The organism is Stutzerimonas stutzeri (assembly GCF_018138085.1).
Lineage (GTDB): Bacteria > Pseudomonadota > Gammaproteobacteria > Pseudomonadales > Pseudomonadaceae > Stutzerimonas > Stutzerimonas stutzeri_AI.
Map to the genome: position 1 here is coordinate 4,441,043 of NZ_CP073105.1, position 55,586 is coordinate 4,496,628.

Annotated in this window: 56 protein-coding genes (2 of these 56 running past the window's edge); 31 read left to right on the top strand and 25 right to left on the bottom strand. The window is 64.2% G+C overall.

Features of this window, described 5'->3' with window-relative positions; all coding sequences use genetic code 11:
- The 4 genes from KCX70_RS20325 to pilG form a co-directional block, all read right to left on the bottom strand.
- Nucleotides 1-12: the 5' portion of a methyl-accepting chemotaxis protein gene (locus KCX70_RS20325; protein ID WP_021206019.1), read on the bottom strand. 2,037 nt of this gene lie to the left of the window's left edge; only the first 12 of its 2,049 coding nucleotides appear in the window; the start codon lies at nt 10-12; its stop codon lies beyond the left edge, outside the window.
- Nucleotides 13-91: 79 nt separating this feature from the next.
- Nucleotides 92-628 carry a chemotaxis protein CheW gene (locus KCX70_RS20330; protein WP_021206020.1) on the bottom strand — a complete coding sequence of 179 codons (537 nt, stop codon included), beginning with the start codon at nt 626-628 and terminating at the stop codon, nt 92-94.
- Between the two features lie 37 nt (nt 629-665).
- Nucleotides 666-1,031 (bottom strand): twitching motility response regulator PilH, encoded by a 366-nt coding sequence (gene pilH, locus KCX70_RS20335; RefSeq protein ID WP_212618630.1) that lies wholly within the window; start codon nt 1,029-1,031, stop codon nt 666-668.
- 44 nt (nt 1,032-1,075) lie between these two features.
- Nucleotides 1,076-1,483 (bottom strand): twitching motility response regulator PilG, encoded by a 408-nt coding sequence (pilG, locus tag KCX70_RS20340; RefSeq protein WP_019339789.1) that lies wholly within the window; start codon nt 1,481-1,483, stop codon nt 1,076-1,078.
- 236 nt (nt 1,484-1,719) lie between these two features.
- Between pilG and gshB the strand changes: the two genes are divergently transcribed.
- The 7 genes from gshB (at nt 1,720) to KCX70_RS20375 (ending at nt 7,672) form a co-directional block, all read left to right on the top strand.
- Nucleotides 1,720-2,682, top strand: a complete 963-nt coding sequence (gene gshB / locus KCX70_RS20345; protein WP_212618631.1) for a glutathione synthase — start codon at nt 1,720-1,722, stop codon at nt 2,680-2,682.
- Nucleotides 2,683-2,860: 178 nt separating this feature from the next.
- Nucleotides 2,861-3,757, top strand: coding sequence for an energy transducer TonB (locus tag KCX70_RS20350; protein WP_212618632.1), 897 nt, complete (start codon nt 2,861-2,863; stop codon nt 3,755-3,757).
- 88 nt (nt 3,758-3,845) lie between these two features.
- On the top strand, nt 3,846-4,415 hold the full coding sequence (locus KCX70_RS20355; RefSeq protein ID WP_212618633.1) for a YqgE/AlgH family protein: 570 nt from the start codon (nt 3,846-3,848) through the stop codon (nt 4,413-4,415).
- Nucleotides 4,412-4,840, top strand: coding sequence for a Holliday junction resolvase RuvX (ruvX, locus tag KCX70_RS20360; protein ID WP_021206025.1), 429 nt, complete (start codon nt 4,412-4,414; stop codon nt 4,838-4,840). The genes KCX70_RS20355 and ruvX overlap by 4 nt, the downstream gene beginning before the upstream one ends.
- Before the next feature lie 21 nt (nt 4,841-4,861).
- The gene (pyrR, locus tag KCX70_RS20365) at nt 4,862-5,374 is read left to right on the top strand and encodes a bifunctional pyr operon transcriptional regulator/uracil phosphoribosyltransferase PyrR (RefSeq protein WP_212618634.1); all 513 of its coding nucleotides are present in this window, start codon (nt 4,862-4,864) and stop codon (nt 5,372-5,374) included.
- A 10-nt stretch (nt 5,375-5,384) separates the two neighbouring features.
- Nucleotides 5,385-6,401, top strand: coding sequence for an aspartate carbamoyltransferase catalytic subunit (locus KCX70_RS20370; protein ID WP_212618635.1), 1,017 nt, complete (start codon nt 5,385-5,387; stop codon nt 6,399-6,401).
- A complete protein-coding gene (locus tag KCX70_RS20375; protein WP_212618636.1) occupies nt 6,401-7,672 on the top strand; it encodes a dihydroorotase in 1,272 nt (423 codons plus the stop codon). Before KCX70_RS20370 ends, KCX70_RS20375 begins: the two co-directional genes overlap by 1 nt.
- 35 nt (nt 7,673-7,707) lie before the next feature.
- Here KCX70_RS20375 and KCX70_RS20380 read toward each other — a convergent pair whose 3' ends face one another.
- Entirely contained in the window at nt 7,708-8,106 is a 399-nt protein-coding gene (locus KCX70_RS20380) for an NINE protein (protein ID WP_021206029.1), read from the bottom strand.
- A gap of 145 nt (nt 8,107-8,251) precedes the next feature.
- On the opposite strand from KCX70_RS20380, the gene KCX70_RS20385 reads away from it, so the two are divergent.
- Nucleotides 8,252-9,463 carry a putative DNA modification/repair radical SAM protein gene (locus tag KCX70_RS20385; RefSeq protein ID WP_212618637.1) on the top strand — a complete coding sequence of 404 codons (1,212 nt, stop codon included), beginning with the start codon at nt 8,252-8,254 and terminating at the stop codon, nt 9,461-9,463.
- On the top strand, nt 9,463-10,293 hold the full coding sequence (locus KCX70_RS20390; RefSeq protein ID WP_212618638.1) for a TIGR03915 family putative DNA repair protein: 831 nt from the start codon (nt 9,463-9,465) through the stop codon (nt 10,291-10,293). The genes KCX70_RS20385 and KCX70_RS20390 overlap by 1 nt, the downstream gene beginning before the upstream one ends.
- On the opposite strand, the gene KCX70_RS20395 is transcribed toward KCX70_RS20390, so the two are convergent.
- Nucleotides 10,294-11,439 (bottom strand): PilT/PilU family type 4a pilus ATPase, encoded by a 1,146-nt coding sequence (locus KCX70_RS20395; RefSeq protein WP_021206032.1) that lies wholly within the window; start codon nt 11,437-11,439, stop codon nt 10,294-10,296.
- A gap of 73 nt (nt 11,440-11,512) precedes the next feature.
- Nucleotides 11,513-12,547: a type IV pilus twitching motility protein PilT gene (gene pilT / locus KCX70_RS20400; RefSeq protein ID WP_021206033.1), complete on the bottom strand. Its 1,035-nt coding sequence runs from the start codon at nt 12,545-12,547 to the stop codon at nt 11,513-11,515.
- Between the two features lie 66 nt (nt 12,548-12,613).
- On the opposite strand from pilT, the gene KCX70_RS20405 reads away from it, so the two are divergent.
- The 10 genes from KCX70_RS20405 (at nt 12,614) to KCX70_RS20450 (ending at nt 21,558) form a co-directional block, all read left to right on the top strand.
- Nucleotides 12,614-13,306, top strand: coding sequence for a YggS family pyridoxal phosphate-dependent enzyme (locus KCX70_RS20405; protein ID WP_212618639.1), 693 nt, complete (start codon nt 12,614-12,616; stop codon nt 13,304-13,306).
- A gap of 16 nt (nt 13,307-13,322) precedes the next feature.
- Nucleotides 13,323-14,150, top strand: coding sequence for a pyrroline-5-carboxylate reductase (gene proC / locus KCX70_RS20410; RefSeq protein WP_212618640.1), 828 nt, complete (start codon nt 13,323-13,325; stop codon nt 14,148-14,150).
- A 333-nt stretch (nt 14,151-14,483) separates the two neighbouring features.
- Nucleotides 14,484-15,074: a YggT family protein gene (locus tag KCX70_RS20415; RefSeq protein ID WP_021206036.1), complete on the top strand. Its 591-nt coding sequence runs from the start codon at nt 14,484-14,486 to the stop codon at nt 15,072-15,074.
- 108 nt (nt 15,075-15,182) lie between these two features.
- Complete coding sequence (locus KCX70_RS20420) at nt 15,183-17,144, top strand: dynamin-like GTPase family protein (protein WP_212618641.1); 1,962 nt, start codon at nt 15,183-15,185, stop codon at nt 17,142-17,144.
- 81 nt (nt 17,145-17,225) lie between these two features.
- A complete protein-coding gene (metX, locus tag KCX70_RS20425; protein WP_102846872.1) occupies nt 17,226-18,365 on the top strand; it encodes a homoserine O-succinyltransferase MetX in 1,140 nt (379 codons plus the stop codon).
- Nucleotides 18,366-18,374: 9 nt separating this feature from the next.
- Nucleotides 18,375-18,974 (top strand): methionine biosynthesis protein MetW, encoded by a 600-nt coding sequence (gene metW, locus KCX70_RS20430; protein WP_021206039.1) that lies wholly within the window; start codon nt 18,375-18,377, stop codon nt 18,972-18,974.
- Nucleotides 18,975-18,997: 23 nt separating this feature from the next.
- The gene (locus KCX70_RS20435; protein ID WP_212618642.1) at nt 18,998-19,420 is read left to right on the top strand and encodes a DUF4426 domain-containing protein; all 423 of its coding nucleotides are present in this window, start codon (nt 18,998-19,000) and stop codon (nt 19,418-19,420) included.
- On the top strand, nt 19,417-20,013 hold the full coding sequence (gene rdgB, locus KCX70_RS20440; RefSeq protein WP_021206041.1) for an RdgB/HAM1 family non-canonical purine NTP pyrophosphatase: 597 nt from the start codon (nt 19,417-19,419) through the stop codon (nt 20,011-20,013). Before KCX70_RS20435 ends, rdgB begins: the two co-directional genes overlap by 4 nt.
- Nucleotides 20,010-21,224 (top strand): radical SAM family heme chaperone HemW, encoded by a 1,215-nt coding sequence (gene hemW / locus KCX70_RS20445; RefSeq protein WP_212618643.1) that lies wholly within the window; start codon nt 20,010-20,012, stop codon nt 21,222-21,224. The genes rdgB and hemW overlap by 4 nt, the downstream gene beginning before the upstream one ends.
- A 10-nt stretch (nt 21,225-21,234) precedes the next feature.
- On the top strand, nt 21,235-21,558 hold the full coding sequence (locus tag KCX70_RS20450; RefSeq protein WP_021206043.1) for a DUF3392 domain-containing protein: 324 nt from the start codon (nt 21,235-21,237) through the stop codon (nt 21,556-21,558).
- Nucleotides 21,559-21,564: 6 nt separating this feature from the next.
- Here KCX70_RS20450 and KCX70_RS20455 read toward each other — a convergent pair whose 3' ends face one another.
- The gene (locus KCX70_RS20455; RefSeq protein ID WP_021206044.1) at nt 21,565-21,927 is read right to left on the bottom strand and encodes a DUF5064 family protein; all 363 of its coding nucleotides are present in this window, start codon (nt 21,925-21,927) and stop codon (nt 21,565-21,567) included.
- A gap of 193 nt (nt 21,928-22,120) precedes the next feature.
- On the opposite strand from KCX70_RS20455, the gene arcD reads away from it, so the two are divergent.
- The 4 genes from arcD (at nt 22,121) to arcC (ending at nt 26,938) form a co-directional block, all read left to right on the top strand.
- Nucleotides 22,121-23,548, top strand: a complete 1,428-nt coding sequence (gene arcD, locus KCX70_RS20460) for an arginine-ornithine antiporter (protein WP_212618644.1) — start codon at nt 22,121-22,123, stop codon at nt 23,546-23,548.
- A 97-nt stretch (nt 23,549-23,645) separates the two neighbouring features.
- The gene (gene arcA / locus KCX70_RS20465) at nt 23,646-24,902 is read left to right on the top strand and encodes an arginine deiminase (protein ID WP_212618645.1); all 1,257 of its coding nucleotides are present in this window, start codon (nt 23,646-23,648) and stop codon (nt 24,900-24,902) included.
- Between the two features lie 56 nt (nt 24,903-24,958).
- Complete coding sequence (locus KCX70_RS20470; protein ID WP_212618646.1) at nt 24,959-25,969, top strand: ornithine carbamoyltransferase; 1,011 nt, start codon at nt 24,959-24,961, stop codon at nt 25,967-25,969.
- A gap of 45 nt (nt 25,970-26,014) precedes the next feature.
- Nucleotides 26,015-26,938: a carbamate kinase gene (gene arcC, locus KCX70_RS20475; RefSeq protein WP_212618647.1), complete on the top strand. Its 924-nt coding sequence runs from the start codon at nt 26,015-26,017 to the stop codon at nt 26,936-26,938.
- A gap of 34 nt (nt 26,939-26,972) precedes the next feature.
- Here the strand turns inward: arcC and hutC are convergent, their stop codons facing one another.
- The 12 genes from hutC to KCX70_RS20535 form a co-directional block, all read right to left on the bottom strand.
- On the bottom strand, nt 26,973-27,716 hold the full coding sequence (hutC, locus tag KCX70_RS20480; protein ID WP_102852483.1) for a histidine utilization repressor: 744 nt from the start codon (nt 27,714-27,716) through the stop codon (nt 26,973-26,975).
- Between the two features lie 85 nt (nt 27,717-27,801).
- Nucleotides 27,802-29,142 (bottom strand): Na+/H+ antiporter family protein, encoded by a 1,341-nt coding sequence (locus tag KCX70_RS20485; protein ID WP_102846867.1) that lies wholly within the window; start codon nt 29,140-29,142, stop codon nt 27,802-27,804.
- Nucleotides 29,143-29,228: 86 nt separating this feature from the next.
- Nucleotides 29,229-30,764 (bottom strand): histidine ammonia-lyase, encoded by a 1,536-nt coding sequence (gene hutH / locus KCX70_RS20490; protein ID WP_212618648.1) that lies wholly within the window; start codon nt 30,762-30,764, stop codon nt 29,229-29,231.
- The gene (gene hutU, locus KCX70_RS20495) at nt 30,761-32,443 is read right to left on the bottom strand and encodes a urocanate hydratase (RefSeq protein ID WP_212618649.1); all 1,683 of its coding nucleotides are present in this window, start codon (nt 32,441-32,443) and stop codon (nt 30,761-30,763) included. The genes hutH and hutU overlap by 4 nt, the downstream gene beginning before the upstream one ends.
- A 39-nt stretch (nt 32,444-32,482) precedes the next feature.
- Nucleotides 32,483-33,817: a YjiH family protein gene (locus tag KCX70_RS20500; protein ID WP_212618650.1), complete on the bottom strand. Its 1,335-nt coding sequence runs from the start codon at nt 33,815-33,817 to the stop codon at nt 32,483-32,485.
- Nucleotides 33,818-33,867: 50 nt separating this feature from the next.
- Nucleotides 33,868-34,854, bottom strand: a complete 987-nt coding sequence (gene hutG / locus KCX70_RS20505; protein ID WP_212618651.1) for a formimidoylglutamase — start codon at nt 34,852-34,854, stop codon at nt 33,868-33,870.
- Nucleotides 34,844-36,082, bottom strand: a complete 1,239-nt coding sequence (hutI, locus tag KCX70_RS20510; protein WP_212618652.1) for an imidazolonepropionase — start codon at nt 36,080-36,082, stop codon at nt 34,844-34,846. The genes hutG and hutI overlap by 11 nt, the downstream gene beginning before the upstream one ends.
- Nucleotides 36,083-36,671: 589 nt before the next feature.
- The gene (locus tag KCX70_RS20515) at nt 36,672-38,009 is read right to left on the bottom strand and encodes a DUF1329 domain-containing protein (RefSeq protein WP_212618653.1); all 1,338 of its coding nucleotides are present in this window, start codon (nt 38,007-38,009) and stop codon (nt 36,672-36,674) included.
- Nucleotides 38,010-38,185: 176 nt separating this feature from the next.
- Nucleotides 38,186-38,896: a tRNA (guanosine(46)-N7)-methyltransferase TrmB gene (trmB, locus tag KCX70_RS20520; protein WP_021206058.1), complete on the bottom strand. Its 711-nt coding sequence runs from the start codon at nt 38,894-38,896 to the stop codon at nt 38,186-38,188.
- A gap of 65 nt (nt 38,897-38,961) precedes the next feature.
- Nucleotides 38,962-39,756 (bottom strand): thiazole synthase, encoded by a 795-nt coding sequence (locus tag KCX70_RS20525; protein WP_212618654.1) that lies wholly within the window; start codon nt 39,754-39,756, stop codon nt 38,962-38,964.
- Between the two features lie 87 nt (nt 39,757-39,843).
- Nucleotides 39,844-40,044: a sulfur carrier protein ThiS gene (gene thiS, locus KCX70_RS20530; protein ID WP_031310634.1), complete on the bottom strand. Its 201-nt coding sequence runs from the start codon at nt 40,042-40,044 to the stop codon at nt 39,844-39,846.
- 104 nt (nt 40,045-40,148) lie between these two features.
- The gene (locus KCX70_RS20535) at nt 40,149-40,523 is read right to left on the bottom strand and encodes a DUF423 domain-containing protein (protein WP_021206061.1); all 375 of its coding nucleotides are present in this window, start codon (nt 40,521-40,523) and stop codon (nt 40,149-40,151) included.
- A 68-nt stretch (nt 40,524-40,591) separates the two neighbouring features.
- Here KCX70_RS20535 and mtgA point away from each other — a divergent pair, with 68 nt between their 5' ends.
- Nucleotides 40,592-41,293 carry a monofunctional biosynthetic peptidoglycan transglycosylase gene (gene mtgA, locus KCX70_RS20540; RefSeq protein ID WP_102846917.1) on the top strand — a complete coding sequence of 234 codons (702 nt, stop codon included), beginning with the start codon at nt 40,592-40,594 and terminating at the stop codon, nt 41,291-41,293.
- A 200-nt stretch (nt 41,294-41,493) separates the two neighbouring features.
- Complete coding sequence (locus tag KCX70_RS20545; protein WP_212618655.1) at nt 41,494-44,052, top strand: hybrid sensor histidine kinase/response regulator; 2,559 nt, start codon at nt 41,494-41,496, stop codon at nt 44,050-44,052.
- Between the two features lie 97 nt (nt 44,053-44,149).
- Here the strand turns inward: KCX70_RS20545 and rpoH are convergent, their stop codons facing one another.
- The 4 genes from rpoH to ftsY all read right to left on the bottom strand — a co-directional run bounded on the left by rpoH (nt 44,150) and on the right by ftsY (nt 48,098).
- Nucleotides 44,150-45,004 carry an RNA polymerase sigma factor RpoH gene (rpoH, locus tag KCX70_RS20550; protein WP_021206064.1) on the bottom strand — a complete coding sequence of 285 codons (855 nt, stop codon included), beginning with the start codon at nt 45,002-45,004 and terminating at the stop codon, nt 44,150-44,152.
- Between the two features lie 108 nt (nt 45,005-45,112).
- Nucleotides 45,113-46,123 (bottom strand): permease-like cell division protein FtsX, encoded by a 1,011-nt coding sequence (gene ftsX / locus KCX70_RS20555; protein ID WP_212618656.1) that lies wholly within the window; start codon nt 46,121-46,123, stop codon nt 45,113-45,115.
- Complete coding sequence (ftsE, locus tag KCX70_RS20560) at nt 46,120-46,791, bottom strand: cell division ATP-binding protein FtsE (protein ID WP_021206066.1); 672 nt, start codon at nt 46,789-46,791, stop codon at nt 46,120-46,122. Before ftsE ends, ftsX begins: the two co-directional genes overlap by 4 nt.
- Nucleotides 46,788-48,098: a signal recognition particle-docking protein FtsY gene (gene ftsY / locus KCX70_RS20565; protein ID WP_212618657.1), complete on the bottom strand. Its 1,311-nt coding sequence runs from the start codon at nt 48,096-48,098 to the stop codon at nt 46,788-46,790. Before ftsY ends, ftsE begins: the two co-directional genes overlap by 4 nt.
- Nucleotides 48,099-48,332: 234 nt before the next feature.
- Between ftsY and KCX70_RS20570 the strand changes: the two genes are divergently transcribed.
- The 4 genes from KCX70_RS20570 to KCX70_RS20585 all read left to right on the top strand — a co-directional run bounded on the left by KCX70_RS20570 (nt 48,333) and on the right by KCX70_RS20585 (nt 52,923).
- Entirely contained in the window at nt 48,333-49,685 is a 1,353-nt protein-coding gene (locus tag KCX70_RS20570) for a M16 family metallopeptidase (protein ID WP_212618658.1), read from the top strand.
- Entirely contained in the window at nt 49,678-51,216 is a 1,539-nt protein-coding gene (locus KCX70_RS20575; protein WP_212618659.1) for a M16 family metallopeptidase, read from the top strand. The genes KCX70_RS20570 and KCX70_RS20575 overlap by 8 nt, the downstream gene beginning before the upstream one ends.
- Entirely contained in the window at nt 51,216-51,815 is a 600-nt protein-coding gene (gene rsmD / locus KCX70_RS20580; RefSeq protein ID WP_021206070.1) for a 16S rRNA (guanine(966)-N(2))-methyltransferase RsmD, read from the top strand. The genes KCX70_RS20575 and rsmD overlap by 1 nt, the downstream gene beginning before the upstream one ends.
- A 94-nt stretch (nt 51,816-51,909) precedes the next feature.
- Complete coding sequence (locus KCX70_RS20585) at nt 51,910-52,923, top strand: hydrolase (RefSeq protein ID WP_212620399.1); 1,014 nt, start codon at nt 51,910-51,912, stop codon at nt 52,921-52,923.
- A 13-nt stretch (nt 52,924-52,936) separates the two neighbouring features.
- Here KCX70_RS20585 and KCX70_RS20590 read toward each other — a convergent pair whose 3' ends face one another.
- Nucleotides 52,937-53,596, bottom strand: coding sequence for a TetR/AcrR family transcriptional regulator (locus KCX70_RS20590; protein ID WP_212618660.1), 660 nt, complete (start codon nt 53,594-53,596; stop codon nt 52,937-52,939).
- A 131-nt stretch (nt 53,597-53,727) separates the two neighbouring features.
- Here KCX70_RS20590 and KCX70_RS20595 point away from each other — a divergent pair, with 131 nt between their 5' ends.
- Together KCX70_RS20595 and KCX70_RS20600 are read left to right on the top strand one after the other, a co-directional pair.
- Nucleotides 53,728-55,158 (top strand): coniferyl aldehyde dehydrogenase, encoded by a 1,431-nt coding sequence (locus KCX70_RS20595; protein ID WP_212618661.1) that lies wholly within the window; start codon nt 53,728-53,730, stop codon nt 55,156-55,158.
- Between the two features lie 23 nt (nt 55,159-55,181).
- Nucleotides 55,182-55,586: the 5' portion of a twin-arginine translocation pathway signal protein gene (locus KCX70_RS20600; protein WP_212618662.1), read on the top strand. The gene runs 132 nt beyond the window's last position; 405 of the gene's 537 nt are visible here — the first part of the coding sequence; the start codon lies at nt 55,182-55,184; its stop codon lies off the right edge, out of view.

The window sequence follows — 55,586 nt, forward strand, 5'->3', positions numbered from 1 at the left end:
CATTTTTTTCATTTTTTCCGGCCCCCGCCTGGACCACCCGTACGTTTCCTTCCAAGAACCAAAAGGCCGGCATCAGCCGACCCCACCTAAATCAATACGCCACGTCCAGAAAGGTCTGATGCGCGGCCAGCGCATGAGGACTGAACACCAGCCAGGGTTGCTCGCGCTGGAAGACTCCATGAATGAAGGGTTGAATCGACGCCTCGACCGGCGGCAGCTGCTCGGAGAACGTATCCACCGGGAAGTGCTGCATGCCGAAGACTTCGTCGACCGTCAAACCGGCGAACACATCCTGGTGATCGACGACCAGCACCCGCCGCTGTTTACGCAGCGGAGACAGTTCGAGACCGAAATAGCCGCACAGATCCATGACCGGCAACAACCTGCCACGAACGTTGGCAACACCCTTGACCCAGGTTTTCACGCCGGGCAGCAAGGTGTAGCGCGGCTCATGAAGTATTTCGCCGACCTCCCCCATCGGAGCGACAAACAATCGCCCCCCCATTCGAAAACCGATCCCCGCCCACGTCTGGACGGCCTCCTGTTGTGAAGGTAGCCCGGCAGCCAACGCTCGGCAGCGGCTATCGATCTCCAGGAGTCGCTGAAACGGCGTAGGCGAATCCGACATGTCGCAACATCCCTTGTCCGAATTACGAAACCGCCTATTAGCCGCCAAGCACGGCGTTCAGAGTCTTCAGCAGTGTCGCTTCATCGACCGGCTTGGTCAGGTAATCCTTCGCGCCCTGGCGCTTGCCCCAGACCTTATCGGTTTCCTGGTCCTTGGTCGTCACAATGATCACCGGAATGTGACTGGTTTCAGCATCTTTGGTCAGCTGGCGAGTGGCCTGAAAGCCATTCAGGCCCGGCATGACGATATCCATCAATACGGCGTCCGGTTTTTCCTGGCGAGCCAGCGCTACACCGTCGGCACCGTTTTCGGCTTTCAGAACGACATGACCATGCTTTTCGAGCATGGCTGTCAGCTTGTACATCTCGGTCGGCGAGTCATCAACAATCAGAACGCGAGCCATGGTTTCTCCGTGGGAAAGGCTTCAGCGGCACACAGGGCCGAACTTCAGGATACTTGCTCTACCGGTGCGAAATCAGGCACGTGGGCCTTGATGGCACCGAGCAACTCTTCTTTGCTGAAAGGCTTGGTGAGGTATTGATCGGACCCCACGATACGCCCCTTGGCCTTGTCGAACAGGCCATCCTTGGAAGACAGCATGATGACCGGAGTGGATTTGAACGAGCTGTTGTTCTTGATCAACGCGCAGGTCTGATAACCATCCAGCCGGGGCATCATGATATCGACGAAAATGATGCGCGGGTGACTATCGGCAATCTTGGCGAGCGCATCGAAGCCATCCACCGCCGTGATCACATCACAACCTACTTTTTTCAGTAGCGTTTCGGCGGTGCGACGAATCGTTTTCGAATCGTCGATCACCATGACCTTCAAGCCCTCGGAGTGCTGTTCCATTTCGCCCTACCATCGCCTCGGTGAGTCGTAGTTTATCGTTATGTCAGTGCGCCAGAGGCCCTGCCATCGATGGGCTGCACCCAATCGCCGGACCTTTTTAGCACACTCCTCAAAAGCAAGCCATCTGCCGCCGGAGCAGCGGGATTTTCCTTGACCCAACGCACAACCGCCGCCAATCTGCGTCGACATTTCAAGGCCCCGGCAGCTCCGTTCTGCCGTTCGTTGGAGATCATCACATGACCGTTCGCGTCGGGATCATCATGGACCCAATCGCGCAGATCGCCTTCAAGAAGGACAGCTCGCTGGCCATGTTGCTGGCAGCCCAAGCCCGCGACTGGACGATCTACTATATGGAGCAGCGCGACCTTTACCAGCTCGGTGGCGAGGCGCGTGCCCGCATGCGCCCGCTCACCGTCTTCAACGACCCCGAACATTGGTACGAGACAGGGGAAGAAACCGACAAGCCGCTGGCCGAGCTCGACGTCATCCTGATGCGCAAGGATCCGCCGTTTAACAGCGAGTACGTCTACGCCACCTACCTGCTGGAACTTGCCGAACAGGCCGGTACGCTGGTCGTCAATCGCCCGCAGAGCCTGCGCGATTGCAATGAAAAGTTCTTTGCAACGCAATTCCCGCAATGCACGCCACCAACGCTTGTCAGCCGACGGTCCGACATTCTGCGGGAGTTCGCTCGCGAACAGCGTGACATCATTCTCAAACCATTGGATGAGATGGGCGGTGCCTCGATATTCCGTCACCGCGAAGGTGATCCGAACCTCTCGGTGATTCTGGAGGTGCTGACCGAACATGGCAGCCGTCAGATCATGGCGCAGCGCTACATTCCGGCCATCAAGGACGGCGACAAACGCATCCTGATGATCGATGGCGAGCCGGTACCCTATTGCCTGGCACGTATTCCTGCAGCGGGGGAAACCCGTGGCAATCTGGCCGCCGGGGGACGCGGCGTCGCGCAACCGCTTTCCGACCGCGACCAGGAAATCGCCGCTATCGTCGGACCGGAGCTGCGCAAGCGTGGGCTGCTGTTCGTCGGGCTGGACGTGATCGGCGACTTCCTGACCGAAATCAACATCACCAGCCCGACCTGCATTCGGGAAATCGACAATGCATTCGACACCCGGATCGGCGAGCGCCTGATGGACGCCATTGCCGATAAGCTGACCAGCCGTTCAGGCGCTTAGCAGCCGCGTGCCGATGATCGCTCGGCTCGGCCGCAGTCGCTGCTGGATAGATGCAGCCTTGCGGCCGACGTACCGCGCCGCCGTCTCTTTTATCCGCTCATCAAAGCTGCCGCCTGGTTCATAGACTTTTGCAGTCACGCTGGGCAGACTGCGCGCACTTCGAGCCGACTGATATGCGATGAACGCCGCAACTCGCCGACCCATTCCTGCCCATTCCGATGTCCGTCCGGCGGATCGTCTCGGCTTTACGCTATTTCTCGCCGCCGTGTTGCATGCGGCGTTGATTCTGGGGCTCGGCTTCAGCCTGTCCGCGCCCAAGCAGACCAGCAAGACGCTGGAAATCACCTTGTCCACCTTCAAGAGCGAAGACAAGCCGAAGGAAGCCGATTTCCTCGCGCAGGACAACCAGCAAGGCAGCGGCACGCTGGAACACAAGGCATCGCCGAAAACCACCGAGCAAGCGCCTTTCCAGGACACCCAGGTACGCAAGGTCACACCTGCTTCCGCCCCGCCTCCGAGCCGCCGCAACGAGTCGCCGAAGACCATGGTTGCCACTCGTGCACCTCAGCCGGAAAAAGCGCCGGCAAAGGCTGCGGACAACAAACCGAAACCGCAGGCGCCGCCAGCCCCGGTATATGACAGCTCGCAGCTCAGCTCGGAAATTGCCAGTCTCGAGGCCGAACTGGCCCAGCAGGTCGAGCAGTACGCCAAAAGGCCGCGCGTCAGTCGCCAGAACAGCGCGGCGACGATGCGCGACATCAGCGCCTGGTATCGCGATGAATGGCGCAAGAAGGTCGAACGCATCGGCAATCTCAACTACCCCGACGAAGCACGCCGTCAACGCATCTACGGCAGCCTGCGCATGCTGGTGATCGTCGATCGCAACGGCGCGGTCCAGGAACTCCGCGTGTTGGAGTCTTCCGGGCAAGCCGTGCTCGACGAGGCGGCCATGCGCATCGTCCGGCTCGCCGCGCCCTTCGCCCCCTTTTCCGGCGAGCTGGCGCAGAAGTTCGATCAGGTCGAAATCATCAGAACCTGGCGCTTCGAGCGGGGCGACCGGCTGTCGAGCCGCTGATCGGGCCATCCGCCCAACCGCAGCTCTTACGCGGCAAGCCAGCGCAGGCGGCTTCACGCCCCCGCCTGCAAGGCTTAAGCTAGCAACCATGAACGCAACCTCGCCCAGCTACCTCAAGCACCACTTCCTGATGGCCATGCCGCACATGGCGGACCCGAACTTTGCCCAGACGCTGATCTACCTGATCGAGCATAACCGGGAGGGGGCGATGGGGCTGGTCGTCAACCGCCCGAGCGGGCTGAATCTGGCGGACATACTCGAACAGTTGCGACCGGACGAGCCCGTCGGCCTGGCGAACCATCAGGTCGTTGTCTTTTCCGGCGGCCCGGTTCAAACGGACCGAGGCTTCGTCCTGCACCCGGCCGACGCGCAGTTTCAGGCGACGCTCGGTCTCGGCGAACTTGGCGTGACCACCTCACAGGACGTGCTGTTCGCCATCGCCGACGGCGTCGGGCCGACGCACTATTTCATCGCGCTCGGCTACGCGGGCTGGCAGCCCGGCCAGCTGGAGGCGGAGCTGGTCGACAACGTCTGGCTGAGCTGCCCGGCGCAACCGCACATCCTGTTCGACCTGCCTCCGGAGCAGCGCCTGACGGCCGCAGCCGCGTCGCTGGGCGTGGACCTCGACCTGCTGACCAGCCAGGTCGGTCACGCATGAGCGCCCTGCGTCTATTGCTCGGATTCGACTATGGCACCAAGCAGATCGGCGTCGCGGTCGGTCAGGCCATCACCGGCCAGGCCCGCGAACTCTGCGTACTCAAGGCGCAGAACGGTGTGCCCGACTGGTCGCGGATCGAGGCCCTGCTGCGCGAATGGCAACCTGACGCGCTGGTGGTCGGCCTGCCGCTTAACATGGATGGCAGCGCCAGCGAGATGAGCGCCCGCGCGGAGAAATTCGCGCGCCGGCTCAATGGCCGTTTCAACCTGCCGGTGTTCACCCACGACGAGCGTTTGACCACTTACGAAGCCAAAGGCGAGCGCCTGCGTGGCGGACAGCAGGGTGGCTACCGCGAGCGGCCAGTCGATGCCCTCGCCGCGGCACTGTTGCTCGAAGGCTGGTTGACCGCACAACCGCGCGCCTGACGCGCTTCAAGGAGAGAAACGATGACCCTGCCCAACCCCGATCTGCTGCTGCCCGAAATGGCGGCCGCGCTTGATCAGCACCTGAGCAGCCACGGCATCTCGGAACCCCGCTTCATCGGAATCCACACCGGCGGCGTCTGGGTCGCTCAGGCACTGCTGGATTTGCGTGGGCGGCAGGAAGCCCTCGGTGTGCTGGATGTATCGTTTTATCGCGACGACTTCACCCAGAACGGGCTGCATCCGCAGGTCCGTCCCTCGGCGCTGCCCTTCGAGATCGACGGCCAGCACCTGGTGCTGATCGATGACGTATTGATGAGTGGACGCACTGTTCGTGCCGCACTCAACGAGCTGTTCGATTATGGCCGCCCCGCCAGTGTCAGCCTGGTCTGCCTGCTGGACCTCAACGCCCGCGAGCTGCCAATTCGTCCGGACGTGGTCGGCGCCACGCTATCGCTGCCGCCCGACCAGCGCGTCAAGCTGCTTGGCCCCGCACCGCTCGCCCTCGAGTACCAGACTTTCGCTTCCGCCAATTGAGACCCCTGCGATGACGCCCACCGACGCCAAGCGCCCGCTCCAGCTGAACGACCACGGTCAGCTGCGCCATTTCCTGTCCCTGGATGGCCTCCCGCGCGCACTGCTTACCGAAATTCTCGATACCGCCGACTCTTTTCTCGAAGTAGGCGCCAGGGCGGTCAAGAAGGTCCCTTTGCTGCGCGGCAAGACGGTGTGCAACGTCTTCTTCGAGAACTCGACGCGCACCCGCACGACCTTCGAGCTGGCCGCCAAGCGGCTTTCGGCGGACGTGATCACGCTGAATGTCTCGACCTCGTCGACCAGCAAGGGCGAAACCCTGACCGACACGCTGCGCAACCTTGAAGCCATGGCCGCCGACATGTTCGTCGTTCGCCATGCCGATTCCGGTGCCGCGCATTTCATCGCCGAGCAGGTCTGCCCCGATGTGGCTGTGATCAACGGCGGGGATGGGCGCCACGCGCATCCGACCCAAGGCATGCTCGACATGCTCACCATTCGCCGCCACAAGGGTGACTTCGAGAAGCTATCGGTCGCGATTGTCGGCGACATCCTGCATTCGCGGGTGGCTCGCTCCAATATGCTCGCCCTGCGCACCCTCGGCTGCCCGGACATCCGCGTCATCGGCCCGAAAACCCTGCTACCGATAGGGTTGGAACAATACGGCGTGAATGTCTATCACGACATGAACGAGGGCCTGCGCGATGTCGACGTGGTGATCATGTTGCGCCTGCAGCGCGAGCGTATGCAGGGCGGACTGCTGCCCAGCGAAGGCGAGTTCTATCGCCTCTACGGCCTGACCACGCAGCGCATGGCGCTGGCCAAACCGGACGCCATCGTCATGCATCCGGGGCCGATCAACCGCGGCGTCGAAATCGAGTCCGCCGTGGCGGACGGCAGCCAGTCGGTCATTCTCAATCAGGTCACCTATGGCATCGCGGTGCGCATGGCGGTGCTGTCCATGGCCATGAGCGGGCAAACAGCCCAACGGCAAGTCGACAATGAACAGGCGCTCGAGGAGCAGAACTGATGCCAACCGAAATTCTCGACGCCCGCCTGATCGACCCCGCCAGCGGCCGTGACGAGGTCACCAATATCTACTGCCAGGACGGCAAGGTCGTGGGCATTGGGCAACCCCCTGCCGGCTTCGCAGCGGCGCACACGCTCAACGCACAAGGGTTGGTAGCGGCACCGGGCCTGGTCGATCTGTCCGTCGCGCTGCGCGAACCGGGCTATAGCCGCAAGGGCAACATCGCCAGCGAGACGCTAGCCGCCACCGCTGGCGGCATCACCAGCCTGTGCTGCCCGCCCGCCACCAAGCCGGTGCTGGACACCGCGGCAGTCGCCGAACTGATCCTCGACCGCGCCCGCGAATCCGGGCATGCCAAGGTGTTTCCGATCGGCGCCCTGACGCGCAACCTGGCGGGCGAGCAGCTCGCCGAGCTGGTGGCGTTGCGCGATGCCGGCTGCGTCGCCTTCGGCAACGGCCTGACCGAGTTCACCAATCATCGGAACCTGAGCCGGGCACTGGAATATGCCGCGACCTTCGATCTGACGGTGGTCATCCACTCCCAGGACGCCGATCTGGCCGCTGGCGGACTGGCTCACGAAGGGCCTGCGGCAGCGTTTCTCGGCCTGGCGGGAATTCCAGAGACGGCCGAAACCGTCGCCTTGGCGCGCAACCTGCTGCTGGTCGAGCAAACTGGCGTGCGCGCGCACTTCAGCCAACTCACCACCGCGCGCGGCGCTCGGATGATCGCCGACGCCCAGGCCCGCGGGCTACCGGTCACGGCCGACGTGGCGATGTATCAGCTGATCCTGACCGATGAAGCCTTGCATGGCTTCTCCAGTCTTTATCATGTGCAGCCGCCGCTGCGCAGCGCAGCCGACCGCGAAGGCCTGCGAGAGGCGGTCAGAACCGGTGTTATCTCGGCCATTTCCAGCCACCACCAGCCCCATGAGGCGGATGCCAAACAGGCGCCGTTCGGCGAGACCGAGCCAGGTATCAGCAGCGCGGAAATCCTGCTCCCGCTGGCCCTCACGCTGGTGGACGACGGCTTACTCGATCTGCCGACCTTGCTGGCTCGTCTGAGCAGCGGTCCGGCCACGGCACTGCAACTGCCGGCCGGCCAGTTGGCAGTCGGCACGGCCGCGGACCTGGTCCTGTTCGATCCGCACGGCTCGACGCTGGCCGGCGAAGTCTGGCGCTCCAGGGGGCGTAACTGCCCCTTCATAGGCCACTGCCTGCCTGGAGCGGTGCGCTATACCATCGTCGATGGCCGAGTAGCCTTCCAGGGCTGAGAACGGCGCTAAGCGGTCCGGCGCAAACCGGACCGTTACCAGCGCTTTTCCATGTTGCGCATCGATATCTGGCTGTTCAGCGTCCAGAAATCATAGAGCACGCCGACGAAGAACAGCCCGCCGGTGCACAGGTAGATCAGGCCGGTAATCCATTTGCCCTGGTACATCCGGTGCACGCCGAACACGCCGAGAAAGGTCAGCAGGATCCAGGCGACGGTGTAGTCGATCGGGCCGGGCTGAAAGCGCAGGTCGGCCTCCCGGTCCATCGACGGAATCAGAAAAAGGTCGATGATCCAGCCGACGAAGAACAAGCCGAACGTGAAGAACCAGAGGGTGCCGGTGATCGGCTTGCCGTAGTAAAAGCGGTGGGAACCGAGGAATCCGAAAATCCACAGGAGATAGCCGATGAAGGTGCTGTGGGTGTTCTGCCGCATCTGAGCCTCACTGTTCTGACTGAGTCTGATTGGGTGTCGCTGCCGAGCTTATCCGATTGGCAAGCGCTGGCGCTTCTGCCGAGCGGGCATTGGTTCGCTGGCGCGCCGTGATACTGTATATGCAAACAGTGTTACGGTAATCGCCATGCAGTTGATCGAGAAGCTCAGCGTCCTTGCCGACGCCGCCAAGTACGACGTGTCATGCGCCAGCAGCGGCGCGCCCAAACGCAGCTCGAAAGGCAAGAGCGGATTGGGGGCGACCGATGGCATGGGGATCTGCCACAGCTTCACGCCAGATGGTCGTTGCGTGGCGCTGCTGAAGGTATTGCTGACCAACTTTTGCCTCTACGACTGCCAGTATTGCGTCAATCGGCGCTCCAGCGATGTGCCACGTGCGCGCTTCACCCCCGAAGAGGTGGTGACGCTGACGCTCGATTTCTACCGCCGCAATTGCATCAGCGGGCTTTTTCTCAGTTCCGGCATCATTCGCTCGGCCGACTACACCATGGAACAGCTCAATCGAGTGGCCAAGCTGCTCCGCGAAGAACACGAGTTCCGCGGCTACATTCATCTGAAGACTATTCCGGACGCCGACCCGCTGCTGATCGCCGAGGCCGGCCGCTATGCCGACCGCCTCAGCGTCAATATCGAACTGCCGACCGAGTCCAGCCTGCTCCGCCTCGCGCCGGAGAAGCAGGTCGTGACCATCAAGCAGGCCATGCACTCGATTCATCAGGGCGAGACCGAAGCCCAGGCCGAGAAGCGTGCGCCGCGCTTCGCTCCAGCCGGGCAAAGCACACAGATGATCGTTGGCGCCGATGCCACCGACGACAGCACCATACTCCGCACCGCCCAGTCACTGTATGGCGACTTCCGTCTGCGCCGCGTCTATTACTCGGCATTCAGTCCCATCCCGCACAGTCCCAAGACGGTCCCCTTCGAAGCACCGCCGCTGCTGCGCGAGCACCGGCTGTACCAGGCCGACTTCCTCATGCGCGGCTATGGCTTCACCGCCGGCGAGCTGCTTACCGGGCCGGGAAACCTGCCGCTGGACATAGACCCCAAGCTCGCCTGGGCGCTGTCCAACCGCGAGCAGTTCCCGGTGGACCTGAATCGCGCCGAACCGGCGTTGATCGCGCGCGTCCCCGGGATCGGAATCCTTAGCGCCCAGCGTCTGGTGGCGCTGCGCCGGCAGAAACGCATCCGCTTCGAGGATCTGACGCGCCTTCGCTGCTCGCTGGAAAAGGCCAAGCCCTTCATCGTCACCCACGATTACCGGCCGAGCCAGGCCCTCCGGGAGTCCGCCGCCCTGCGCCAGCAACTCAGCGAAGGCCCCGTGCAGATGGGGTTGTGGTGATGCAGCAGATACGTTTCGACGGCAGTTTCGATGGCTGGCGCGAGATCGCGCGTGACCTGCTTCGCCGCCAGGTTGCCCCTCATCAGCTGGAGTGGGTCGGCAGCAGCGATAGCGGTGGCCTGTTCGACGAGCCTGACGCTGCCGAGCCGACCGAGCCGATGCCGCGAATACGCATTCCGCGGCAACTGATCGTCGAACTGGAGAGCGCGGCGCGCTTTCGCGCAAGAGACCGCTGGAGCCTGCTGTATCGGATTCTCTGGCGGGTCGCCCGGGGCGATCAGACGGCCCGGCTGGTCGGTGACGCCGATGGCAGCGAGCTGCATGCGAGGATCAAGACGGTACACCGCGAAGCTCATCATATGCATGCCTTCCTGCGCTTCAGCCCAACGAACTGCGACAGCGCCCCGGAATACGTGGCCTGGTTCGAGCCGGCGCACGACATCCTGATCAGCGCGGCGCCGCATTTCGCCGAACGGATGGGACTGCATTCATGGTTGATCGCGACGCCCGATGACGCAGTGCTGTGGGACGGGCAGGTAATGCACTATACCAAGCCTTGCCCGCTTAGCTGGCGGGACCTGGCGCAGACCGCACAAGACTCTGGGGCGGAACTGTGGAAGACCTATTACGAAAGCACCTTCAACCCTGCGCGGCTGAATCGTGAGGTGATGCAGAGCAATCTGCCGGTGCGCTTCTGGAAAAACCTGCCCGAAGGGCCGCTGATTCCGCAACTGATGAGCCGCGCCAGAGCCGGGGCTCAGCGTGACGGCCAGGCCGAACGCGTCGCCAACCAGCCGGGCAAGCGGATCGGCCAGCCCGGCAAGCGCTGATCAGCGGAAACTGCGACCCGGATCGTCGTCGCTGACTTCCAGAGTGAGGCCCTGGGACACGGAGGTCAGATGCTCGCCATCGGTTTCCGAGCCCAGCTTGATCATCAGGCGCAGGTCGTTGGACGAGTCTGCATGCAGCAGCGCGTCTTCGTAGGTGATTTCACCCTGCACGTAGAGGTTGTACAGCGCCTGATCGAAGGTCTGCATGCCGAGGTCGGTGGAGCGCTTCATCAGCGATTTGAGCTCGTGCACTTCGCCCTTGCGGATCAGGTCGGCGGCCAGCGGCGTGTTGATCAGGACTTCGATGACCGCGCGGCGCCCCTTGCCATCCGGGGTCGGGATCAGCTGCTGGGCGACGATGGCTTTCAAGTTAAGCGACAGGTCCATCCAGACCTGCTGCTGACGATCAGCCGGGAAGAAGTTGATGATCCGGTCCAGCGCCTGGTTGGCGTTGTTGGCGTGCAGGGTCGCGAGGCAGAGGTGGCCGGTTTCGGCGAAGGCCACGGCGTAGTCCATGGTCTCGCGGGTCCGCACCTCGCCGATGAGGATGACGTCGGGCGCCTGGCGCAGGGTGTTCTTCAGCGCCACGTCGAAGGAGTCGGTGTCGATGCCGACCTCACGCTGGGTGACGATGCAGCTTTGATGCTGGTGAATGAACTCGATGGGGTCTTCGATGGAAATGATGTGACCGCTGGAGTTCTTGTTGCGGTAGCCGATCATCGCCGCCAGGGAGGTGGACTTGCCGGTGCCGGTCGCACCGACGAACAGCACCAGGCCACGCTTGGTCATGGCCAGTTTCTTCAGCACGTCGGGCAGCTTCAGATCTTCGAGCGTCGGGATATTGGTCTCGATACGACGCAGCACCATGCCGGCAAGGTTGCGCTGATAGAAGGCACTGACACGGAAGCGGCCGATACCGCGCGCGCTGATGGCGAAATTGCATTCGTGGTTCTCGGCGAAGTCCCGGCGTTGCTGCTCGTTCATCACCGAGTGCACGGTTTCGCGGGTCATCTCCGGCGACATCGGCGTCTTGTTCACCGGCATGATCTTGCCGTTGACCTTCATCGAAGGCGGCACACCAGCGGTAATGAACAGATCGGAGCCGCCTTTCTCGACCATCAGACGCAACAGTTTCTCGAATTCCATCGTCTTTCTCGCAGGCGGGTATGGCCGCCATCAACGAAGCGAAAGCCGGGCGATAATGCCCAGCCCCATTTTGTTAGAAGTTTTCCGGCTGCTTGGCCTTTTCCTTGGCGCTGTCGCGGGAAATCAGACCCTTGGCCAGTAGACCCTTGAGACAGGCGTCGAGCGTCTGCATGCCCAGCGATCCGCCGGTCTGAATCGAGGAGTACATCTGCGCCACCTTGTCCTCGCGGATCAGGTTACGGATCGCCGGGGTGCCGATCATGATTTCGTGGGCCGCGACCCGGCCGCCACCGACTTTCTTCAGCAGCGTCTGGGAAATCACCGCCTGCAGCGACTCGGACAGCATCGAACGGACCATGGACTTTTCTTCCGCCGGAAACACGTCGACCACGCGGTCGATGGTCTTGGCCGCCGAGGTGGTGTGCAGGGTGCCGAATACCAGGTGACCGGTTTCCGCGGCGGTCAGCGCGAGGCGAATGGTTTCCAGGTCGCGCATTTCGCCCACCAGGATGATGTCCGGGTCTTCCCGCAGCGCCGAACGCAGCGCCTCGGAGAAGCCGAGGGTGTCACGGTGCACTTCGCGCTGGTTGACCAGGCACTTCTTCGATTCGTGGACGAATTCGATCGGGTCCTCAATGGTGAGGATATGGTGGTACTTGGTGTTGTTCAGGTAGTCGAGCATCGCCGCCAGGGTGGTGGACTTGCCCGAACCGGTCGGGCCGGTGACCAGCACCAGGCCGCGCGGTACGTCGGTGATCTTGCGGAAGACTTCGCCCATGCCGAGGTCCTCCATGGTCAGCACCTTGGACGGAATGGTCCGGAAGACCGCGCCGGCGCCACGGTTCTGGTTGAACGCGTTGACCCGGAAGCGGGCCACGCCAGGAACCTCGAAGGAGAAGTCGGTCTCGAGAAATTCCTCGAAATCCTTGCGCTGCTTGTCATTCATGATGTCGTAGATCAGCGCGTGCACCTGCTTGTGGTCCATCGCGGGGAGGTTGATCCGACGCACGTCGCCATCGACGCGGATCATCGGCGGCAAGCCGGAAGACAGGTGCAAATCCGACGCACCCTGCTTGGCACTGAAGGCCAGCAGCTCTGTGATATCCATGGGACTCCCCAATTACAAGCAAGCAGGTAGAATGCCGCGCAGACCCTAAGGTGGCAGGCGCAGGTAATGTCCACGATAGCGAACAATATTGCAAAGGTCGCAGCGCGCATCCGTGAGGCGGCGCAAGCTGCGGCGCGCAATCCCGACGAGGTGCACCTGCTGGCCGTGAGCAAGACGCAACCGGCCGCGGCCATCCGCCAGGCCTGCCAAGCTGGCCTGCACGATTTCGGTGAGAACTACCTGCAGGAAGCGCTGGAGAAGCAGGCCGACCTGGCCGACCTGCCACTGACCTGGCATTTCATCGGCCCGATCCAGTCGAACAAGACCAAGGCGATCGCCGAGCACTTCGACTGGGTCCACTCGGTGGACCGTCTGAAGATCGCGCAACGCCTCTCCGATCAGCGTCCCGAATCGCTGCCACCGCTGAATATCTGCCTGCAGGTCAACGTCAGCGGCGAAGCCAGCAAGTCCGGCTGCGAGCCGCAGGACGTGCCGCAACTGGCGCATGCCATCGCGGCACTGCCCCGCCTGCGCCTGCGTGGGCTGATGGCGATTCCCGAGCCGACCGACGATCCGACCGAACAACGCGCAGCGTTCGCCCGGTTATGCCACCTGCAAGCCGAACTCCAAATGGACCTGGACACGCTCTCCATGGGCATGAGCCAGGATCTGGAAGCTGCCATCGCCGAGGGCGCCACCTGGGTTCGAATCGGCACGGCACTCTTCGGTGCCCGGGACTACGGCAGCCCACCCGCATGAATAAAGGACATTTCGCATGAGCACTCCCCGTATCGCCTTCATCGGCGGCGGCAACATGGCCGCCAGCCTGATCGGTGGGCTACGCGCCCAGGGCCTTCCTGCCTCCGCCATTTGCGCCAGCGACCCCGGCGCGGACAGACGCACCGAGCTCCATGACGTTCACGGCATCGACACTTTCGCCGACAATGCCCAGGCCGTTGCCGGTGCCGACGTGGTGGTGCTGGCGGTCAAACCGCAGGTGATGCAGACCGTCTGTCGCGACCTGGCTCCGCATCTGCAAGCGAATCAACTGATCGTATCGATCGCCGCCGGGATCACCTGCGCCAGCCTGCAGCAATGGCTGGGCGCCGATACGCCACGGGCGATCGTGCGCTGCATGCCCAATACGCCCGCACTTCTGCGCCAGGGCGTCAGCGGTCTGTTCGCCAATGCAGCAGTCAGTGACGAGCAGAAACGTCAGGCCGAACAGCTGCTGTCGGCGGTGGGTCTGGCGCTCTGGCTGGACCGCGAGGAGCTGATCGATGCGGTGACCGCAGTGTCCGGCAGCGGCCCGGCGTATTTCTTCCTGCTGATCGAAGCCATGACGGCCGCCGGCGAACAGCTTGGTCTGCCGCGCGATACCGCAGCGGAACTGACCCTGCATACCGCCTTGGGCGCCGCGCGGATGGCCTGTGAAAGCGACGTTGAGGCTGCCGAACTGCGGCGCCGTGTCACCTCACCGAACGGAACCACCGAGGCGGCGATCAAAGCCTTTCAGGCAGGCGGCCTCGAGGCGCTGGTTCAACAGGCAATGGAAGCCGCCGCACGCCGCTCGGCCGAACTTGCCGAACAATTGGGCAAGTAGGGTCCGTTGATCTTTTGCGGGGCGCCGGGCCGTGGTTCGAGAAGAACCGGGCCGCGGCGCCGCCGACGGCCTTGCGGCGTTAACGCTGGATATGGGAATTGCATGGGAGAGAAGTTGGCCAGTCCAAATCAGCGACGAATGACGCCGCACCGCGCCAAAACAGATCCGGCCCTTCGTATAGAGCCGCACAGGCTGCACAACGCAATCGAACCAGTCGGCGCTGCAGGACTTGGCAAGGGCACAACCATTACCTGCGTCCCGCGCTTTGCCTAGCGCCTCTCGGCGCTGCAGCGCGGCTCGCGACGAAACCTCAACAGTTCCTAAGGAGCCTTCATGTCGCAACTCTCGCAAGCCCTGATCCTAATCGTTCAGACGCTCGGCAGCCTTTACCTGCTGATCGTTCTCTTGCGTTTCATCCTGCAGTTGGTTCGGGCCGATTTCTACAACCCGCTGAGCCAGTTCATCGTACGCGCCACGCACCCCTTGTTGCGCCCGTTGCGCCGGGTGATTCCAAGCATCGGTGGGCTCGATCTGTCGTCGCTTCTGTTGGCGATCATCGTTCAACTGCTGTTAATGGGCGCCGTGCTCATGATCGCCTACGGAACCATCGGCAATCCCCTGCAGCTGCTGGTCTGGGCGATCATCGGGGTCACCGGGCTGTTCCTCAATATCTTCTTCTACGCCCTGATCATCAGCGTGATTCTGTCGTGGGTCGCCCCCGGCAGCCACAATCCGGGCGCGCAACTGGTCAGCCAGATCTGCGAGCCGGCGCTCGCGCCCTTCCGTCGCCTCTTACCCAACATGGGCGGACTGGACATTTCGCCGATCTTCGCCTTTCTCGCGATCAAGCTGCTGGACATGCTGGTTATCAACAACCTGGCCATGATGACGCACATGCCCAACATCCTTCGTTCGCTGATCTGAAGCGGCCTCCGGTTGCGCACTTTGGGCACTGGTTCACAACGGCTCGATTGACCGACACCAGGCGACTGGGATAATCGCCTGATTCGCCTATCAGGACACACCAGGATCATGGAACGACTCGACCGGCAAGTGGATGCCTACGTCACCTGGAAGCGTGACCTGGTCCGCGAGATCACCCGTTATCGCAGCTGGCTGGCGCACAACCGCCTCAATTCCGAGGCGGTCGAGGCCAGACTGGACCGCGCGCTCAAGCTGCTGCGCACCGATCACATCACCTTGGCCTTCGTCGGCGAATTTTCCCGAGGCAAGACGGAGCTGATCAACGCCCTGTTCTTCTCGGGCTATGGCCAGCGCATCCTGCCGTCACGGGCCGGGCGCACCACCATGTGTCCAACCGAGCTGTTTTTCGATCCCCGGGCGGAGCGCAGCTATATCCGTCTGCTGCCCATCGAGTCGCGCCTGGAAGACACCAGCATCGCTCAGCTCAAGCGCAATCCGCTCCTCTGGTTGACACTGCCGCTGGACACGGCGAATCCCGACGGCATGGTGGAAGCCTTCACCCAGGTCGCCGCCGTCAAGTCCATGCCCGTGGAGCGAGCTATCCAGCTCGGTTTCCACCCCGACACGCTGGAAAACGCGGACATCCCCGGCGAGGTATTGGTGCCGGCCTGGCGCCACGCGATGGTCAACTTCGATCACCCGCTGCTACGCCAAGGCCTGCGCATCCTCGACACGCCCGGCCTCAACGCGCTGGGCAGCGAGCCGGAGCTGACCCTGTCAATGCTGCCGAGCGCCCAGGCGGTGATCTTTCTCCTGTCCGCCGATGCCGGCGCGACCGCCAGTGACATGAACATCTGGGAGCAGCACATCCGGCAACTGGACGACGGTGACCGCCAGCGCCTGTTCGCCGTTCTGAACAAGATCGATGTCCTCTGGGACGACGTAGCCGGCGATGCCTTCGTCGATGACGCGATTCAGCGGATGCAAGCCACCACCGCGCAACAGCTGGGCATCGCCGAGGATGACGTCCTGCCGCTGTCGGCCAAGCAGGCCCTGCTGGCCAAGATCCGCGGTGACCAGGGGTTACTGCAACGCAGCCGGCTCCTGGCGCTGGAGAACCTGCTTTGCGAGCGTATCCTCGCGCAGAAAGAGCAATTGCTCGAGCAGCAGGTCGTACGCCAGGTGCTCGCGCTGTTGCACAACAGCCAGCACATCCTGACGCAGCGCCTGGCCAAGGTGCGCGCGCAGAGCGAACTGCTCGAAGGCCGTCGGCAGGATAGTGGCCAGCTGCTGCTGGAGCTGACCGCACGCACGCGTCACGATCACAACCAGCATCACAAGCGCCTGTTGCAGCTCAAGACCAACCAGCGCCTGCTGCAGCGCCAGGGCGAGCTGCTACGTGGCACCGTGCGCGCCGAGCGCCTGGAAGAACACCTGGCACGCCTGCGCCGCAGCCTGACCGGTAGCCTGACCACGCTGGGCATCAACCTGAGCATCCTGCACTTCTTCCGCTCGGTGGAGCAGGACCTCGGCGCCCTCGAACACGAAGCGGCACTGGCGAACAAGATGGTCTCGGCGATCTACCGCCGTCACAACGACGAGAACCCGTTGCATGGCATCGACGCCCCACTGTTCCGGCTCGCCGCCTATCAGCACCAGCTCAAGGGCCTGCAGAACAAGGCCGACCAGTTCCGTCTGCAGCTCAAGACGCTGCTCACCGAACAGCGCACACTGACCCGCCGTTTCTTCGCCACGCTGGTGCAGGAGGTCATCGCGATGCACCAAAGGCTGCGCCAGGAAGCCGAGCAATGGGCCGGCGAAGCGCTGATGCCGCTGATGCAACATTCGCTGGAGCACAAGCAACAGCTCGAAGCCCACATGCTTCAGCTCAAGAGCCTGGCCCAGGACAGCCAGCAAAACAGCCAGCGTGGCCGCCTCCTGGCACGTTACGGCGTGGAGCTGGAGCAGCAGCTGGCACAAGCCGGCGAAATGCTTCGCGTACTGCGGCGCCCGGCACCGCTACGCCGCCAGGGCAAGGTGGTCAGCCTGACCAGTGCCAGCCTGGGTTGACCGGTGCGTTGCGATTGAGGATGAATTGAGGCGCGCTAACCTTTAGACTTTGCCGCCTTCTTCCAGTACGAGCCAGGGTCGATGCCCACAGCTATTCCAGCCGATTCCGTTGGTCTGGTGAGTCCGAAGGTCGAGCATTTTGCCGAGCCGCTGGCACTCGCCTGTGGCCGCACGCTCCACGACTACCAGCTGGTCTACGAGACCTACGGCGAGCTGAACGCCACGCGCAGCAACGCCGTGCTGATCTGTCACGCGCTATCCGGCCACCACCATGCGGCCGGTTTCCATGACATGGATGAACGCAAGCCGGGCTGGTGGGACAGCTGCATCGGGCCGGGCAAAGCGATCGACACCAACCGCTTCCACGTGGTCAGCCTGAACAACCTCGGCGGCTGCAACGGCTCGACCGGCCCCAGCAGCATCAACCCGCAGACCGGCAACCCCTACGGCGCCGATTTTCCTGTCGTGACGGTGGAGGACTGGGTCAACAGCCAGGCGCGGCTGGCCGATGTCCTCGGCATCGAACAGTGGGCCGCCGTGGTCGGCGGCAGCCTCGGTGGCATGCAGGCCTTGCAATGGACGATGAGCTACCCCGAGCGCGTGCGCCATTGCGTGGCGATCGCGTCCGCACCCAAGCTGTCGGCGCAGAACATCGCCTTCAATGAAGTGGCTCGCCAGGCGATCCTCTCCGACCCGGAGTTCCATGGCGGGCATTTCCTCGAGCGGAACGTGATTCCCAAGCGCGGGCTGATGCTGGCACGCATGGTCGGCCACATCACCTACCTGTCCGATGACGCCATGGGCACCAAGTTCGGCCGCGGCCTGAAGAGCGAAAAGCTCAATTACGACTTCAACAGCGTCGAATTTCAGGTCGAAAGCTACCTGCGCTACCAGGGCGAGGAATTTTCCAGCCGCTTCGACGCCAACACCTACCTGCTGATGACCAAGGCGCTGGACTATTTCGACCCGGCCGCCGCGTTCGACGATGACCTGGCACAAGCCTTGTCGACAGCCAAGGCAGACTTCTGCGTGATTTCCTTCACCACCGACTGGCGCTTCTCGCCGGAGCGCTCGCGCGAGATCGTCGATGCGCTGATGGCCGCACGCAAGAACGTCTGTTACCTGGAAGTCGACGCGCCACAGGGCCACGACGCCTTCCTCATTCCCATTCCCCGTTATCTGCAAGCGTTTCGCGGCTACATGAACCGCATCGTTCTATAAGGAATCCACATGCGCGCCGATCTGGACATCATCCAAGACTGGATACCGGCCGGTAGCCGTGTGCTCGACCTCGGCTGCGGCAATGGCGAACTGCTGGCCTGGCTGCGCGACCACAAGCAGGTCAGCGGTTACGGCCTGGAAATCGACCCGGACAACATCGCCGCCTGCATCGACAAGGGCGTCAACGTCATCGAGCAGGACCTGGACAAGGGCCTGGGCAATTTCGCCAGCGACAGCTTCGACATGGTCGTCATGACCCAGGCGTTGCAGGCCGTTCACTACCCGGACGAACTGCTCAAGGAAATGCTTCGCGTCGGTCGCGAATGCATCATCACCTTTCCCAACTTCGGCCACTGGCGCTGCCGCTGGTATCTGGCCAGCAAGGGCCGCATGCCGGTCTCGGAATTCCTGCCCTACACTTGGTACAACACGCCGAACATCCACTTCTGCACCTTCGAGGATTTCGAGCGGCTTTGTCGCGAGCTCGGCGCCCGGGTGCTCGAGCGGCTGGCGGTCGACCGTCATCACAAGCACGGCGTGGCGAGCCGCCTGTGGCCCAACCTGATCGGAGAGATCGGCATCTATCGCGTTGCCGGGCCTGCTCGCTGATCGCTTCATCGCTGGAGGAAACCATGAAATCCATCCTGATAGGCATGCTCACCCTGATGCTGGCGCTGCCCGCCTTGGCCGAGCGCAAACACAGCGTGGGCGAGCACGACGTCCACTACATCGCCTTCAATTCGAGCTTCCTGCAGCCGGACATAGCCGCTGCGGCGGGCCTGGTGCGCAGCAAGACTCAGGGCGTGGTCAACGTCTCGGTGCTCAAGGCCGGCAAACCGGTGGCCGCGCAGGTCAGCGGCTCGGTCAAGAACCTGCTCGGGCAGGACTATCCCCTGACCTTCAAGCAACTCAAGGAAGGCGACGAGGCCATCTACTACCTCGCGCAATTTCCCTTCGAGTCACGCGAGGTCCTGCGCTTCAATCTGAACGTGCGGCCTAGTGGGGCTGCGCCGATCGATTTCGATTTCACTCAAGAATTTTTCCCGGACGAATGATGCCTTTCAACGAACTGGTGCTGGCCAGCCACAACGCCGGCAAGCTCAAGGAACTGCAAGCCATGCTGGGCCACGCGATTCGCGTGCGCTCGGTGGGCGAGTTCAGCGACGTGGAACCCGAAGAGACCGGGCTGTCGTTCGTCGAGAACGCCATCCTCAAGGCGCGCAATGCCGCCAGGGTTTCCGGTCTGCCTGCGCTGGCCGACGACTCGGGATTGGCCGTGGATCATCTCGGCGGCGCGCCGGGGATCTATTCGGCTCGTTACGCGGACGGCCAGGGCGATGCGGCGAACAATGCCAAGTTGCTCGATGCGCTCCGCGAAGTGCCGGATGCCGAGCGGGGCGCGCAGTTCGTCTGCGCCCTGGCACTGGTCCGCCATGCCGAGGATCCGCTGCCGATACTCTGCGAGGGGCTCTGGCATGGCCGCATCCTGCATGCCCCTCAGGGCGAGCACGGCTTCGGCTATGACCCGCTGTTCTGGGTGCCCGAGCGCAACTGCTCCAGCGCCGAGCTGGCCCCGCAGGACAAGAATCAGATCAGTCACCGCGCCCGCGCCATGGCCCTGCTCAAGCATCGCCTGGGCATCGCATGAGCGAAGCCGGAAGCCAGAAGCCGAACGCTGGTAACGAAGAGCGCACGGACAGCCTCCAGCTTCCAGCTCCCGGCTTCGAGCTGCCGCCGCTGGCGGCCTACATCCATATCCCCTGGTGCGTGCGCAAGTGCCCTTACTGCGACTTCAACTCGCATGCAGCCGGCCCGTCGCTACCCGAAGACGCCTATGTTGCGGCATTGCTGGCCGATCTGGACTGCGATCTGGATCAGGCGCAGGGGCGCGCGCTCAGCTCGATCTTTTTTGGTGGCGGTACGCCGAGCCTGTTCTCGGCCCAGGCGCTGGGCCGGATTCTCGAGGGACTGGAACAGCGGATCGGCTTTGCCGACGACATCGAGATCACCTTGGAAGCCAATCCGGGCACCTTCGAGCAAGCGAAATTCCGCGACTACCGCAGCCTGGGAATCAACCGCCTTTCGATTGGCGTGCAGAGCTTCCAGGCCGACAAGCTGAAAGCACTGGGGCGTATCCACGATGGAGACGAAGCGGTGCGCGCCGCGGACATGGCGCGCGCGGCCGGCTTCGACAACTTCAACCTGGACCTGATGCACGGCCTGCCCCAGCAAAGCCTGGACGATGCCCTCGGCGACCTGCGCACCGCCATCGCCCAGCAGCCGACGCATCTTTCCTGGTATCAACTCACGGTCGAACCCAACACCGAGTTCTGGAACCGACCGCCCACGCTTCCCGAGGACGAGACACTGTGGGATATCCAGGAGGCGGGCCAGGCACTGCTCGCCGAACACGGCTACCGGCAGTACGAAACCTCGGCCTATGCGCAGCCCGGACGCCAGGCGCGCCACAACCTCAACTACTGGACCTTCGGCGACTTCCTCGGCCTCGGTGCCGGCGCCCATGGCAAGGCCAGCAGTCCCGACGGACAGATCCGTCGCCACTGGAAGACGCGCCTACCCAAGGACTACCTCGACCCGGCAAAACGCTTCCGCGCGGGAGACAAGCTGCTCGAACCGGACGAGCTGCCCTTCGAATTTCTGATGAATGTGCTGCGCCTCACCGACGGCGTTCCGTCAGCACTGTTCACTGGACGCACCGGCCTGTCGACGACGCAGCTCGCCGAGGGCCGCCACGAGGCCGAAGCGCGTGGACTGCTGGAGCCTGATCCGCAGCGCTTGGTCGCCACGGCCAAGGGCCAGTTATTCCTCAACGACCTGCTGCAGCTTTTCCTGCCCTAAGGACCCCCGCATGGATCTTGTACTCGACCTCATCGCCACCCTGTCGCGCTGGAGCCGGCATCATCTGTTCGACATCTCGCTGGCGGTCATGGCGACCCTGTTCGTGCTGTTCGGGCCGGCGCTCAACGCCTGGGTCCAGAAGAACATCGGCGGCCTCAATTTCGTCCTGCGCACGCTCGCCTTCGTGGTGTTCTGCGCCGTGGTCTACGGCCTGGGCATCATCTACCTGAGCCCCTGGCTGGCCAAGGGCCTGGCCCAGTTCAACAACTACACCCTGGCTCCGGTGCTGTTGCTCCTGCTGTTCATCATCGGCGTGGTGGCCGACCGCAACTGAGCGGCGTCACTCCTCGCGCAAAAACCGATCGAGATCCACCGGTTCCCCGGGCGTGCCGTGCAGCTGGTGGCGCAGATCCTCGAACAGCGGATCGTAGTCGGCATGGAAGCCGAACAGCACATCGGCATGCAGGTTCACACCTCGTTTGCGCAAGCATTGGTGGATGCGCTGCATGAAGTTGAACGCCACGTCCCGGTGCATCGAGAAATGCTCGTCGATCGGCGTTTCATCGACATGCCCATGTAGATGAAAGCAGGCCCACTCCGGTTTGTTCTCCGGTCCTTCGACATGGTAGTCGAGGACGAGGTGGAACCCGGGAAGGCCTGGCGAAGCCAGTCGACTGACTTCCGCGTGACCCGGTCTGAACATAGATCCTCCTGATAGCTACTTGCGCCATGCACCGTGTCTGGGACGGCACCTTTCCGCCGCCTGAGGCAGTGCTCCAACGCCGGACCGATGCTGACATCGCCATTCCTGACCTTTGTTGACGCCCGTCATGACCGCTTCCCGGACGTAGGCATTCAATGGATTCCAGTTACACCATCCTTGAGGAGACAAGGTCATGGCCGGGAATCCGAGGCAACTGAAACTCAGTGCGTTAGTGGCATTGGTAGTGGGATCGATGATCGGCGGCGGAGTTTTCTCCCTGCCACAGAATATGGCAGCCAGCGCCAGCGCGGGTGCCATTCTCATCGGCTGGGCGATCACCGCGGTCGGCATGCTGAGCCTGGCGTTCGTCTTCCAGACCCTGGCCAACCGCAAGCCCGAGCTCGACGCCGGCGTGTACGCCTATGCCAAAGCCGGCTTCGGCGATTACATGGGCTTTTCCTCCGCCTGGGGTTACTGGATCAGCGCCTGGATCGGCAACGTCAGCTACTTCGTCCTGCTGTTCAGTACGCTCGGTTACTTCTTCCCGATATTCGGCGAGGGCAATACCCTGCCAGCGGTCATCGGCGCCTCGGTGGTGCTGTGGGGCGTGCACATGCTGGTGCTGCGCGGCATCCAGCAGGCCGCCTTCATCAACCTGATCAGCACCATCGCGAAGATCGTACCGCTGCTGCTGTTCGTGGTGATCGCCGCCGTGGCGTTTCGCCTGGACGTCTTCACCGCTGACTTCTGGGGCCAGGGCAATACCGAGCTCGGCAGCGTCATGCAACAGGTGCGAAACATGATGCTGGTGACCGTCTGGGTGTTCATCGGCATCGAGGGCGCCAGCGTGTATTCGGCGCGCGCCGAGCGACGCAGTGACGTCGGCAAGGCGACGGTGATCGGCTTCGTCAGCGTGCTGGCCTTGCTGGTGCTGGTGAACGTTCTGTCGATGGGCATCATGAACCAGGCTGAACTGGCCGGCCTGAAAAACCCCTCGATGGCCGGTGTGCTGGAGCAGGCGGTCGGGCGCTGGGGTGCGATCCTGATCAGCGTCGGGCTGGTGGTATCGCTGGCCGGTGCCCTGCTCTCCTGGACGCTGTTGTGCGCCGAGATTCTCTTCGCAGGCGCCCGCGACCACACCATGCCGAGTTTCCTGCGCAAGGAAAACGCCAACCACGTCCCGGCCAATGCACTGTGGCTGTCCAACGGGCTGATCCAGCTGTTCCTGATCATCACCCTGTTCAACGCCTCGACCTACCTGAGCCTGCTCTATCTGGCCACCTCGATGATCCTGGTGCCGTATTTCTGGTCCGCCGCCTACGCCGTCCTGGTCGGGCTGCGGGGTGAAAGCTACGAAGGCCAGCCCGGCGAACGGCGCAAGGACCTGGCGATCGCGATCGTCGCCACGCTCTACGCGCTCTGGCTGCTCTATGCCGGCGGTGTGCAGTACCTGCTGCTCTCCGCCCTGCTGTATGCCCCCGGCGCACTGTTCTTCGCCAAGGCCAAGCATGAGCGTGGCCAACCGGTATTCAGTGCGCTGGAGAAGGCGATCTTCGCAGCGGTGCTGATCGGCGCCGCCATCGCGGCCTACGGGCTCTACACCGGTTTCCTGTCCCTCTGACCGTCGGGGCGAAAGCCCGGACATGCCGCCACCGTCACGAGCGGTGGCCTGTCGCCGAGCACCCACAGGTGCGAGGCCTCTTTGAAGGAGAACTGCCATGAACCCGCAACCGATGCCGCTGGGCGTCCATTCCGAAGCCGGAAAACTGCGCAAGGTGATGGTCTGCTCACCCGGCCTGGCGCACCAGCGCTTGACCCCGGCCAACTGCGACGAGCTGCTGTTCGACGACGTGCTCTGGGTTAGCCAGGCCAAGCGCGACCACTTCGATTTCGTTAGCAAGATGCGCGAACGGGGCGTCGAGGTGCTGGAAATGCACAACCTGCTCACCGAGACGCTGGGAAATCCTGAAGCCCGCCAATGGATCCTCGACCACAAGATCACCGCCAATCAGGTCGGCGTCGGCCTGCAGAACGAGGTGCGCGCCTGGCTCGAGGAGCAACAGCCGAGACAGCTGGCCGAATACCTGATCGGCGGTGTGTCGGGTAGCGATCTACCGGGCACCCACAGCGGCGAGATCGTCAGCCTGTTCCGCGACTATCTCGGCCACTCCAGCTTCATCCTGCCGCCCTTGCCGAACACGATATTCACCCGCGACACCAGTTGCTGGATCTACGGTGGCGTGTCGCTCAACCCCATGCACTGGACCGCGCGGCGTCAAGAAACCCTGCTCACGGCGGCCATCTACCGCTTCCATCCGCAGTTCGCCGGGCAGGACTTCAAGGTCTGGTACGGCGACCCGGAGCTCGACCATGGCCTGGCCACCCTCGAGGGCGGCGACGTCATGCCGATCGGCAAGGGTGTGGTCCTCATCGGCATGGGTGAGCGCTCCTCACGCCAGGCCATCGGCCAGCTGGCGCAGTCGTTGTTCCGTCAGGGCGCCGCCGAACGGGTCATCGTCGCCGGCTTGCCGCGCTCACGCTCTGCCATGCACCTGGACACCGTGTTCAGCTTCTGTGACCGCGATCTGGTGACCATTTACCCAGAGGTGGTCAACGGCATCGTCGCCTTCAGCCTGCGGCCTGACGAAAGCAAGCCGGGCGGCATCGACCTGCGCCGGGAAAGCGCAGGCTTCCTGCAGGTGGTCGCCGAAGCCCTCGGCCTGCCGGCGCTGCGTGTGGTCGAAACCGGCGGCGACAGTTACGAGGTCGAACGCGAGCAGTGGGACGACGGCAACAACGTGGTCGCCCTGGAGCCCGGCGTGGTCATCGGCTACGACCGCAACACCTTCACCAACACGCAGCTGCGCAAGGCCGGCGTCGAGGTGATCACCATCAGCGCCAGCGAACTGGGCCGCGGCCGTGGCGGCGGCCACTGCATGACCTGCCCGATCGTGCGCGACGCACTCGACTATTGATCAACCGATCATGCCGCCGGCCGCGCGCCGGCGACCTGCACAGAGGACGCTTGACCATGGCTTTCAACATTCACAACCGCAGCCTGCTCAGCCTGATGCACCACAGCGAACGCGAGTTGCGTTACCTGCTCGACCTTTCCCGCGACCTCAAGCGTGCCAAGTACACCGGCACCGAGCGCCAGCACCTGAAGGGCAAGAACATCGCGCTGATCTTCGAAAAGACCTCTACCCGCACCCGTTGCGCCTTCGAGGTGGCCGCCTATGACCAGGGCGCCAACGTCACCTACATCGACCCGAACTCCTCGCAGATCGGCCACAAGGAGAGCATGAAGGACACCGCCCGGGTGCTCGGCCGCATGTACGATGCCATCGAGTACCGTGGCTTCAAGCAGGACGTGGTCGAGGAACTGGCCCGCTATGCCGGGGTGCCGGTCTACAACGGCCTGACCGACGAGTATCACCCGACCCAGATGATCGCCGACGTGCTGACCATGCGTGAGCACTGCGACAAGCCGCTGCATCAGATCAGCTATGCGTATCTGGGCGACGCCCGCAACAACATGGGCAAATCGCTGCTGCTGATCGGCGCGAAGCTGGGCATGGACGTGCGCATCGCCGCACCACGCGCGCTGTGGCCGAGCGAAGAGCACGTCAACGCCTGCCGTGCATTCGCCGAACAGAGTGGCGCCCGGCTGCTGCTCACCGAGGACCCGCAGGCCGCCGTGCAGGACGTTGATTTCGTGCATACCGATGTCTGGGTGTCGATGGGCGAACCAGTCGAGGCCTGGGCCGAGCGTATCGAGCAGCTGCTGCCCTATCAGGTGAACCCGGCCCTGATGCAGGCCACCGGCAACCCTCGGACCAAGTTCATGCACTGCCTGCCGGCGTTTCACAACAGCGAGACCAAGGTCGGCAAGCAGATCGCAGCCCAGTACCCTCACCTGGCCAACGGCATCGAGGTAACCGAGGAGGTCTTCGAGTCGCCGGCGTGCATCGCCTTCGAGCAAGCCGAGAACCGCATGCACACCATCAAGGCGATCCTGGTCTCGACCCTGGCCGATATCTGAACGATTCGGCGCCCGCCCCGTGCGGGCGCCGTGGAGGATTGCAGCATGCGTATCGTCGTCGCATTGGGTGGCAATGCCCTGCTTCGCAGAGGCGAGCCGCTGAGCGCTGAAAACCAGCGCGAGAACGTCCGGACCGCCTGCGCCCAGATCGCCCGGATCGCCCCGGGCAACGAGCTGGTCGTGGCCCACGGCAACGGCCCGCAGGTTGGCCTGCTTGCCCTGCAGGGCGCCGCCTACACGGACGTGCCCAGCTATCCGCTGGACGTCCTCGGGGCGGAAACCGAGGGCATGATCGGCTACATCATCGAGCAGGAACTGGGCAACCTGCTGCCCGTCGAGGTGCCCTTCGCCACCTTGCTGACGCAGGTCGAGGTGGACGCGAACGATCCGGCCCTCGCACAGCCGAGCAAGCCGATCGGCCCGGTCTACAGCCGCGAAGAAGCTGAACGTCTGGCCGCGGCGAAGGGCTGGAGCATCGCAGCGGACGGCGACCACTTCCGCCGCGTGGTGGCCAGCCCGCGACCGAAGCGCATCTTCGAAATCAGGCCAATCCGCTGGTTGCTGGAAAAAGGTGCGGTGGTCATCTGCGCCGGTGGCGGCGGCATCCCGACGGTCTATGACCAGGAGCGGAAACTGCACGGCATCGAGGCGGTGATCGACAAGGATCTCTGCTCCGCGCTGCTGGCCGAGCAGCTCGAGGCGGACCTGCTGGTGATCGCCACCGACGTCGACGGCGCCTATCTGGACTGGGGCACAGCGCAGCAGCGGCGCATCGCCGAGGCCCATCCCGACCAGTTGGAAGGGTTGGGTTTTGCAGCCGGTTCGATGGGACCGAAGATTCAGGCGGCCTGCGAATTCGCGCGCAACACCGGCAGGACGGCGGTCATCGGCTCACTCGGTGATATCGAGGCGATCGTCCAGGGGCAGGCGGGGACCCGCATCAGCCTGGCGGCGAGCGGACCGGACTAGCCCGACACGCCCGGGCATGGTCGCGACGCAGGCGTCAGCTGCCACGTCGCGGCGAGGCCGAGGCGAAGTCACGCGGCCCCAGCGACGAGCGCAGCTTGTAGCGATCCCCAGGGTGGATCAGCCGCGCGTAGCTGATCAGGTGATCCTCCGACCAGGTGCGGCGGATCATGCTCAGGCACGGCGTCGCCGGGTCCATGGCCAGCCATTCGGCGGTCTGGCGATCGACCAGCACGGCCTCGACGACATGCTCCACATCGGAGATCGGGCAGGCCGCCACCAGCACCTCGTTGGGCGTGTGCCGGGCGAAATCGGTCTGCAGGTAATCCGGCACCCAGCGCGGGTTGACGTAGCGATCCTCCAGTTGGATGGGCAGGCCGTTTTCGCGGTGCACCAGGATGCTGTGAAAGGTCGGCGTGCCGACTCGCACGCCGAGCCGCAGGGCGACCTCGTCATCGGCCTCGATCGCCTCGCAGCGCAGTATCAGGTTGCTGTATTCGTTGCCGCGCCCGCGGACCTCGGCGGCGATGTTCAGCACCTCGTGCAGCGAAGACTCGGCCTTGCGATCGGTGACGAAGGTGCCGAGCCCGGCCTGGCGGATCAGGTAACCCTTCTGCACCAGGTCGCGGATGGCCTTGTTGGCGGTCATCCGGCTGACGCCGAAATCCCGTGCCAGTTGCTCCTCGGCGGGAATCTGGTGATTGACCGGAAAATCCCCGGCGCTGATGCGCTCGAGCAGATATTGCTCGATGACCCGGTAGCGAGGTGTGTTGCTGGCCACTCAGGCCCCCTTAATGTCGACGCGCGATGCGCGGATGATAACGTCCGCCGTGGCCGAGGTGCAGGGACCCGAGCGTGCAGGCGGCTCAGAGCAGCATCGCCGCCAGCCAGCCGGCTGCGATCAGCGGCAGATTGAAATGCAGGAAGGTCGGCACCACGGTGTCCCAGATGTGGTCGTGCTGGCCATCGGCGTTCAACCCCGCAGTAGGCCCTAGGGTCGAGTCCGAAGCCGGCGAACCGGCATCACCCAGCGCCGCGGCGGTACCCACCAGGGCAATGATCGCCAGCGGCGAGAAACCGAATCCCAGCCCCAGTGGCACATAGATGGAGGCGATGATCGGCACGGTGGAGAACGACGAGCCGATGCCGATGGTGATCAACAGCCCCACCAGCAGCATGATCAGGGCCGCCATGCCGCGGTTGTCGCCAATCAGCTCCGCCGAGCTGCTGACCAGATTGGGGATCTCTCCGGTGGCCTTCATCACCGCTGCGAAGCCGGCCGCGGCGATCATGATGAACCCCACCAGTGCCATCAGGCGCATGCCCTGGGTGAAGACGTCGTCCTGCTCATTCCAGCGGATCACCCCGCTGATGGAAATCACCGCGAAGCCGACCAGGCCGCCGAATACCATCGAACCGCTCCACAACTGCACGCCCAGCGCCAGCAGCAGGGCGAGGACGATCAGCCCGAGCTGACGCGCACTCAATGGCTCGGCGTTGTTGCGCAGATGCTCGCCGGCGATCGGCAGCTCCTGGTAGACCCGTTTGCGGCGATAACTGAACGCCGCGATCACCAGCCCGAGGACCATGCCCAGCGCCGGGATCGCCATGGCCTGGGGCGCCATTTCGCGGCTGACCGTCAAGCCCTGGGCCGCGCCGGCCTGGTTGACGTTGCCGATCAGGATGTCGTTGAGAAAGATGGTGCCAAAGCCGATCGGCAGCGCCATGTAGGTGACGGTGATGGCGAAAGTGATCGCGCAGGCGGTCAACCGCCGGTCCAGCTGTAGCCGATTCATCACGTGTAACAACGGCGGCACCAGGATCGGGATAAAGGCGATATGTACCGGAATCACCGTCTCGGCGGCGAAACCGGCCAGCACCAGGCAGGTCAACATGCCCCATTTGACCAGCGCCAGCTCACCCGTCTTGTGTCGGCTGTGCCCCAGATGCTCGACCACCCGGGCCGATAGCCGCTGGGCAATGCCGGTACGCGACAGGGCCACGGCGAACGCGCCCAGGGTGGCGTAGGCCAAGGCCACCGAGGCGCCGCCGCCGAGCCCCTCGTTGAAGGCCTCGATGATCGCCTCGATAGGCATCCCCGCCGTCAGCCCGCCGATTACCGCGGAGATCACCAGGGCAAAAACCACCGAGACCCGCATCATCGACAGCGTGACCATGGCCAGCACCGCCAGAACAATTGAATTCATTTGAGTTCCTTTCGGTTTTTATTGTTGTTTTCTGCGCACAGCGTTCCCCGGCCGGTAGGCCGAGGAAACGTTAGCGATTCAGCGATTCAGTTCAGAGAAGGCAATATCCCGGCCGGCAGCAGCGGGCTCAGCACGCCCTCGGCGAGCAGGGCGTCGGCCGCGGCGATGTCCGGCGCGAAGAAGCGGTCTTCCACGTAGTAGGGCACCTTGGCGCGCAATGCCTGGCGCGCCCGCTCGAGCAACGGCGAGCTCTTCAGCCCCTCGCGGAAGTCCAGCCCCTGACAAGCACCGAGCCACTCGATGGCCAGAACGCCGCGGGTGTTGGCGGCCATCTCCCACAGGCGTTTGCCCGCCGCCGGCGCCATGGACACGTGGTCCTCCTGGTTGGCCGAGGTCGGCAGGCTGTCGACGCTGTGCGGGTGCGCCAGGGCCTTGTTCTCGCTGGCCAGGGCGGCAGCGGTGACCTGGGCGATCATGAAGCCGGAGTTCACCCCACCGTTGGCCACCAGGAACGGCGGCAACTGCGACATGTGCTTGTCCATCATCAAGGAGGTGCGCCGCTCGCTCAGCGCGCCGATTTCGGCAATGGCCAGGGCAATATTGTCGGCGGCCATGGCCACCGGTTCGGCGTGGAAGTTGCCCCCGGAAATAACGTCGCCCTCGGCGGCGAATACCAACGGATTGTCCGAAACCGCATTGGCCTCCACCGCCAGCACCTCGGCGGCCTGGCGCAGCTGGGTCAGGCAAGCGCCCATGACCTGGGGCTGGCAGCGCAGCGAATACGGGTCCTGCACCTTGTCGCAAGCCTCGTGGGAACGGCCGACTTCGCTGCTGTCGCCGAGCAGATGACGATAGACCGCCGCCGCGTCGATCTGCCCGCGTTGACCGCGAGCGGCGTGGATGCGCGCATCGAAGGGCGCCCGCGAACCCAGGGCCGCCTCGACGGTCAGGCCGCCGCAGACGGTCGCTGCGGCGAACAGGTCCTCGGCCTCGAACAACCCACGCAGGGCATAGGCGGTGGACACCTGGGTGCCGTTGAGCAGCGCCAGGCCTTCCTTGGCGGCCAGGGTCATCGGCTCAAGGCCGGCAATCGCCAGCGCCTCCGGCGCCGCCAGCCACTGGCCGTTATGACGCGCCCGACCTTCACCGAGCAGCACCAGCGACATGTGCGCCAGCGGCGCCAGGTCACCGGACGCGCCGACCGAGCCCTTGAGCGGGATGTGCGGGTAAACCTCGGCATTGATCATGGCGATCAGCGCCTCGATCACTTTCAGGCGGATACCGGAAAAGCCGCGCGCCAGGCTGTTGATCTTGAGCAGCATGATCAGCCGCACCATGGCGTCGTCCAGCGGCTCGCCGATGCCGGCGGCATGCGACAGCACCAGCGAGCGCTGCAGTTTTTCCAGGTCCTCGCTGGCGATGCGGGTCGAGGCCAGCAGGCCGAAACCGGTGTTGATGCCGTAGGCGGTGCGGTCCTCGGCAATGATCGCGTTGACGCAGGCGACACTGGCTTCGATGGCGGCATGGGCGCTTTCGTCCAGACGCAGCTGCAGCGGGCTCTGATAGGCCGCACGCAGCTGGGCCAGGCTCAGCGTGCCGGGGTTGAAGGTGAACAGGCTCATGCTTGGGCTCCTTGGTTCGCGCCGACCATCGGCAGGTCGAGTTCCTGCTCGCGGGCGCAATCGATAGCGATGTCATAGCCGGCATCGGCGTGACGCATCACCCCGGTGCCCGGATCGTTGCGCAGTACACGGCCGAGACGCAGGCGAGCTTCGGGGGTACCGTCCGCCACGATGACCACCCCGGCATGCTGCGAATAGCCCATGCCGACGCCGCCGCCATGGTGCAACGAGACCCAGGTCGCGCCGCCTGCGGTGTTCAGCAGGGCGTTGAGCAGCGGCCAGTCGGAGACTGCGTCGGAGCCGTCCTGCATCGCCTCGGTTTCGCGGTTGGGGCTGGCCACCGAGCCGGAATCCAGGTGATCGCGGCCGATCACGATCGGCGCCTTCAGTTCGCCGCTGGCGACCATGTCGTTGAATGCCTGGGCCAGGCGCGCGCGATCCTTCAGGCCGACCCAGCAGATGCGCGCCGGCAGACCCTGGAAGCTGATGCGCTCGCGGGCCATGTCCAGCCAGTTGTGCAGGTGAGCGTCATCGGGGATCAGCTCCTTGACCTTGGCGTCGGTCTTGTAGATGTCCTCGGGGTCGCCGGACAGCGCCACCCAACGGAACGGGCCGATGCCCTGGCAGAACAGCGGGCGGATATAGGCCGGAACGAAACCGGGGAAGTCGAACGCGTTGTCGACGCCCTCCTCCAGTGCCATCTGGCGAATATTGTTGCCGTAGTCGAAGGTCGGCACGCCCATTTTCTGGAAGTCCAGCATCGCCCGCACGTGCACGGCCATGGACTGGCGCGCGGCCTTGACCACCACCTCTTCTTCGGTCTTGCCGCGAGCGACGTACTCGTCCCAGCTCCAGCCGGCCGGCAGATAGCCATGGCGCGGGTCGTGGGCGCTGGTCTGGTCGGTCACCATGTCCGGGCGCACGCCGCGGCGCACCAGCTCGGGAAGAATTTCGGCGGCGTTGCCACACAGCGCGATGGAAATCGCCTTGCCTTCACCGGTGTACTTGTCGATGCGCGCCAGGGCATCGTCCAGATCAGTGGCCTGCTCGTCGACGTAACGGGTCTTCAGGCGGAAATCGATACGGCTCTGCTGACACTCGATGTTCAGCGAGCAGGCGCCGGCCAGGGTCGCGGCCAGTGGCTGCGCGCCGCCCATGCCACCCAGCCCGGCGGTCAGCACCCAGCGGCCCTTGAGGTCGCCACCGTAGTGCTGGCGGCCAGCCTCGACGAAGGTTTCATAGGTGCCCTGGACGATGCCCTGGCTGCCGATATAGATCCAGCTGCCAGCGGTCATCTGGCCGTACATGGCCAGGCCCTTGCGATCCAGTTCGTTGAAATGCTCCCAATTGGCCCAATGCGGCACCAGGTTGGAGTTGGCCAGCAGCACCCGTGGCGCGTCCTTGTGGGTTTCGAACACGCCGACCGGCTTGCCGGACTGGATCAGCAGGGTCTGGTTGTCTTCCAGGCGGGTCAGCACCTCGACGATCTTGTCGAAGCACTCCCAGTTGCGCGCGGCGCGACCGATGCCGCCATAGACCACCAGCTCCTTGGGGTTCTCGGCCACTTCCGGGTCGAGGTTGTTCATCAGCATGCGCAGCGGCGCTTCGGTCAGCCAGCTCTTGGCGGTCAGGGTGGTACCGCGGGCGGCGCGGATTTCGGTGTCGCGGAAACGGGTCATCTCAGGCTCCTCTCTACAAATTCGGTGATCGCGGGCGGCTTACAGCCAGCCCAGGTAATGCGCCAGGTAGGCCAGCGGAATGCTGAATGCCAGGCTCAACAGGGTGCGTTGCAGCCAGACCAGCAACAGGTCGCGCAAGCGCAGGGGGATTCGGGTGGCGAGCACGCAGGGGATCGATGCCGACAGGAACAGCACGCTGCTCACCGAGACGATGGCGGTGACGAACTTGACCAGCACGTCGGCATCCTTCAGCAGCACCGCCGGCAGGAACATCTCGGCCAGGCCCGAGGAGACCGCGCCGGCCACCACCATCGGCTGGTCGAGGCCGAACAACCAAACCAGCGGATACAGCAGCAAGCCGATGGCATCGAACAGCGGCGTGTACTTGGCGGCCAGCAACCCGAGCAGGCCGACCGCGAGAATGCTCGGCAGGATCGCCGCGGTCATGCGAAGCCCATCGATGAAGGTTTCGCGCAGCGCGCTCGGCAGCGACGGTGCATGAGCGGCCTGCTCCAGACCGGCGCGCCAGGCGCTGGCGATACGGCTCTCACCGGCTGGCAGCGGCGGCTCGGCTCGGCTCTCGGACGGCAACCGCGACAGCGGATAGATTCGCGCACTGACCGCGGTGACGCTGAAGGTCACCAGCATCGCGCTCCAGAAATACAGGTTCCAGATGTCCATCAGGCCCAGGGTCTTGGCGATGATCACCATGAACGGCGCCGAAACGGTGGAAAAACCAGTGGCGATGATCGCCGCTTCGCGCACGCTGTAATGGCCCTGGCGATACATGCGGTCGGTGATCAGCAGGCCTACCGAGTAGCTGCCGACGAACGAGGCCACCGCATCGATCGCCGACTTGCCCGGGGTGCGCCAGATCGGCCGCATCACCGGCTGCATCAGTACGCCGACCAGTTCCAGCAGGCCGAAGCCGATCAGGAACACCAGCGCCAACGCACCCAGCGGCACGATCAGCGCCAGGCTGAGCACCAGCTTGTCGAACAGAAACGGCAGCATGCCCGGCTGGTAGAGCGCCTCGGGACCGATGCCAAACAGATAGCCGACGCCGATCAGCAGGCCGAACACCTTGAGCACACTGAATATCGTGCGGGTCAGGTCGCCGCGCCAGCTACCGCTGAGCCAGGGCTGCAACGCACCGTAGAGCATGAACAGCACGGCAATGGCGATGACCAGTGGACGGGCGTGGGCGAGCAAGGCGCTGGCGCTGTGATCGAGCAGAATGGTGTTGCGCCCGCCAATCTCGAACGGCACGAAGAAGACCAGCAGCCCGATCAGGCTGTAGCCAAGCAGACGGGCCAGGGCGCGGGCCCGCGAGACGGCGGCATTACCGTGCGGGCAGTCAGTGGAAGGAGTCATCTGAGGGTTCCTCTGTAGTTATTTTTGTCAGAGAAGTAGTCGAGACTGGCTCAGCCGGTCAGGGACAAAAGGTGAATCAGGCGAGCCGCCACCCGCGCGGTGCGGTTGTCGATGTCATGCTCGGGATTGAGTTCGGCAAGGTCTGCCAGGCGCAGCTTGCCGCTGTCGCGAATGCGTTCGAGCAAGGGTTCGAGCAGCGCAAGGGAAACGCCGCGCGCAGCCGGTGCGCTGACCCCGGGCGCTTCACAGGCCGGCAGCACGTCGATATCGATGGTCAGGTAGACGGCGTCGCAATCGGCGATGAACCGTTCCAGGTCGGCGCCCAGCCCCGCCAGACGGGACTCACTGATGTCGTGGTCCTCGCGCACCAGTACCTGCAGGTCGGCGGCGCGCTGAAACAACGCGCGCGTATTGCTGGCACGGCTGATGCCGATACAGGCATAGGCGAACGGCCAACCACGTGCCGCGCACTGCTCGGCGATCTGCGCGAAGGGTGTGCCGGAAGAATGCACATGGGCCGGGTCGCGCAGGTCGAAATGCGCATCGAAATTGATGATGCCTATGCGTGGGGCGGCCTTCCGTGGGGCGGCCTCCTGCGGGGCCTGCTGCTCGAATGATCGATCGCCGCCCAGATACCCGGCAAGCCCCTGCCAGCTACCGAACGCCACTTCATGGCCTCCACCAAGCACGATCGGCAGATGGCCCGCATCGAGCAATGCGCAGACATTGCCACCCAGACGAGCCTGCGCCGCTTCCAGATCGCCGTCGGCACAGACCACGTCGCCGGCATCGTAGGCCGGTCCACTGCGGTGCCAGGCCAGATTGGCCAGCGCTTTACGGATCGCCAAGGGGCCGTTTGCCGCGCCGACTCGGCCATGGTTGCGCCGCACGCCTTCATCGCTGGCAAAGCCGAGCAAGGCCAGGCCCGGCTCGCTGCCATCGGCGAGTGGCTGAATGCGCTGGTGCCAGCGCGCGCTGTCCGCTTCCGGGTCAACGCGGCCCTGCCAGGGCTCCATCGAATGGCGATCAGCGTGCATCACGAGCGGCCTCCTTGTCGTAGCTGACGACACCGGCAAAGACCCGCTGGCGCAGGCGTCCCGGCTGTACCGCGTACGCCAGCTCGGCCGGCGTCTGGACATCCCACAGGCACAGATCGGCTGGCGCACCGACGGCGATACGTCCCAGTTCGGGCGCGCCCAGCGCTTGCGCGGCATGGGCGGTCATGCCGGCCAGCGCCTCGCGCGGCGTCAGGCGGAACAGCGTGCAGGCCAGGTTCAGATTCAAGGTGGGGAAGCAAATCGGCGCCGTACCGGGGTTGGCATCGCCGGCTACCGCCATCGCCACGCCGTACTGGCGCAGCAGCGCGATGGGCGGCAACTGGGTTTCGCGCAGCGTGTGATAAGCGCCGGGCAGCAGGGTCGCGACCGTACCGGCGGCGGCCATGGCTTGCACGCCGGCCTCGTCGAGAAACTCGATATGGTCGGCCGACAACCCGCGATAGCGAGCCGCGAGGGCGCTGGCGCCCTGGTTCGACAGCTGCTCGGCATGCGCCTTGACCGGCAGACCGTGCGCCTGAGCGGCCACGAATACCCGCTCGCACTGGCTCGCGCTGAAGCCGATGTGCTCGCAAAACACGTCCACCGCATCGGCCAGCCCCTCGGCCACGGCGGCGGGAATGATCTCCTTGCACACCAGGTCGATGTAGCCGTCGCTGTCGTCGGCATATTCCGGTGGCAAGGCATGCGCCGCCAGCAAGGTCGTGGTGATTCGTACCGGCAGCAGCTCGCCGAGCCGGCGCGCCACACGCAGCATTTTCAGCTCGTCGGCGGTCGTCAGGCCGTAACCGGATTTGATCTCAATGGTGGTCACGCCATCGGCCAGCAGCGCCTGCAGCCGAGGCAGGCTCTGAGCCAGCAACTGCTCCTCGCTGGCGGCACGGGTGGCACGCACGGTGCTGAGAATGCCACCGCCGGCCTTGGCGATTTCAGCGTAGTCGACCCCTTCCAGGCGCTGCTCGAACTCGTCGGCGCGGTTGCCGGCATAGACCAGATGACTGTGGCAATCGATCAGACCGGGCGTCATCACGCCCCCGCGGCCCACTTCCAGTGCGCCGGCGACCTGCGCCTCATCCAGTTCGGACACGGGCACCACGAGCGCGACGCGACCGGCCTCGACCATCACCACCATCGGCTCGGGCAGTGTCTGCGTGCCGTCGAATAGGCTTACGGCGCGCCATAGCAGGCGCTTGTCAGGAGTGGAAGGCATCGGAGGTGACCTCTTGCTGGCTTATTGTATATACAATAGGAAAGACAACCATCTCGGTCAAGCGCTGTTTAACGCTTTGCGCAGCGTAAACTCGCGCTTATGTCTCTATGGCTTGGCTGCTAGACCGCACCTAATGTATATACATATAAAGAGCACGACATAGAGGCGGGCCGACGGCGTGCGGGGCAGAGGTCGGCTGCGTGGACGCAGGCGTGCCAACCGTTCGGTGGCAGCCGCCGAGAACGCTGTAGCTGTTTGCGCAGGCTGCCGGCCTGCGGCTTCGGAGCGGCAGGGGTCAGGTGGATATGGCAGGCGCGCCGAAATCACCGAGGCATTACGCCCTGGCATCGGCAAGCGCCGCTGCGTTATGTCGCATTGCTGCGGAATCGGGACGCCGCAGACGCCAGCCCGCAACGGCAATGCGGCGATCGGAACGTTCGCCACAAGCAGGCGGCGTATCGGCAGGTGGATGGCTACGAAACAGGCTCGAAGCGCTGGTAGCGAAGGTGCCGGCAGCCCTCGGAAAAGACGGCCCTGGCCAGGTTGACCAGGGCGCGGTCAGGCGTCAGGCACCTGACCGGGCGCAGCGCTAGTTGGCGCCGCGACGCAATGCTGCGGGGGAGAAGTCTCGCGGTCCCATCTGGGCGCTGAAGTCGTACATCGGCTCGTTGTTGTCCAAGCCGTCGACGAAATAGTTGCCATCCTTGAGGTGATACAGCGTCTCCACCGTACTGCCGAACATCGGCACCTCGTAGTAGCTGATCGGATGGCTCTCCTGCAGACCGATCAGCTCGGCATCGCCATCGAACAGGTCGACCGCCAGGATCTGCCAGCTGTCTTCGTCGATATAGAAACGGCGCATGGCGTAGGGATGACTGAAGCCCTTGCGCAGGGTCGCTTCGACGATCCATACCCGGTGCTGCTCATAGCGCAGCAGGTCGGGGTTCAAGGTATGCGCTCCGACGATCGAGTCATAGGGAATGCCTTGCTGATGGACCGCGTAGCTGTTGTAGGGCACCAGCATTTCGCGCTTGCCGACCAGCTTCCACTCATAGCGATCCGGCGCACCGTTGAAGGAGTCGACCACGTCGGCGGTCGCCAGCCCGCTGGTGTCCGGCTGCAGCGAGTCGTAGGCCAGCGACGGCAGGCGCCGTACCCGACGATCGCTCGGGCTGTAGCGCCACGCCTTGCGGATCGCCAGTACCTGGTCCATCGGATCCTGCACCACCAGCGCGGTACCGGAGAGCTTTGCCGGTGCGGTCACCCGGTATTTGTAGAACAGTAGCGTGTTGTCCAGCTGCGCGCGGGTCATGCCTTCGCGGTTGTAGACGTAGTAGATGTGCCGGTCCCGCTTGATCAGACTGGCCCTGCCGTTGATGACGACGGCCTGGTTGTTGACCATGTGGGTCTGCTCGCCCTTGTAGTGCAGGATGTGGTTCCAGATGACCTGCATACCGTCCTGCGGCAGCGGAAACGGGATACCGGCCACCGCGCCAGTGATGCCGTTGCCGTTGGCGATCAGCTCGGCTGACAGCGCATTGGCATGCGTCTCGTCATAGATGCGCTGGGGTGCCGCGGCGCTGCGGCGGGTCGGAAAGACACGAAGATAGAAATCCGGATAGCGCTCGATCAGGGCGCGCAGCCCTTCGGGCAACAGTGCAGCATATTGCGCCACATTGCTGTTATCGACCCGGTTAAGCACCGGATCGGCGGCGAACGGATCGGGGTGATGCATCCCCGGCTGGTAATCGGCCGGTGGTTTCACCCCGCCGGTCCATGCCGGTATGCTGCCGTTGGCATTGGCGGCTCGCTCGGCGCCCAGTGGCGTCAGGTCCTGGCCCAGGCGTGCGGCCTGAGTCTCGTCCACCTTTGCCTGGGCCTGGCTGGCGCAAAGCGCCAATAGCAGAACTGCAAATTTCCTATACATCTCTCTTGCTCCTTGCTGCGCAAACGGCGCGCGGCAGATAACGGCCTTTGCCGACAGGCAAGGCGCTCGTTGAGGCGTTGGGGATCGTGCCGTCCCTGGCATGCTCTTGTTGTCTGGTCTTCCCTGAGGCCGCTGGTCGCGGCTCTGACGGGTGCCGTGCGACACCCTTTTTGCTATCAGTCGACGCGCTCGAACTTGAGGTCCCAGACCCCATGACCCAAGCGTTCGCCACGGCGTTCGAACTTGGTCGTCGGACGTTCTTGTGGACGCTCGACGTATTGCCCGGTGGCCGCCTGGTTGCGGTAGCCGGGCGCGGCGCTCATCACTTCGAGCATGTGCTCTGCGTACGCCTGCCAGTCGGTCGCCATATGCAACACGCCACCAACCTTGAGTTTTTGCCGCACCAACTCGGCGAATGCCGGCTGGACGATGCGCCGCTTGTGGTGGCGACTCTTGTGCCAGGGATCGGGAAAGAACAGCAATACCCGGTCCAGACTGGCGTCGGGGACGCATTCACGCAGCACTTCAAGCGCATCGCAACTGTAAACCCGCACATTCGTCAGGTTTTGTGACAGGAGTCCGTTTAGCAGCGCGCCCACGCCCGGCGAATGCACCTCGACGCCGATGAAGTCCTGCTCGGGTGCGGCCGCGGCCATTTCCAGGGTCGAGTGCCCCATGCCGAAGCCGATCTCGAAGGTGCGCGGTGCCGACCGGCCGAAGACCTGATCGAAGTCGCGCGGGCCGTCGGCCAGCTCCAGGCCGAAGCGCGGCCAACCCTGGTCCAGGCCGCGCTGCTGGCCTTCAGTCATGCGTCCGGCGCGCATCACGAAGCTTTTGATGGTGCGCATGCGCCGTTGGCCTTCAGCCGGAGGGAGGGTGTCGCTCATGAATAGACCTGCAGAGAAAAAAGAACGGCCGCGCAAGCGAGCGCGGCCGGAGACGGAGGGACAACTCAGCGAATCAGGCCTTCGAGAGGCGAGGACGCGCTGGCGTAGAGTTTCTTCGGCATACGCCCGGCGAGATAGGCCAGGCGTCCCGCGTCGATCGCGTACTTCATCGCCTCGGCCATCAACACCGGGTTCTGTGCATGGGCGATGGCGCTGTTCATCAGCACCGCCTCGCAACCCAGCTCCATGGCGATGGTGGCGTCGGAGGCCGTGCCCACACCGGCGTCGACCAGCACCGGCACCTTGGCCTCTTCCAGAATGATCCGCAGGTTGTAAGGGTTGCAGATACCCAATCCGGTACCGATCAGACCCGCCAGCGGCATGACCGCGACGCAGCCCATCTCGGCCAGCTGCCGCGCGATGATCGGATCGTCGCTGGTGTAAACCATGACGTCGAAGCCGTCCTTCACCAACACTTCGGCGGCCTTGAGCGTTTCGATGACGTTGGGGAACAGGGTCTTCTGGTCGGCCAGCACTTCGAGCTTGACCAGCTTGTGGCCGTCGAGCAGCTCACGGGCCAGACGGCAGGTGCGCACCGCCTCGTCGGCATCGTAGCAACCGGCGGTATTCGGCAGGATGGTGTAACGGTCCGGCGAGATGACGTCGAGCAGGTTCGGCTCGCCCGGGTTCTGGCCGATGTTGGTGCGGCGCACCGCGACGGTAACGATCTCGGCGCCTGAAGCTTCGATGGCGGCGCGGGTCTCGTCGAGATCCTTGTATTTGCCGGTACCCACCAGCAGACGCGACTGATAAGTGCGGCCGGCAAGCGTGAAGGGTTTGTCGTGCGGAACTGGGCTCATGCGACCATCCTGTTCATCTGTAATGAAGCGAAGAAGTACGTCGCTGCACGGGCGACGTCCGGAATTACTATCGAGGCAGCGGACCGATCAACCGCCGCCAATCGCATGCACGACTTCGACCCGATCGCCTTCGGCCAGTCGCGTCGTGCCATGCTGGCTGCGCGGTACGATGTCTCGATTGAGTTCGACCGCCAGCCGCCGCCCAGTCAGGTCCAGGCGTTGCAGCAGATCGGCCACCGACTGACCGTCAGGGAGCTCGTAGCGCTCGCCGTTCAACTGGATGTGCATAGTGATCGCCACCATTGACAAGGGGCACGCATTCTAGCCCGATCATCCCGGCGCACCAAGGCGACGAGCACTGCCATTCATCCTTGCCGCCGGAGTGCGATCAGTCAGGCGCGCAGGTTCCAAGCCGCCAATAGCAGGCAGACCCATCCGGCGAGAAAAGCGGTGCCGCCAACCGGTGTAATGATGCCGAGCCGGGTTACGCCGGTCAGCGACAACAGATAGAGGCTGCCGGAAAACAGCAGGACGCCCAGGGCAAAAAAACCGCCAGCGGCGTTGAGCAGACGGCTCGGCGCCTGCAACGCCAGCAACGCGACGCCGAACAGCGCCAGCGCATGAATCAGCTGATACTGCACACCGGTTTGAAACACCGCCAGGTATTCGGCGCTGAGGCGACTTTTCAGGCCGTGTGCGGCAAAGGCACCCAGCGCCACGCCGGTCAAGCCAAAGAACGCAGCAAGCAGGAGAAAGAGACGAATCATCAGGCGCTTCCAGTCAGGATGGGATGAGGCCGTTATAATGCCCGCTCACCCCGCCCCCGACCATGTCCATGCTCCGAGCCCTATCACGCCGCCTCATTAAACTGCTGCTCTGGTCGAGCGCAGTCTCCGTGCTGCTGGTCCTGGTGCTGCGCTGGGTGCCGCCACCCTTCACCGCGCTCATGGTCGAGCGCAAGATCGAATCCTGGACCGGCGGCGAAAGCATCGACCTGCAACGCAGCTGGCGGCCCTGGAAGGTGCTGCCCGATGACCTGAAGATGGCGGTGATCGCGGCTGAAGATCAGAAATTTGCCGATCACTGGGGTTTCGATATCGCCGCCATCCGCGCCGCGTTCGCGCACAACGAGCGCGGCGGCTCGCTGCGTGGCGCCAGCACTCTCAGCCAGCAGGTCGCCAAGAACCTGTTCCTCTGGTCCGGACGCAGCTGGGTACGCAAGGGATTCGAAGTCTGGTTCACCGCCTGGATCGAGCTGCTGTGGCCAAAGCAACGCATCCTCGAGGTCTATCTGAACAGCGTGGAATGGGGCAACGGCGTTTTTGGTGCCGAGGCGGCCGCCCAGCACCATTTCGGTAAAGGCGCGGCCTACCTGTCTACGGCCCAGGCCAGCCAGCTGGCCGCCGTGCTGCCCAATCCGCGTGAATGGAGCGCCGGGCGTCCCGGTCCGCATGTACGACGACGTGCCAGCTGGATCCGCCAACAGATGCGTCAGCTGGGCGGCAGCCACTACCTGAATCAGCTCCAGGGCCCATAACCCGATTGACCGGCCGTGAATCGGGATCTCCGGTAACCGGCACGGCCAGACGGACCGTTATGGCAGTGCGCCATCGCAACGAGTAAGCTGCAAGCGACAGGTCGCGAGATGCCGGCGACGCCCGACGGACAGGACGCCATCGAGGCGGACGTGCAGTCATCTTCTCGCCGATTCGCCACTGAACGCATGGCAGCGCTAGCATGAGCGGAACCGCAATCCAGGCACCTTTGCACAAGGTGCGGCAACTCTTCCATTGGCGTAACAGCGTCGCCTGGCTCGTGCTGGCGTTCACCCTGCTCGTGCAGCTGGCGATCCTTCAGCACCTGACGCTGAAGGAAGAACGCGCGGCGAACCAGCAGTTCGATTTCCTGGTGAAGACCACCACCGAAGCCATCGACAAGCGGATGATCGACCACGAGCAGATCCTGCTCGGCGCGGCCGGACTGTTCGACGTCAACGATGAGGTGTCCCGAACCCAGTGGCGCGCCTACAACGCGCGGCTGCGGCTGAGCGAAAACTACCCCGGCATCCAGGGCGTCGGGTTTGCCGAGGCCGTACGGCCGGCGGAGCGGGCCGCGCACATCCAACGCGTCCGCGATGAAGGCTTCGCCGACTACGACGTGCGTCCTTCCCGCGAAAATGCCCGGCTGTACACCCCCATCGTTTACCTCGAGCCGTTTAGTGGCCGCAACCTGGCGGCGTTCGGCTATGACATGTTCGCCGAGCCGGTGCGCCGGCATGCCATGCTGCAGGCTGCCAAATCGGGGCAGACTCACATTACCGGCAAGGTCACGCTGCGCCAGGAGACACACGGCGCAACGCAGGCCGGCATCCTCATGTACGTACCGCTGTACCGACCTGACGAACCCGCGGGCACGGCTGAACAGCGCTTGCAGGCGCTCCGGGGATTCGTCTACAGCCCGTACCGGATAGACGACCTGATGCATGGCATCCTCGGCGCCGCCGGCCCCAACCTCAGCCTGCACATCTACGCCGGAGCAGAGGAGGACCCGGAAGGCCTGATCTTCGCCAGCCGCCAGCAACCACGCGCCGAGCCGGCAAAGTACAGCCAGGTCGTGCAGCTCGATCTGTACGGACAGACCTGGACCTTGCGCCTGGAGAGCCTGCCGGAATTCGAGGCGTTCTTCGAGGCTAGCAACTGGCTGGTCATCGGACTCGGTGCCGGCCTGAGCCTGCTGCTGTTCGTGCTGACCTCCTCGCTGTCGCTCAGGCACAGTCGCGCCGAGGCGCTGGCGCAGCAGATGACCGAGCATATCCGCGAAAACAAGCGCGCTCTGCAACTCAGCGAGGAGCGCCTCAGCCTCGCCCTCAAGGGCAGCAACGACGGCCTCTGGGACCTGCACCTGGACGCTGGAAGCTTCTACGCATCGCCGCGCGCCTGGCACATGCTCGGCTACCGTCCCGGCGAGCTGCACTCCGACCTGAAGCTCTGGGAACGTCTGCTGGTCCCCGAAGACCTGACGCAGGCCAAGGCACAGTTGGCGCAGACCATGCTTTCGGCGGTCGATCATTTCACCACCGAGCTGCGTTTCCTGCACAAGACCGGCAAGGTGATTCCGGTGCTCATCCGCGGTTATATCCAGCGCGACCGGGACGGCCAGCCCTTGCGCATCAGCGGCACCAGCATGGATCTCACCGAGCACAAGCGCATCGAGCAGATGAAGGACCAGTTCGTCTCGACCGTCAGCCACGAACTGCGCACCCCACTGACTTCCATCAGCGGCGCCCTGGGCCTGGTCACCGGCGGCGCGCTGGGGGATGTTCCGCCAGCGATGCAGCAAATGCTCGAGATCGCCCATCGCAACAGCCTGCGCCTGGGCTATCTGATCAACGATCTGCTGGACATGGAAAAAATCGCCGCCGGCAAGATGACCTTCGACATGCGCGAACATGCGCTGCGCCGACTTCTGGACGAGGCGATAGCCAGCAATCAGTCCTTCGCCGCGCATTTCAACGTGAGCTGCGTGCTGCGAGATCCGCCAAACGTCAACGTCTGGGTCGATGGCCTGCGCCTGCAACAGGTACTGACCAACTTCCTCTCCAACGCCATCAAGTACACGCCCGAAGGTGGCGAAGTGAGCCTGCATTGCAGCCTGCCCGACACCGGTCATGTACGCATCAATGTCACCGATCAGGGCCCTGGCATCCCGGCCAGCTTCCGCAGCCGGGTATTCGAGAAGTTTGCCCAGGCTGACGCTTCCGATAGCCGCCAGAAGGGAGGCACCGGCCTGGGCCTCGCCATTACCAAGGAATTCATCGAGCGCATGGGTGGGCGGGTCGGCTTCGAAACCAGCGAGACGCACGGTACGACCTTCTGGTGCGAGCTGCCGATCCTCGAGTCGTCCTCTTCGGCGGCGGACCAAGGGCAGCCGCGGCTACTGGTGATCGAAGACGAACCGGATACCGGCCGGTTGCTGCACTTGATGCTGCGCGACGCCGGCTATGCGGTCGACCGAGTGCAGAGCCTGCATGCTGCACGGGACAAGCTGGCCAACGTCCGCTACGAGGCGATGACGCTCGACCTTCACTTGCCCGACGGCAGCGGGCGCGAGCTGATCGACGAGGTACGCGCACAACCGTCGACGCGCGACCTACCCATCATCGTGATCTCGGCTGCCAGCCAATTCGAGCAGCACGAGGGCGACAGCGGCATCAGTTGGCTGCACAAACCCATCAGCGCGGCGCAGTTACTGATCGCACTGAGCGATGCCCTGGGCAGCGCCAGCCCGCCGGCCTGAGTCGCCGAGCTAGGCACTCCGTGCAGCCGTCAGACCCGACTGGCGGGCACAAAAAAGGCGCTGCATTGCAGCGCCTTGTCGATCATCAAGGGGCCAATCAGGCCTGAATGGATCCCTTGAGCTTGTTCATCGCATTCTTCTCCAACTGCCGAATGCGCTCGGCCGACACACCGTACTTGGCGGCGAGGTCATGCAGGGTCGCCTTGTTGTCGCTCAGCCAGCGCTGCTGAAGGATATCCCGGCTACGCTCGTCCAACGTCTCCAGCGCCTCGTGCAGGTTGGAGTTGGAACTGTCGCTCCAATCGGCGTCTTCGAGTTGCCGCGCCGGATCGTAGCGATGATCTTCGAGGTAATGCGCAGGCGACTGGTAGGCGCTGTCGTCGTCGGCATCGGCCGACGGATCGAACGCCATGTCGTGCCCGGTCAAGCGGCTCTCCATCTCGCGGACTTCCCGGGCTTCGACACCAAGGCTGTCAGCGACCCGCTCGACCTCATCGTTGTTCAGCCAGGCAAGGCGCTTCTTCTGGCTACGCAGATTGAAGAACAGCTTGCGCTGCGCCTTGGTCGTGGCGACCTTGACGATGCGCCAGTTACGCAGGATGAACTCGTGGATTTCGGCCTTGATCCAATGCACGGCGAAGGACACCAGGCGCACACCCATTTCCGGGTTGAAGCGCTTGACCGCCTTCATCAGGCCGACGTTGCCTTCCTGGATAAGATCGGCCTGAGCCAGACCATAGCCCGAATAGCTGCGGGCGATATGCACGACGAATCGCAGGTGGGCAAGCACCATCTGACGCGCGGCCTCGAGGTCCTGGTTGTAGAACAGACGCTCAGCCAGATCGCGCTCCTGCTCGACCGTAAGCAGCGGAATGCTGTTGACCGTCTGCACGTAGGCCTCGAGATTGCCTCCCGGGACCAGGGCTTGAACAGGTTGCAGATTTGTAGTCATGCAGATCCTCCGATAATGAAGCTGCAGCAGTTTAGCACTGCTCAGTCAGACTGCAAGAACCTGGAAAAGTTCCCTTACACCTAATGAAAATTGTTATAAATCAGACACTTAGCGAGGAGCCAGCTCACTCAGGTGACGGGCAACTGCCAGCCAGGCGCCGATGTAGCCCAGCAATACCGCGCCGAGGACCAGCGACAGGGCGTCATCGGCCGGCACGCCGGTCAGGCCGAAGTCGCTGCCGTACAGACCGGCCAGCCCAACCACGGCCTCGTTCAACCAGCCCAGCCCGTAGGCCAGCAGCAACCAGGCGATCAACCCTGCACCCAGGCCGTACAGGGCGCCCATGTAGAGAAAGGGACGCCGCACGTAGCCGTCGGTTCCGCCGACCAGTTTGACCACCTCGATCTCCGTCCGACGGTTCTCGATATGCAGCCGGATGGTGTTGCCGATCACCAATAGCAGCGTCGCGATCAGCAACAGGCTGAGGCCGAAGACGAATCGATCGCCGAGCTTGAGGATGGCCGTCAAGCGCTCGACCCAGAGCAGGTCGAGCTGCGCCTGCTCGACCCCGGGCAGCTCAGCCAGGCGTTGCCGCAGGGCTTCGAGGCCATCGCGATCGACCTTGCTGGGCGTGACCAGGATCACCCCCGGCAGCGGGTTCTCCGGCAGCTCGCGCAGCGCCTCACCGAGACCGGACAGCTGTTGGAATTCTTCCAGCGCCTGTTCGCGGCTGATCCAGCTGGCTTCCGCCACATCGGGCATCTCGAGGATCTGCTCGCGCAGCGTTCGGCCCTGCTCCGCGCCCACATCGAGCTTCATGAACAGCGAAATCTGCGCCGCCCGCTGCCAGGAACCACCGAGCCGCTCGACATTGTCCAGCAGGAGCGCCAGCCCCATGGGCAGGCTCAGCGCCACGGCCATTACCAGGCAGGTGAAGAAGCTGCCGATGGGCTGCTTGACCAGCCGGCCGACACTGTCGGCCACACTGGCGCGATGGCTCTCAACCCAGGCGTGAAACAGGGTCTTGAAATCCGGCTCATCGCCCCTTGGCTGCTCCGGTTTGTTGCGCACGCCACCGGCGCGCTCGGCAGGGTTTGGATTCTGCTCGGGTGCGCTCATCGGGCGGCCTCCCCGTCGCCGATCAGGCGACCGCGCTGCAACGTGAGCATGCGATGACGCATGCGCGCGATCAGCGCCAGGTCATGGCTGGCGATCAGCACCGTGGTGCCGAGGCGATTGATGTCTTCGAACACTCCCATGATCTCCGCCGCCAGACGCGGGTCGAGGTTACCGGTCGGTTCATCGGCCAGCAGCAACGCCGGACGGTGCACCACGGCACGGGCGATACCGACACGCTGTTGCTGCCCCGTCGAAAGGTCCGCCGGGTATTGCAGCGCCTTGTCCTTGAGGCTGACGCGATCCAGCGCCGTCATGACCCGCTGGCCGATCTCACGCTTGTTCAGCCCGAGGATCTGCAGTGGTAGCGCGGCGTTGTCGAATACGGTGCGATCGAACAGCAGCTGGTGATTCTGGAACACCACGCCAATCTGCCGCCGCAAAAAGGGGATCTGCGCATTGCTGATTCGTGCCAGATCCTGACCAGCCAGCAGCAGCTTGCCGCTGGTGGGCCGTTCCATCGCCAGCAGCAGGCGCAGCAAGGTGCTCTTGCCCGCCCCGGAATGGCCGGTGACGAAGAGGAACTCGCCACGTTGCACGTGAAAGGACAGCTCGTGCAGCCCGACGTGGCCGTTGGGATAGCGCTTGCCGACCTGATCGAAACGAATCATGACGAGGCTCCGCTCGTCCCTTTCTCGGCGAACAGCGCATTGACGAAAGCGTCCGCTTCGAAGGTGCGCAGGTCGTCGATGCCTTCGCCGACACCGATATAGCGGATCGGCGTGCCGAACTGCTTGGCCAGGGCGAAGATCACCCCACCCTTGGCGGTGCCATCGAGCTTGGTCAGCGCGAGACCGGTCAGCTCCACCGACTGGTTGAACTGCTTGGTCTGGTTGATGGCGTTCTGGCCGGTGCCGGCATCGAGCACCAACAGCACTTCGTGCGGTGCCGTCTCGTCCAGCTTGCCCATCACCCGACGGACCTTCTTCAGCTCTTCCATCAGGTTGTCCTTGGTATGCAGACGACCCGCGGTATCGGCGATCAGCACATCGATACCGCGTGCCTTGGCCGCCTGCACCGCATCGAAGATCACCGAAGCGGAATCGGCGCCGGTGTGCTGGGCGATCACGGCAATCTTGTTGCGCTCGCCCCAGACCTGCAACTGCTCGACCGCCGCCGCACGGAACGTATCGCCGGCGGCCAGCATGACCTTTTTGCCTTCGAGCTGAAGTTTCTTGGCCAGCTTGCCGATGGTGGTGGTTTTGCCGACGCCGTTGACGCCGACCACCAGGATGACGAACGGCCGCTTGCCGTTGTCGACCACCAGCGGTTGTTCGACCGGTTTGAGCAGCGCGGCGAGCTCTTCCTGCAACGCCTTGTACAGGGCGCCGCTGTCGGCCAGCTCCTTGCGAGAGACGCGACGGGTGAGGTTCTGCATGATCGCCGTGGTGGCTTCGACGCCGACGTCCGCGGTCAGCAGCCGGGTTTCCAGCTCATCCAGCAAGTCGTCATCGATGGCCTTCTTGCCCAGGAACAGGCTGGCCATGCCTTCGCCGATGCTGGCGCTGGTCTTCGACAGGCCTTGCTTGAGGCGCGCGAAAAAGCCCAGCTTGGCCGGTGCCTCGGCGACGGCGGGCGCCGGCTCGATAGCCATCTCGGCCAATGCAGGCGCCTCTGGAACCTCCTTGGGCTGAACCTGCTCGGGCTCAGGCTCGGGCTCGGCGTGCAAGACGGTGTCCGGCTCCATCACCGGCAGGTCGGCGGGCTCGGCCTGCTCAGCACGGGCCGGTTCTTCGCTGGGCTGGTCTTCGCGCTGTACGTTATCGGGCTCGTCCGCGAACGGTTGGCTGTCTTCCAGCGGCTCGGCGGGCGGAGGCTCGGCGGCGGGCGTCTGCGGCTTCTTGCGCAACCAGCCGAACAAGCCTTTCTTTTCGCCGGCCGCGGCCGGCGTCTTCTTATCGTCGTTGGAACCAAACATGGAGAAGATTTTCTCAAGAGGGCGAAACGCCGGCGGTCACGCCACCGGCCAGACGGGGCCTATCCTAGCACTGCGCAACCGCTGGCGCTAAGCGCGGCCATCCGCCAGCGGCACGGCGATGATGGCCTGAGGTTCGGCCGCTTTGCCCTGATCCCGATGCCCCAGTACCATGGCCTACCGTGCCCGACTGCCCTTGACCGTGCAGCGAGACCGATCCCTGAACGAGCCCTGACTATGCCCCCGATGCTACGCAGCGCCGCAGCCCTGTTGTTCGGCGCCCTGTATTTGCCCCTGGTCGTTGCAGCCGACAGCCAGCCCACCCACGAATTCATGCTGGACAACGGCCTCAAGGTGGTCGTACGCGAAGATCACCGCGCGCCGGTCGTGGTGTCCCAGCTCTGGTACAAGGTGGGCTCCAGCTATGAATCGCCCGGGCAGACCGGCTTGTCGCATGCGCTCGAGCATATGATGTTCAAGGGCAGCGGCAAGCTCGAAGCCGGCGAAGCCTCGCGCATCCTGCGCGAGCTCGGTGCCGAGGAGAACGCCTTTACCAGCGACGACTACACCGCCTACTACCAGGTGCTGGCACGCGACCGGCTGGCGGTTGCCTTCGAACTCGAAGCCGACCGCCTGGCCAGCCTGAAGCTGCCAGCCGACGAGTTCGCTCGGGAGATCGAGGTGATCAAGGAGGAACGCCGGCTGCGCACCGACGACAAGCCCAGTGCCCTGGCCTTCGAGCGCTTCAAGGCGATGGCCTATCCCGCCAGCGGGTACCACACGCCGACCATCGGCTGGATGGCCGACCTCGAGCGTATGAGCGTCGAGGAACTGCGGCGCTGGTACGAGCGCTGGTACGTCCCCAACAACGCCACCCTGGTGGTGGTCGGCGATGTCACCCAGGCCGAGGTACGCGAGCTGGCCGAACGGTATTTCGGCCCTATCGCGAGCCGACCGGTGCCCGATGCCAAGAGTCCGCTGGAGCTGGACGAGCCGGGCGAGCGACGGCTCACCCTGCACGTCAAGACGCAGGTGCCGAGCCTGATCATGGCTTTCAACACCCCCAGCCTGGCGACCAGCGAAACGCCGGGTGAGATCCATGCCCTGCGCCTGATCAGCGCGCTGCTCGACGGCGGCTACAGCGCGCGCCTGCCGCAACAGCTCGAGCGCGGCGAAGAACTGGTGACCAGTGCCTCGGCCTGGTACGACGCCTACACACGCGGCGATTCGCTGTTCGTGCTCAGCGCCACGCCCAACCGGCAGAAGGACCGTAGCCTGGAAGACGTGGAAGCGGGCCTGTGGAAGCAGCTCGAGCAGCTCAAGCAGAGCGCGCCGAGCCAGGAAGAACTCGAGCGCGTACGGGCCCAGGTCATCGCCGGGCTGGTCTATGAGCGCGACTCCATCAGCCAGCAGGCCACCACCATCGGCCAGCTGGAAAGCGTCGGACTGTCCTGGCGCCTGATGGACGAGGAGCTCAGTGCGCTGGAAGCCGTCACCGCGGACGACATACAGCAAGCCGCTCGCCATTATTTCACCCGCTCCCGCCTGAGCGTGGCCCATGTTCTACCCGAGGAGACCAGCGATGAGTGATCGCAACCCGTTGCATCGCAGCCTGCTCGGTGTGCTGTTGATGGCCTGCCTGGGGCTTGCCGCCTGCGAAGATACCGGCGAGGCGGCCTCGGCGATCCCGGTGCCTAACGAAGAGACCGTCGCCACCCCGGCCGAGTCGGGGCAAGCCATTGCCAAGGCGGCCGACGAGAACAAGACAAGAATCGAATCCCTCGGCGAACTCGACAACAAGCCGCTGGCGCGCCGGGAGCTGGACATTCAGAGCTGGCAGACGACCGGCGGTGCTCGGGTGCTGTTCGTCGAGGCCCACCAACTGCCGATGTTCGATCTGCGCCTGACGTTCGCCGCCGGCAGCAGCCAGGACGGCGACATGCCGGGCCTGGCGATGCTGACCAACGCCATGCTCAACGAAGGTATCGAAGGCAAGGATGTCACCGCCATTGCCGAAGGCTTCGAAAGCCTGGGTGCGGAGTTCGGCAACGGCTCCTATCGCGACATGGCCGTCGCCAGCCTGCGTAGCCTGAGCGCACCGGACAAGCGCGAGCCGGCCCTGAAACTGTTCAGCCAGGTCGTTGGCCATCCGACCTTCCCTGCCAATTCGCTGCAACGGATCAAGAACCAGGTGCTGGCCGGCTTCGAGTTCCAGAAGCAGAACCCGGGCAAGCTGGCCAGCCTCGAACTGTTCGAGCAGCTTTATCAGGATCATCCCTACGCGCACCCCAGCGAGGGTACGCCGGATAGCATTCCGGCCATCGATGCCGATCAGCTTCGCGCCTTCCACGCCAAGGCCTACACCGCCGCTAACGCGGTGATCGCCCTGGTCGGCGACCTCGACCGGACCGAAGCCCAGGCAATCGCCGAACAGGTATCGGCAGCCCTGGGACAGGGCCCGGCCTTGCCGCCACCACCAGCCCCGAGCGCTCCCGAGGCGGGCACACGGCACATCGATTTCCCATCCAACCAGACCCATCTGATGTTGGCGCAGCTCGGCATCCCGCGTGGGGACCCGGACTATGCGGCACTCTACCTGGGTAACCAGATCCTTGGCGGCGGAGGCTTCGGCACCCGCCTGATGGAAGAGGTTCGGGAAAAACGCGGGCTGACCTATGGCATCTACTCCGGGTTCAGCCCGATGCAGACCAACGGGCCGTTCATGATCAACCTGCAGACCCGTGCGAGCCTCTCGGAGGGGACGCTGCAACTGGTACAGACGCTGGTCGACGAGTTCCTCAAGAACGGACCGACCCAGGCCGAACTGGAGCGCAGCAAACGTGAAATCGCCGGCAGCTTCCCGCTGTCGACAGCGAGCAATGCCGACATCGTCGGCCAGTTGGGCAGCATCGGCTTTTACAACCTGCCACTGACCTACCTCGAAGACTTCATGCAACAGGTGCAGGCGCTCTCGGTCGAAGAGGTCAAGGCCGCGATGAACAAGCACCTCAGCGCAGAGGATTTCGTGATCGTCACGGTCGGCCCGCAAGTCGAGCAGAAGCCGCTGCCGGCACCGAGCGAGAAGCCCCTCGAACAACCCAGCGGCGTTCCGGAGCACTGATGGCCAACCCTCCCCTCCGCCCTTCCGCCCATGGTGGCCAGGGCCAGTTGCGTATCATCGGCGGTGAATGGCGCAGCCGGCGCTTCAGCTTTCCGGATGCCGAAGGCCTGCGTCCGACACCGGACCGGGTGCGCGAAACCCTGTTCAACTGGCTGGCGCCCTATCTCTCCGGCGCCCGGGTATTCGATCCCTTCACCGGCAGCGGCGCGCTCTATCTCGAGGCGCTGTCGCGCGGCGCGAGCCTGGCGCTGGCGCTGGACTTGAACGCCAACGCCATCGCCAGCCTGCGCAAGCATCTGGACACCCTGAGCTGCGGTCAGGGACAGCTGCTGCAAAGCGACGCGCTGCGCTACCTGGAGACCCAGACGCCGACGCCCTTCGATCTGGTGTTCCTCGATCCGCCGTTCAACAAGAACCTGCTGCAACCCGCCTGCGCGCTGCTGGAAGGCAAGGGTTGGCTCGCCAAGCAGGCCTGGATCTACACCGAGAGCGAGACACAGCCCTCGAGCCTAGGCCTGCCCGGCAATTGGCGGCTGCACCGCGAGAAGAAGGCCGGCAACGTGCACTACGCCCTCTGGGAGCGCAACGGCGAAACCTGACCCGGCGGCATCGACTCGACGCCGTCGGCAACATTCGTTCGTTCGCCTGCAGAACCGCCTGTCACACCACCATTCGCAGGGCCTCCCCGTGTCCATGACCATCTCTGGCACCCCCGCAGAATCCGACCCCGGGGCTGCCTTCGCTCCCGCCTGGTGGCTGCCCGGCGGCCATCTGCAGACGCTGTGGAGCGCCTTCTTCCGTCGCCTACCCACACTGTCACGCCGACGCGAGCGGATGTGGCTGGCCGACGGCGACTTCATCGATCTCGACTGGCACGGCGTGCATGAACCGTCGGCACCCCTGGTGCTGGTGCTGCATGGGCTGACCGGCTCATCCAGTTCCCACTACGTTTTGGGCCTGCAACAACGCCTGGCCGAACGCCGCTGGGCCAGCGTCGCGATCAACTGGCGTGGTTGCTCCGGCGAGCCGAATCTACTGCCACGCGCCTATCACTCCGGCGCCAGCGACGACCTGGCCGAAGTCATCGCGCACGTGCAGGCCGCTCGCCCGCTGGCCCCGCTCCATGCGGTCGGCTACTCGCTGGGAGGTAACGTGCTGCTCAAGTACCTCGGCGAAGCAGGCACCACCGCTCCGTTGCAGCGAGCCGTGGCCGTCTCGGTACCCTTTCGTCTCGATCAGTGTGCCGATCGCATCGGCCGCGGTTTCTCGCGCGTCTACCAGGCGCACTTCATGCGTGAATTGGTCGCCTATGTGCGTGACAAGCGGCGTCTGTTCGCCAGCCAGGGGCATGTCGAACGCCTGTCGGCACTGGAACAGCTCGGGCCCCTGGAGGGGATGCGCACCTTCTGGGATTTCGACGGTCGCTTCACCGCACCGCTGCACGGCTACGCCGACGCCAGCGACTACTATCGCCGCGCCTCGAGTCGCTATTTTCTGCCGGATATCCGCGTGCGGACGCTGCTGATCCAGGCCGAGGACGACCCTTTCGTGTTCCGCCACAGCGTGCCCGAGCCCGCAGAGCTGTCCGCCAGCACAAGCATGGAACTGCACCGCACCGGCGGCCATGTCGGCTTCGTCGAGGGCTCGCCGCTGGCGCCGCGTTACTACCTGGAACACCGAATACCCGAGTGGCTGTCGGCGCGCTAATGGCGGCGCCGTCTCAATCGGCCACGAGCGGCCCCTTCAGTTGAGCCAGCAGACGCGCCACGGCCGGACGCGCCTGGGCTGTCACGAAGCCCTCCTCCAGCGCCAGCAACTGGAAGATGCCGCGCCGCAGCATGCCTCTGTCGAGCGCCTGGTCCGGCGTGCCGTGCAAGCTGCAGAGGAACTGGACCCAGGAGGTCATGATGATCCAGGCATTGACGGCCAGCGACTCCACTTGCGCTGGCGTCATGTCGAGGATGCCGGCCTCAACGAACCCCTGGTAGATGCGCTGCGCACTGCGCAGGTGGCGCTGGGCGAACAGCCGGTAACGCTCTGCCAACTGCGCATCGCTGCCGAGCAGGTGTTCAAGATCGCGATGCAGGAAGCGGTAATCCCACATCGCCGAGAGCAGCGCCTCGAGATACCGGGCCTTGTCCTCGATGTTCAGCGCGCGCCCTTCCGGCAGTTGCAGGAAGCTGTCGACATTCGCCTCGTAGCGCTCGAACAGCTCGGCGATGATCATTTGCTTGTTGCGAAAGTGGTAATAAAGGTTGCCCGGGGATATCGCCAGGTGTGCGGCGATATGGTTGGTGGTCACGCTGCGCTCGCCGCTGGCGTTGAACAGTTCCAGGCTGGCTTGCAGGATGCGCTCGCGGGTAGTTGATCTGGCGGTCATGCGGGATGTGGTTCGGCACGCTGAAACGGAGACCGCAAAGGTACCCCGCCCGCCCGGGATGCGCACGGGTTTGACAGGTTAGAGTCATTACTCTAAAAGCATCGACTGGTCACCCTTCCGGATATCGCACCATGCTTGCCGATGCCCTCCATGCGAATCAGTCCAGTCTCGAGACCGGGCGCCTGCAAACGCTGTTCGAAAAGCAGCGCCAGGCGTTCCAGGCCGCTCCCAGCCCCAGCGCCGAGGATCGCCTGCAATGGCTGGAGGCGCTCCACGACCTGCTCGCGAGCCATCAGCGGCCGATCATCGAGGCCATTAGCGAGGACTTCGGCAACCGTGCGGCAGACGAAACACGGCTGGCGGAAATCATGCCCAGCCTGCACGGCATCCGACACGCCAAGCGCCACCTGCGGCGCTGGATGGCGCCGTCCCGACGCCGGGTCGGCCTGGCCTTCCAGCCGGCCAGTGCCCGCGTGGTCTACCAGCCGCTGGGAGTGGTCGGCATCATCGTCCCCTGGAACTATCCCCTTTATCTGGCGATCGGCCCGATGATCGGCGCACTGGCGGCCGGCAACCGGATCATGCTGAAGATGAGCGAGGCCACGCCGGTGACCGGTGCGCTGCTCAGGGAACTGCTGGCGCAGATCTTTCCCGAAAGCCAGGTCGCGGTCATCCTCGGCGACGTCGATACCGCTGTCGCGTTCTCGCAACTGCCATTTGATCACCTGCTGTTCACCGGCAGCACCAGCGTGGGCCGCCAGGTGATGCGTGCCGCAGCGGAGCATCTCACGCCGGTCACCCTCGAGCTGGGTGGCAAGTCACCGGCGATCGTATCGGCCGACGTGCCGCTGGCCGATGCCGCCGAGCGCATCGCCTTCGGCAAGACCCTCAATGCAGGCCAGACCTGCGTCGCGCCGGACTACGTGCTCGTGCCGCGGCCGCGCGTCGATGCGTTCGTCGAAGCCTATGGCAAGGCGGTGCGACGCTTCTATCCGCAGCTCGACGACAACCCGGACTACACCGCCATCATCAACCGCAGGCAGCATGCCCGACTGCAGGCTTATCTGGACGACGCCCGGGCGAAGGGTGCCCGCGTGCTACCGCTGCACGAGCAGGGCCAGCAGCGGCGTATGCCACCGCATGTGCTGCTCGAGGTGAACGACGACATGCAGGTCATGCAGGACGAAATCTTCGGCCCGCTGCTGCCGGTCGTACCCTACGACGGGATCGACCAGGCGCTCGCCTACGTCAATGCAAGACCGCGTCCGCTGGCGCTGTACTACTTCGGTTACGACAAGACCGAGCAGCGCCGGGTGCTGCGCCATACCCATTCCGGCGGTGTCTGCCTCAACGACACGCTGTTGCATGTGGCGCAGGACGACCTGCCATTTGGCGGCATCGGCCCGTCCGGCATGGGTCATTACCATGGGCACGACGGCTTTCTCACCTTCAGCAAGGCCAAGGGCGTCTTCGTCAAACAACGCTTCAATGCGGCCCGGCTGATCTATCCGCCCTATGGCAAGACGCTGCAGAAGCTCGTCTACATGCTCTTCGTACGCTGAGCAGCGCAACCGTGGCCCTCAGAATGATCGATACCGACAGTCCCGTCTCCCGCCGCACACTGCTCCGTGTCGGCCTGTTCGGCAGCGCCGCCCTTGCCGGGGCAGGCCTGATCGGCAGCCTCTCCGGCTGCAGCCCCGAGCGCCCGGCGCAGGGCTTCGTGCTGCTGCGTGACAGTGACCTGCCGATGCTGCGCCGGGTGGCAGCGGTGATGCTCGAGGGCGCAACAGCCGCGGCGAACCTGCCCGGCGCCGTGCAGAGCACCCTGACGAGCCTCGATCAAGGCCTGGCGCGCCTGTCGCCCGCCGTCGCGCAGCAGGTTCGACAGTTATTCGATCTGCTTTCGTTACCACTCACCCGTGGCCCGCTGACGGGCGTGTGGAACGGCTGGGAGCAGGCGCAGGATGCCACGGTGGTGGCGTTTCTGCGG

Coding starts and splice junctions, on each gene's coding strand:
- arcD (WP_212618644.1), top strand. CDS start 22,121: ATGGCCGGGAATCCGAGGCAACTGAAACTCAGTGCGTTAGTGGCATTG.
- ftsX (WP_212618656.1), bottom strand. CDS start 46,123: ATGAGCGCACCCGAGCAGAATCCAAACCCTGCCGAGCGCGCCGGTGGC.
- KCX70_RS20575 (WP_212618659.1), top strand. CDS start 49,678: ATGAGTGATCGCAACCCGTTGCATCGCAGCCTGCTCGGTGTGCTGTTG.
- ftsY (WP_212618657.1), bottom strand. CDS start 48,098: ATGTTTGGTTCCAACGACGATAAGAAGACGCCGGCCGCGGCCGGCGAA.
- KCX70_RS20470 (WP_212618646.1), top strand. CDS start 24,959: ATGGCTTTCAACATTCACAACCGCAGCCTGCTCAGCCTGATGCACCAC.
- KCX70_RS20595 (WP_212618661.1), top strand. CDS start 53,728: ATGCTTGCCGATGCCCTCCATGCGAATCAGTCCAGTCTCGAGACCGGG.
- KCX70_RS20525 (WP_212618654.1), bottom strand. CDS start 39,756: ATGAGCCCAGTTCCGCACGACAAACCCTTCACGCTTGCCGGCCGCACT.
- KCX70_RS20395 (WP_021206032.1), bottom strand. CDS start 11,439: ATGGAATTCGAGAAACTGTTGCGTCTGATGGTCGAGAAAGGCGGCTCC.
- KCX70_RS20330 (WP_021206020.1), bottom strand. CDS start 628: ATGTCGGATTCGCCTACGCCGTTTCAGCGACTCCTGGAGATCGATAGC.
- hutG (WP_212618651.1), bottom strand. CDS start 34,854: ATGCACGCTGATCGCCATTCGATGGAGCCCTGGCAGGGCCGCGTTGAC.
- thiS (WP_031310634.1), bottom strand. CDS start 40,044: ATGCACATCCAGTTGAACGGCGAGCGCTACGAGCTCCCTGACGGTCAG.
- pilG (WP_019339789.1), bottom strand. CDS start 1,483: ATGGAACAGCACTCCGAGGGCTTGAAGGTCATGGTGATCGACGATTCG.
- metX (WP_102846872.1), top strand. CDS start 17,226: ATGCCCACAGCTATTCCAGCCGATTCCGTTGGTCTGGTGAGTCCGAAG.
- arcA (WP_212618645.1), top strand. CDS start 23,646: ATGAACCCGCAACCGATGCCGCTGGGCGTCCATTCCGAAGCCGGAAAA.
- pilT (WP_021206033.1), bottom strand. CDS start 12,547: ATGGATATCACAGAGCTGCTGGCCTTCAGTGCCAAGCAGGGTGCGTCG.
- KCX70_RS20590 (WP_212618660.1), bottom strand. CDS start 53,596: ATGACCGCCAGATCAACTACCCGCGAGCGCATCCTGCAAGCCAGCCTG.
- pilH (WP_212618630.1), bottom strand. CDS start 1,031: ATGGCTCGCGTTCTGATTGTTGATGACTCGCCGACCGAGATGTACAAG.
- KCX70_RS20415 (WP_021206036.1), top strand. CDS start 14,484: ATGTCGCAACTCTCGCAAGCCCTGATCCTAATCGTTCAGACGCTCGGC.
- hutI (WP_212618652.1), bottom strand. CDS start 36,082: ATGCCTTCCACTCCTGACAAGCGCCTGCTATGGCGCGCCGTAAGCCTA.
- KCX70_RS20350 (WP_212618632.1), top strand. CDS start 2,861: ATGAACGCCGCAACTCGCCGACCCATTCCTGCCCATTCCGATGTCCGT.
- mtgA (WP_102846917.1), top strand. CDS start 40,592: ATGCTCCGAGCCCTATCACGCCGCCTCATTAAACTGCTGCTCTGGTCG.
- rpoH (WP_021206064.1), bottom strand. CDS start 45,004: ATGACTACAAATCTGCAACCTGTTCAAGCCCTGGTCCCGGGAGGCAAT.
- KCX70_RS20380 (WP_021206029.1), bottom strand. CDS start 8,106: ATGCGGCAGAACACCCACAGCACCTTCATCGGCTATCTCCTGTGGATT.
- KCX70_RS20485 (WP_102846867.1), bottom strand. CDS start 29,142: ATGAATTCAATTGTTCTGGCGGTGCTGGCCATGGTCACGCTGTCGATG.
- KCX70_RS20355 (WP_212618633.1), top strand. CDS start 3,846: ATGAACGCAACCTCGCCCAGCTACCTCAAGCACCACTTCCTGATGGCC.
- hutH (WP_212618648.1), bottom strand. CDS start 30,764: ATGAGCCTGTTCACCTTCAACCCCGGCACGCTGAGCCTGGCCCAGCTG.
- KCX70_RS20570 (WP_212618658.1), top strand. CDS start 48,333: ATGCCCCCGATGCTACGCAGCGCCGCAGCCCTGTTGTTCGGCGCCCTG.
- KCX70_RS20375 (WP_212618636.1), top strand. CDS start 6,401: ATGCCAACCGAAATTCTCGACGCCCGCCTGATCGACCCCGCCAGCGGC.
- KCX70_RS20370 (WP_212618635.1), top strand. CDS start 5,385: ATGACGCCCACCGACGCCAAGCGCCCGCTCCAGCTGAACGACCACGGT.
- KCX70_RS20545 (WP_212618655.1), top strand. CDS start 41,494: ATGAGCGGAACCGCAATCCAGGCACCTTTGCACAAGGTGCGGCAACTC.
- KCX70_RS20420 (WP_212618641.1), top strand. CDS start 15,183: ATGGAACGACTCGACCGGCAAGTGGATGCCTACGTCACCTGGAAGCGT.
- pyrR (WP_212618634.1), top strand. CDS start 4,862: ATGACCCTGCCCAACCCCGATCTGCTGCTGCCCGAAATGGCGGCCGCG.
- KCX70_RS20390 (WP_212618638.1), top strand. CDS start 9,463: ATGCAGCAGATACGTTTCGACGGCAGTTTCGATGGCTGGCGCGAGATC.
- rsmD (WP_021206070.1), top strand. CDS start 51,216: ATGGCCAACCCTCCCCTCCGCCCTTCCGCCCATGGTGGCCAGGGCCAG.
- trmB (WP_021206058.1), bottom strand. CDS start 38,896: ATGAGCGACACCCTCCCTCCGGCTGAAGGCCAACGGCGCATGCGCACC.
- KCX70_RS20535 (WP_021206061.1), bottom strand. CDS start 40,523: ATGATTCGTCTCTTTCTCCTGCTTGCTGCGTTCTTTGGCTTGACCGGC.
- rdgB (WP_021206041.1), top strand. CDS start 19,417: ATGATGCCTTTCAACGAACTGGTGCTGGCCAGCCACAACGCCGGCAAG.
- KCX70_RS20405 (WP_212618639.1), top strand. CDS start 12,614: ATGTCCACGATAGCGAACAATATTGCAAAGGTCGCAGCGCGCATCCGT.
- hutU (WP_212618649.1), bottom strand. CDS start 32,443: ATGACCCGTTTCCGCGACACCGAAATCCGCGCCGCCCGCGGTACCACC.
- KCX70_RS20585 (WP_212620399.1), top strand. CDS start 51,910: ATGACCATCTCTGGCACCCCCGCAGAATCCGACCCCGGGGCTGCCTTC.
- ftsE (WP_021206066.1), bottom strand. CDS start 46,791: ATGATTCGTTTCGATCAGGTCGGCAAGCGCTATCCCAACGGCCACGTC.
- KCX70_RS20450 (WP_021206043.1), top strand. CDS start 21,235: ATGGATCTTGTACTCGACCTCATCGCCACCCTGTCGCGCTGGAGCCGG.
- KCX70_RS20455 (WP_021206044.1), bottom strand. CDS start 21,927: ATGTTCAGACCGGGTCACGCGGAAGTCAGTCGACTGGCTTCGCCAGGC.
- hemW (WP_212618643.1), top strand. CDS start 20,010: ATGAGCGAAGCCGGAAGCCAGAAGCCGAACGCTGGTAACGAAGAGCGC.
- KCX70_RS20435 (WP_212618642.1), top strand. CDS start 18,998: ATGAAATCCATCCTGATAGGCATGCTCACCCTGATGCTGGCGCTGCCC.
- proC (WP_212618640.1), top strand. CDS start 13,323: ATGAGCACTCCCCGTATCGCCTTCATCGGCGGCGGCAACATGGCCGCC.
- ruvX (WP_021206025.1), top strand. CDS start 4,412: ATGAGCGCCCTGCGTCTATTGCTCGGATTCGACTATGGCACCAAGCAG.
- arcC (WP_212618647.1), top strand. CDS start 26,015: ATGCGTATCGTCGTCGCATTGGGTGGCAATGCCCTGCTTCGCAGAGGC.
- KCX70_RS20385 (WP_212618637.1), top strand. CDS start 8,252: ATGCAGTTGATCGAGAAGCTCAGCGTCCTTGCCGACGCCGCCAAGTAC.
- KCX70_RS20515 (WP_212618653.1), bottom strand. CDS start 38,009: ATGTATAGGAAATTTGCAGTTCTGCTATTGGCGCTTTGCGCCAGCCAG.
- metW (WP_021206039.1), top strand. CDS start 18,375: ATGCGCGCCGATCTGGACATCATCCAAGACTGGATACCGGCCGGTAGC.
- KCX70_RS20500 (WP_212618650.1), bottom strand. CDS start 33,817: ATGACTCCTTCCACTGACTGCCCGCACGGTAATGCCGCCGTCTCGCGG.
- gshB (WP_212618631.1), top strand. CDS start 1,720: ATGACCGTTCGCGTCGGGATCATCATGGACCCAATCGCGCAGATCGCC.